The organism is Pseudovibrio sp. SCP20 (genome assembly GCF_057774105.1).
This window is the reverse complement of record NZ_JBYMDH010000006.1, coordinates 57,419-113,145: the sequence shown is the minus strand read 5'-3', so window position 1 is coordinate 113,145 and position 55,727 is coordinate 57,419. Positions and strand designations below refer to the sequence as shown.

Genomic DNA, 55,727 nt, shown 5'->3' with positions numbered 1-55,727 from the left:
CACCATCCCAGATCAGTTTCAGGGCGATGATGAACAAGCCTGCATAGGTGATCTTGTAGAACAGCTCTTTGTCGATGTGCTTGACGATCTTAATGCCTGCGATGGTTGCCAGAGGTGCTAATGGCAGCAAAAACAGAGAGGTGGAGATGTTCTTGGCATCGAACTGCCCGAGTGCGAAGTAGGGCAGTACCTTTGAGAAATTGACTGTGGCGAAGAAAATGACGGCGGTTCCTGCCATGACGGGTGGAGCCAGTCGCAAAGGCAGGACGTACATCTGAAACGGAGCACCGCCTGCATGCGCAATGAAGCTGGTTACGCCGGAGATCGTTCCCCAGATGCCGCCTAAGATGACATTGTGTGGTTTGGGTGCTTTGTTGGCCTTGTTGTTGAACCAGTAGTCCAACACGAAGATGAGTGCGATGACGCCAGTGACCAGCCGGATCAGTGTTTCGGAAATGTATGCTGCAGTGAAATATCCGATCAGGGTGCCCAGGAGGCCTGCCGGGATAAGAATAAGAAGTGTTTTGCGGCAATAGATTGCACGGTAGGAGAATAATCCGACAGCATCCATGACCAGCAGGATGGGAAGGAGAATTCCTGCAGCTTGCACAGGTGGAATAGCAAGCGACATCATCGGCACGCCTACGAGTGCGAGGCCTCCGCCGAATCCTCCTTTTGCCATGCCAACAATGAAAACAGCAGGTATTGCACAGAGGTAGAAGAAGGGATCGGTAATAGGCAGCATGAGTTACCACCCGCTATGATGCGGGCAAGTCCTTTTTTTATAAGAGGAAACTAAGAAATAGGCGGATTGAAACTATGGGGTCATCTTTAGTTATAAGCCGATTTTCTAATATAGCAAAACTTGCCTTTGGGTCATTCAAGGCTCAGTCTTAGCCGAACCTGTGGACAGGTACTATGCAGGGGTGCATGGGAGGAGAGCAGCTATGACGAGCCGATACCACGACGTTTACAATGGATGGAAAGAAAACAAAGAAGCCTTCTGGGACGAAGCGGCTAAGGGCATTGATTGGTTCTCGCCCTATACAAAGACTTTTGATGCTTCGCAGGGCACCTATGGACGATGGTTTGTAGGTGGTGAGTGCAACACTTGCTACAACTGCGTTGACCGTCACGTAGAACATGGCCGTCCGGGCCAGCCAGCAATCATTTACGATAGTGCCGTTACCGGTGAGAAGCGGACCTACACCTATCTTGAAGTGCAAGAGCAGGTGGGCGCTATGGCGGCTTTGCTGCGTGAGAAGGGCGTTGAGAAAGGCACAATGGTGCTGATCTATATGCCGATGATCCCGCAAGCGATGTTTGCGATGCTGGCGTGCGCGCGCCTTGGTGCGATCCACTCTGTAGTGTTTGGCGGCTTTGCAGCGCAGGAGCTGGCGGTTCGTATTGAGGATTGTAAGCCTAAGGCGATCATCAGTGCTTCCTGCGGTATCGAGCCGGGCCGTGTGGTGGAGTATAAACCGCTGCTCGACAAGGCGATTGAGCTGTCCTCTCACAAACCAGATTTCTGCTTCATTCAGCAACGTGAGCAGCTTATCGCTCCACTGAATGAAGGACGTGATTATGATCTTGGCGCGCTGATGGAAGGTGCGGTGGCAGAAAAGATGACCACCGAATGTATTCCGGTTGCTGCGACAGATCCTCTTTATGTGCTTTACACCTCCGGAACCACCGGCCAACCGAAGGGTGTGGTGCGTGATAACGGCGGTCACATGGTAGCGCTCAAGTGGTCCATGGAGAACCTTTACGGCATTGATCCGGGTGAGGTGTTCTGGGCAGCTTCTGATGTGGGCTGGGTTGTTGGCCACTCCTACATCGTTTATGCGCCATTGCTTCATGGTGCTGCGACGGTTCTTTATGAAGGTAAGCCTGTTGGAACACCGGACGCTGGTGCGTTCTGGCGTGTGATCTCTGAACACTCTGTGGTGTCTCTGTTCACTGCGCCGACTGCGTTCCGTGCGATTAAGAAGGAAGACCCGGAAGGGACCGAGCTTGCCAAGTACAGTATTGCCGGGCTTCGTTCGCTGTTTCTTGCGGGTGAACGCGCTGATCCAGATACGATTTTGTGGGCTGAGAACCTGTTGGGTGTGCCAGTAATTGACCATTGGTGGCAGACTGAAACCGGTTGGTGTATTGCGGGTAACCCGCTTGGCCTTGGTAAACTGCCAATCAAGCTGGGCAGCTCCACCGTGCCTATGCCGGGTTATGATATGCGTGTGCTGGATGATGAAGGCAACGAGCTGGGCGCTGGTGAATTGGGCAACATTGTTGTGAAGCTGCCAATGCCTCCTGGTGCTTTGCCAACGCTATGGAATGCAGATGACCGCTTTAAGGATGCGTATCTCTCTGAGTTCCCGGGCTACTACAAAACAGCAGATGCTGGTCTGATGGATGACGAGGGATACCTCTTCATCATGTCCCGCACGGATGACATCATCAACGTGGCTGGTCACCGTCTGTCTACTGGCGGGATGGAAGAGGTTCTTTCTGAACATCCAGACGTAGCTGAATGTGCTGTGATTGGTATCTCTGATAATCTTAAAGGCCAGCTGCCTTGCGGGTTTGTTGTGCTGAAGAGTGGCGTTGAGAAGCCAACCGACGTGATCGAGAAAGAGCTTATTGCTCTGGTGCGTGAGAAGGTTGGTCCTGTGGCGGCGTTTAAGCTGGCAATCACTGTTGAGCGTTTGCCGAAGACCCGTTCTGGCAAGATCCTTCGTGCAACCATGCGCAAGATTGCCGATGGTGAAGAGTTCAAAATGCCAGCAACTATTGATGATCCTGCAATTCTTGATGAGATTGCAGAAGCTATCTCTGATCGCGGCTTGGCGTCAGTCAGCTAAATTCAGAGGAGCTAAGGAGTTTTACTGGAGAAGTGCATCGACATGGCTGGCCTTAGAGATTAAGGTCGGCGAAATTTCGGCATTGCCAGAGGTATCTTCAAAGTGAAACTAGAGAAGAAAGTTGCGATTGTAACCGGTGGCGCTCAAGGCATCGGTTACGCTATTGCGCAGCGATTTTTGCAAGACGGCGCCAAAGTCATGCTCTCTGACTCGGATGAGCGTGCCGGGGAAGCGGCTCAGGAAGCTCTCTCCGAGTTTGGACACGTGGCGTTCTGCCATTGCGATGTCAGCGTTCGTCTTGATGTACGCAACATGGTTGCGAACACTCTGGATGAGTTCGGCGACGTTGATGTGCTGGTCAACAATGCTGGCATTACAGCTGGTGGCGATTTTCTTGAACTTTCCGAGGAAGATTTTGATCGGGTGCTGCGCGTCAACCTGAAGGGGGCATTCCTGTGCTCTCAGGCTGTTGCGCGTCATATGGTTGAAAAGGTTGAAGACGGTGGTTCCGCTGGTTCCATCATCAACATCAGCTCTGTCAACAGCGTGCTCGCAATCCCTGATCAGGTGCCTTACACGATCTCCAAAGGTGGCCTGAACCAGCTGACGCACGTTTCTGCTGTTGCGTTGGCAAAGTACGGCATTCGCGTGAATGGCATTGGTCCGGGTTCTATCGAGACTGAGATGCTGAAGAGCGTTGTTCAGGATGCGAGTAAGATGGAAACAGTGCTTTCCCGCACCCCGCTTGGTCGTCTGGGCCAGCCAGCAGAAGTGGCAAGCATTGCTGCTTTCCTTGCTTCTGATGATGCAAGCTATGTTTCCGGGCAGACCATCTACGCTGATGGTGCGCGCATGCCGTTGAACTATACGGTAGATGTGAGTGAGCCTGAGTAAGCCTTGCTGATTGCAATTAAAAAGCCGCGCTCTGAGTAGCGCGGCTTTTTTCGTTTAGCTGGCTTTTTCCTGCGCGTTCAGTGCTTCAGCACCGATCTCAAACTGCATTCTTGCAAGTTTGGCATACAGGCCTTTTTGAGCAACCAGTGTATCGTGCGTGCCTTCTTCGACGATCTTGCCGCCATCCATAACGACGATACGATCTGCTTTCAGCACTGTTGCAAGACGGTGTGCGATGATCAGTGTTGTCCGGCCTTCCATAAGCTTGTCGAGAGCTTTTTGAACGATAGTCTCGCTCTCGGCGTCCAACGCGCTGGTGGCTTCGTCGAGAAGCAGGACCGGGGCGTCTTTCAGGATTGCGCGGGCAATAGCAATGCGCTGACGCTGACCACCTGAAAGGGTGACACCGCGCTCGCCAATGAGAGTGTCGTACCCGTCTTTCATGGTGGTGATGAAATCATCTGCCAATGCAAACTTGGCGGCTTCGATGATCTGCTCGCGAGAGGCGCTTTCCTTACCGAATGCGATATTCTCAGCAATGGAGCTGCCGAAGATCGCCGTGTCCTGAGGGACCAGTGCGATATGCTCGCGCAGGTCACGCGGATCAGCTGCATCCAACTCGGTGCCATCTAGTGTGATTTTGCCTGAGACAGGATCGTAATAACGCATCAGGAGTTGGAACAAAGTGGACTTGCCTGCACCGCTTGGGCCAACGATAGCAACTGTCTCGCCCTTCTTGACGGAGAGGTTCAGGCCTTCCAACACGCCTGCTTCCTTAGCTGTCGGGTAATGGAAGGCGACGTTGTCGAACTCCAGTTCGCCAATTGCAGGAGATGGTAGAGCGACTGGATTTGCTGGTGCGTTGATGTCTGAAGGGACATGCAACAAGCCAGTGATGCGATCTGCTGCACCAGCTGCTTTTGCGAGTTCGCCCCAGACCTGAGAGAGCTCGCTCATAGCGCCGGCTGCGATGATGGAATAGATGAGGAACTGGGTGAGCTGACCGCCTGACATGCGACCGTCGATAACGTCCAATGCTCCGACCCATAGTACTGCGATGATACTGGAAGAGATGATGAGAATGATGGTTCCGATCAGGAATGCACGGGCACGAGTGGCGACGAGAGCAGCTTCGTAGGTTGTCTCGATATCGGCTTCAAACCGGTCTGATACGCTCTTCTCGTTGGTGAAGGCCTGAAGGGTGCGGATGGAGCCAAGTGCCTCTGTTGCGTACGCGATGGCGTTTGCCAGGGTGCTTTGCGCATGGCTGGTTCTGTTGCGTACAGCACGGCCAAAGCCGAGGAGTGGCAACACGATCAGCGGGATTGCCAGCAGCACGAATAAGGAGAGGCGCGGGCTGGTGATGACCATCAAAGTGGTGGAACCAGCAAACATCAGCAGGTGTCGCAGAGCAATGGAAGCGCTTGCACCAAAGGCAGACTGAATGAGTGTGGTATCCGCTGTCAGGCGTGAGATGATCTCACCGGACTTGGTTTTGTCGTAGAATGAGGGGGATAAATAGGTGAGGTGGCGGAACACATCTGAGCGTAAGTCTGCAACGACTCGCTCACCAATCATCATCACCATGTAGTAGCGCAGCGAGCTGGTGAGTGCGAGCAGGGCGATGACAAAGATGATGACGAGGAAGTAATCGTCGATCAGATTTGGATTATCACCGGTGAAACCATAATCAACCATATAGCGGACTGCAATGGGTAGGACCAAGGTAAGGCCAGCAGCAGCCAACAAAGCAAAGGTTGCCAGAACCAAGCGGGCCTTATGCCTTAAAAGATAAGGGAAAAGCGTTGCGAGTGGACGCAAGGTCTTTTCCCGATTGTTTGAGTCCCGCTGGCTCATGCCACCCCCGGATATCTGCGAAATCATCTAAGTTTATCTTATGATGCAGTAGATGTGTCCCGATAGTTTTAATTGCAAGCGCTTTCTCTGGTTTTCTGCGGGCTGTACCCTCTTGTTTCCTTGGTTTGGATGGGGTATAGACCCCTTCACGATTATGCCGTGCTTGTGTGAGCGCGGCTTCTTTCTACCGATGCTTCAGGCCAGCCCAAAGCCCATCTCAGGATTGAGGCGGCCCGGCCGTTGCTGACAGGACAGTTTAGTCATGAAACAGGACATTCATCCAGATTACCACACCATCACTGTAAAGCTCGTTGATGGTTCCGAATTCACCACCCGTTCTACTTACGGTAAAGAAGGTGACACCCTGCAGCTCGACATCGATCCGAGCTCCCACCCAGCATGGACTGGTGGTGACCGTCAGCTCATGGACCGTGGTGGTCGCGTGTCCCGCTTCACCAACAAGTTTGGTGGCTTCCTGGGCAAATAATTGCTCTGAAGTTTGCGAAATTAAAAACCCGAAGCGTTTGCTTCGGGTTTTTTTGTGCGCGTTTGAGGAGTGCGCAGGGTTGCTGGCGGAGTTGGCCAACAAAGATTACTTGAAAGCAGCTGAGATTTGAGAGAGCTGGTCGCCGACCGGATTGGAGCTGTTTGCCGCCTGCTCGCGGAGCATCTCTTCCTTAAGCATGTTGTCGACGTGTTTGATGCGTCTTTGCAGTTTGAATGATGTTTCGATCAGGCCGCGGAGTTGCTCTGGCAGATCATTCCAGGCGGGGTTCTGCATTTCTTTAGATGCGTTGTCGACGCGGATCTTGTTCTTTTCGCTCTGGGCTTCAGCCTGAACAATCTCACCATCATTTACCGCGCGCTGTAGGAGGAGCCAGGACGCAAGCTGCATCAGACGGGTGGTGAGGCGCATGGACTCTGTGGCATAGGCGAGGGAGGCAGCTGGACCGAGAGCTTTGCTCTGCTTTCTGCCTGGGCCATCCAGGTAAGAGGCTGTTTCTTCAATCAGTCCCATGCCTTCGCGAAAGAGCTTCGTGAAGTTTTGCGATGTCATGAGGCGCTGTGCAAAGTTGAAGGTATTCTCCGGTCCTGTTTCAGTTCTGAATTCACCCATCTTAAAACCCCTCAATTAATGCGTTGCGTCTCTCTTGCCATCGTCCTTTGCATTCCCAGTCTGAAACAATTAGGGCTCGAAAATTGAAGTGAGCCTTTTGAAAAGAATAAAACTGTCTCGATATGGAGCAAGAGATCTTACTTCAATCTGAACGGAGCAAAGCCCGTGCCAACTCATGGTTGTGAATTGAGTGGTTAAGCCGGGTTTGGGTGTTGAACTGGCAGAAAAAAAGAGCCGCATCGGTGCGGCTCTGAGGTGTTTTAACAGGGAGGCGTCAAGCAGAGTGAACGTTCACTCTGGATCCAGATCAACTGGAATAACTAAGTTCTAATTTAAAATGGTTAACGATACGTAAATTGTAAGTATCCAATTTATATATTTGCGAATTGTAGCTTGCATTTATATGATTTTATCCAAGTTATTTGTTTTAAATGTTGTTTGATTACTTGAAGAAGCTTTCTGCGGATGTGTTGATGTCTGACTTTGTTTTGATCTCGTTCTCGACGCGTTTGATCTCTTCCTTAAGTTGTTCAAGTCGCTCACTTAATTCGTGGATTGAAAGGTTGCTGAGCGGCTCTCCCACAACAATGCCAGAGGTTGTGGAGCGCGGTGTTTCGTCATCATCAAAAATTCCCATAGCGCTATGAACTCCTTGTGTTGACCCTGAGCGCTGCTCCATTCCCAAAAATGAAGAAAACACCTTTGGCGGGGTAGACGGGATTTTGTTGGGAACTATTCTTCACCTAATTGAGAAAGTGAGCAAGCGGCAGTTTTGGCGAGTGCGGAGAGTGGGGCAGCAGTTGACAGTAGGGGGACATCCTGAAATGATGAAAGCCGTGGTGATGAACGGTGTTGGGGGCTCGGAAGTCCTTGAAATTGCAGAGGTTGAGGTTCCAAAGCCTGGCGTTGGTGAGGTTCTGATCAAGGTTCATGCTGCTGGCGTCAATCGGCCGGATGTCATTCAGCGCAAAGGGGTATATCCGCCGCCTCCGGGTGCTTCGCCTCTACTTGGACTGGAAGTCTCCGGCGAAATTGTTGAGCTAGGAGAAGGGGTTGCCTCTCATAAAGTTGGCGAGCGTGTGTGTGCGCTGACGCCAGGAGGGGGATATGCGGAGTATTGTGTGGCGCCTGCTGCGCATGTTCTGCATGTGCCGACTGGGATGTCCATGGAGGAAGCGGCTGGCGTGCCTGAAACCTTCTTCACCGTGTGGTCGAATGTGTTTGATAGGCTGGGATTGCAGTCCGGGGAGAAGTTCCTCGTTCATGGCGGCTCTTCTGGTATCGGAACGACCGCTATTCAGCTGGCAAAGGCCTTTGGGGCTGAGGTGTTCACCACCGTCGGTTCTGAGGAGAAGGCACAGGCTGTTCGGGAGCTTGGGGCGGACTATGTCATCAACTATCGCACCACTGATTTTGTAAAAGAGATCGGCAACATCACCAGCAAACAAGGTGTTGAGGTGATCCTTGATATGGTTGGCGGTGATTACGTGGAGAAGAACTGGATCGTGGCTGCGATTGAGGGACGGATCTGCCAGATTGCGACGCTGCATGGGCCTTCGGAAAATGTCAACTTTAGCCGATTAATGATGAAGCGGCTGACACATACCGGTTCTACGCTTCGACCGCGGACCAACGAGTACAAAGGGCATATCGCTGAGGCTCTGCATGAGAAGGTCTGGCCGCTGCTGGAAAGTGCGAGGGTGAAGGTGGTTATGGATAAGGTCTTTGATATCAGCGATGTAAGGGCCGCCCATGACAGGATGGAAGGATCCAGCCACATCGGAAAGATCATCCTGAAAGTTGCTTAGAGCATTCTGCCTGCATTCGCAGTCACGCATTATGTTCTAGCATGTGTTCGGGGAGTGAGTTCTGATCGTTTGACCCTGTTCAATCAGAGGGAATGCGCTTCAGGGAAAGTGCATAGGTGCCGCTTCAATTCGCACAGGTTTCCTAAAGAAGCTGGCGGCAAGTGTTGATCTGGTTTGCTTTTGGGGAAATGTGGGCGTATAGTGCGCTCAAGTTTCCCCAAAAACTCTTATGGAATTCGGCTTCGCCACCTTTGATTAGGCTGTGGAGCATACAGGAGGGATTTATATAATGTCCAACGCACCGCTTATGCCAAAGGCAACAGCCGTATGGTTGGTAGACAACACCGCTCTTGGCTTCGATCAGATTGCTGCGTTTTGTAAGCTGCATCCGTTGGAAGTGAAGGCGATCGCTGATGGTGAAGCTGCACAGGGCATCAAGGGTATGGACCCTGTTCTGACTGGCCAGCTGACCCGCGAAGAGATTGAAAAAGCTCAGAATAACCCGAGCTACCGCATGCAGGTGCAGGAGTCCAAGGTGCGTGTTCCTGAGAACAAGCGCAAGGGCCCTCGTTACACCCCGGTTTCTCGTCGTCAGGATCGTCCAAACGCAATTCTGTGGCTGGTTCGCTACCATCCTGAGCTGCTGGATGCTCAGATCATGCGTCTTGTTGGCACCACCAAGCCAACCATCGAAGCGATCCGCACCAGAACTCACTGGAACTCAGCAAACCTGGAACCGATGGATCCGGTAACTCTGGGCCTGTGTTCCCAGATTGAGCTGGACATCGAAGTTGAGAAAGCTGCGAAGAACGCTCCTAAGCCTATGGAAGGTGAAGAGCCGCAGACCCTTATGCCTGTTGACGAAACAACAAGCGAAGAGGCGATTGCAGCTGCGTTTGCGACCCCAGCACCGAAGACCCGTGAAGAAGAAGAGGAAGTGGATGCAGACGCTGTGTTCGCGAACTTCAAATCCATGGGTGAAGGTGATGAGGACGAAGACGAGCGCTAAGAACGCCATTAGAGCGAATTCTTATTATTTGATTGAACCCAATCAAATGGAACGCGCTGTGAAGGGGCATAACTCTCAAAAAGCTGCCCCGTCTTTGTAGGATAACCTGAAAAGCCGCTGCCCACCCGGGCGCGGCTTTTTTGCTGTTTGCGTTGCTATGTTCAGCTTTGCGTTATTTTGCGTTTTTTCCGTTCTGACTGCGTTGCTATGTTTGTTGGATGAGTTAAATTTTTTGACAGGAATCTTTTCCTCGTTACAGCGTGTAGGTGTACTGTAACTCTTAAGGCTTCTTATCGATCAATAAATAGCATTGCTAGGTGGTGCTTTTTTCCTGCTGGTTTTCGGGATGTTTAGAGATGTTCATTCGTGTGTTCTTAGTGCGGGCTTTTGCTGCACTATTAGGTGTTTCTCGAGCTTCAGCCTTTGTGGGAGGAGGAGAGACACTCCTGATGGATTTGCCTGAAGGATATGAGGTTGTGAACATTGAGAACGTCGCGGGGCTCGAGATCACCTATATGTTTTCAGAGGATGAGGATCTCAGTGATTATCACGAGAGTTTAGAGCTGTTTAACTACCCGTTTGGCGGAGCGGAAATGTCAGAGTATGAAGCATTTTACGAGAAGTATGAGCATCCATTCTGTCAAGAAACCACGACCACCTTTGTTCGCAAAGGACGGGAAAACCAAGTCGAGTATGCACTCCTAAAAACCTCTTGTGTCGTTCCCCGGGCTGTGAGTGGGCTGACTGTTCTGACTAAACTTATTTTGGGTAATGCCAGAACATATGTTGTCTCCAAGACTTGGATGTATGAACCTGATAAAGCCGAGATGGAAACATGGGCCAAATATCTAGATGGGGTTCATGTATGTGACACCCGAGTTGATAAGAGAGGGTGTATGTAAAACCAGTATAAGGTTGGTGCTGTGTTAGGATGGTCTCTTAAGCGCAGTGTACGGTTTTCTTTGGCCTACATTTTTCTCAAGTAATATTTTCAAAGGTTTATGATGCGCGTCATCGGTTTGTTTTTATCGTTTTTCTTTCTGATCTTTGGAGAGGTAGTTCAAGCTCAAAGCATCATCGAGCTTTCGGAAAAAGGCGGATTGCACGCGGCCTATGTTGTTCCAACAGATGACTACGACCGGGTAGATGTGCAGTTGATCGTTCTTTCAGGAACGTTTGATGATCCTGAACCATCTGGCACTGCTCATCTGACAGAGCATCTGGCCGCTTTCTCGTCAGACGCCACAATTTTAAGAGAGCCCAGAGAACGTGATATTCATGCCTCGATCACGCCAGTGTCCACGGTTTACACAAATTCTGGTGTGCCTTCTGATGCAGAGCTGCTGTTGCGGTTGTCTCGAGCTGTGCTTGACACACCAAGTGTGCCAGCAGGTTTTGCTGAAAGTGAAATCGAAATTATTCGACGTGAAACATTGCTTCGTGAAAGGCAAATTCCTCGTCGCTGGTTGAGGCGAATTGCTCTTCAAAACCTGTATGGAACTTTGCGTGGACGTGCGAACAACACAGTTGATGATCTACCCAAGCTGAGTGTTGAAAAGGCCTATCAGTTCCATAAGGAGCATTATGCTCCTTCCAATGTAACCCTGATTGTGTCTGGCAAGATTGAGCCGGATACAGCTGCCGAGCTTGTTGCGCGTGTGTTTGGTGACACAGAGCCCTCTGCTGTTCCTGACAAACCTTGGCTAGATAAGAAACCCGATCCTGCGCACAGATCTGTCGAATACATTGAATCGAACAAGCTGATGCGCGATGCGGTGCAATTCATTAAGTTCATAGAATTTGAAGGTGAGCAATCCAGCATAGATATGCAGGGCGAATTTTTCATCGCGAGCGATATTCTGATCAGTAGATTGGAAAATGCTCTTTATTTTGAAGACACTAGATTTTTTATAGATGACATAGATATGCATTTTGTAAGAAACGCAGATCTTGAGCTTTCTATAAATGTGCAGCTGATGCCCGACTTCAGCTTGGATGAGGCGCACAGCATTGTGAAAGAGACCATGGCCAGTTTGCTGGATGAGCCGATCAGCAGCCATGAAATTGATCAGGCGCGTAAGAAAGAAGTGACGAATGCTCTGTACGCCAAACACCGACCTGACTTATTTCTATCATTCCTGAATAACGTCGCTGCAGATGGATTCCCGCCTGTTAGCCCGTCAGTGTTCGCGGAGATGTTGGGCAATGTAACTGACCGAAATGTCATTAATTTCGTGAAAACGATTGTGAAACCGTCGGCTACGTCAGTCATTTTAGCCAAAAAAGTAGATTGAAATGCAGATATTTAAGCGCTCACTGATCACCTCTATTCTGGTGGTTCTTTGTCTAATTTCAGCACAGCGAGTACATGCAGAGCTCATTGCATCAAATGACAGGGCGAATTTCTCTTATCTTTCCCCCCTTCGTAACGGACTTTCGGCAATCACCTTAGTTTGGCCAATAGATCCTCCAACACAAAGCCGGGCAACTGCATTGTTGGCCGGACTCTCAAGTGTGATGATAGGAGGGACAACGAGCCGTTCTGCTTATGAAGTTGATACATTTCGGCGGACAAAAGGATTTCAGCATAAGCTCAGTATAGATGGCCGAAATCTACTGCTCACAATATCTGCACCACCACAAGTTTTTCCGGAAGCACTTGAGTATCTGGAGGAGCTTTTACTTAAATCGGAGTACTCGAAAGGCTGGTATGAGAGGGAGTTTGAAAAGTTTAGCCTCAGAAACTCTAGCAAGACTGGAAGACCATCAGACGTCATAAATGAGATCTTTCATTTCCTTAGTTTCGGATCTGACGATGTGGCTAACGATGGAAGCGAGGGAGATATTCGTTTCGGTCAACCTAGTCAGGTCATCTTGAGGGGCGGGGATGAAGATGTTCAACGCCGTGTCGCGCAACTGTTAATGAAGCTTCCTACAAAGAAATGGGGGTTCCGTCTCACAGATTGGGCGTCTGCGCTGACTGGTGCAGAAGAGCAATCCTCTGCCTTGCCATCTGGAACCATTCATTTTGCGGATCCTGACTCCACTGAGATGTTAATCTTGCTTGTTAAAGCAGAAGAGTTTGAAGACGAAGGTGCCCAGATTGGTGCCAACCTGTTGGTGGACTATATTGGAGACAACTCGGGATCCGAGATGTTTCGTATTATTCGACAGGAAATGCGAGCGGCTTACGAACCACGCTCAAACTTCATTGTTCTGGGAAAAAACAAGGCAATTATTTCTTTGAGTGCGACTGTTGAAGCGAAGAAGTGGCCCGAGATTTATGGCACCATGAAAGCGATTTATGAAAATACGCGTGCTGGAAAAGTAGATTTATCTGGATTGAAAGTACAGCATGATCGATTGAACAACACTTATGTTAGCCAGTTCTTTACGAGCCCTGTCTGGGGAGTGAAGCATTATCTTCATGAGTACCCTGATGGAGTGGAGGGTACGATAAACTTGCCACTTTTTATGGCGCTTGAAAATGCACTTCTCAATAAGATTGTTGCGAGTTCTGAAGAGTACCTGCCGCCCTTGGATGATTTTCTTCTTATTCTGATCGGTGGAGGAGACGCTCCATCAGAGAAGCTAAAATCAAAAGGTTACTGTGCGTTGCCGAAGAACACCTCACTTAGTTTCTGCCTTGATGCACTGTCGCAGGTTTCAAACTAAGGGGGGCGGCTTAGATAGCTGATTTGAGTATGCCGTTGCTGGAACGGTGGAAGATGCGAAAGCCGGAATAAAAACAGGCGCTTGAGGTTCATGCTCAAGCGCCTGTTTTTATGTGTGGTTTTATCTGCCTTTACCGCTGTGTCAGCTTTAGCTCTATGCGGCGATTTTTGGCGTAGGCTTCGTCGGTGGTGCCTTCTTCGAGGGGTTGGAACTCGCCGAAGCCGGCGGCGACCAGGCGGTCAGGTTCTACGCCCTTGGAGATGAGGTATTTGACCACCGAGATGGCGCGGGCTGCTGAGAGTTCCCAGTTGTCGCGCAGGCGGCCTGTGCCGGAGAGGGGACGGGCATCTGTGTGACCATCCACGCGCAGGACCCAGTTGATCTCGTCGGGGATCTGGCCTTCAAGCTCCAGAATAGCGCTTGCGAGGATATCCAGCTGGTTTCTGCCTTGCGGGTTGACCTCTTCATCGCCGGAGGAGAACAGCACCTCGGACTGGAACACGAAACGGTCGCCGACAACTTCGATGTCGGAGCGTTGGGCGAGGATTTCGCGCAGGCGGCCAAAGAAGTCTGAGCGGTAGCGGGACAGTTCCTGTACGCGCTGGGCGAGGGCTACGTTGAGCCGTTTGCCAAGGTCGGCAATGCGGGTCTGGCTTTCTCTGTCACGCTTTTCTGAGGCGTCCAGTGCGTCTTCCAGCACGGCAATCTGGCGGCGCAGGGCGCTGATCTGCTGGTTCAGCAGTTCCACCTGTGCCAGAGCCTTGGAGCTGATGTTCTGCTCGCCTTCCAGTTTGGCCTGAAGGGCAGCCAGCGCACCTCCTGCTTCGTCAATCTGGCCGGAACGCTCGTTGAGCAGGCCCTGAAGACGATCCCGTTCTCCAGAGGCTTGATCCAGACCCAATTGCAGGGAGGAGATGGTGGATTCCAGATCTCCCACATTCGCCTTTTCCAGCGCCAGCAGCTCTGTGAGCTCTGCGATTTGCTGGTTGAGGCGATTGAGCACCTTATCTCGGCCAGACAGCTGCTGGCTCATGAAGAACTGCGCAATCATGAAGATGGAGAGCAGGAAGATGAACACCAGCAGGAGCGCGGACATGGCATCCACGAAACCCGGCCAGTAATCCTCTGAGCTGCTTTGAGACCTGCGTGTGCGTACTCCTGCCATGCTTTATTCCTTCTCCCGCTCTACCTCTGCGGTGAGCGTTTTCAGGAACCGTTCGATACGGCGCTGCTGCATGGACTGGCCTTCGGCCCATTCGCGCATCATCTTCTGCTCGGAGCGTACATGCTGGACGAGGCCCTGAATGCCTTCTGCCAGTTTGCTCATGGCGGCGTTGGAGCCTTCGTCCTGTGCGGTGCCTTTGGCTTCCATGGACTTGCGCAGCTTGTCCAGCGTGATGCGCAGGTCAGCGGCCATATCTGCCGTGGTGCCGTTGCCCAGCTCGTCCGGGTCGATGTCCGTCAGGGTGGAGAGCCAGTCTTCCAGCTCCTGATAGAAGCGGTTCTGTGCCTGTCCTGCCTGCAGATCGAGGAAGCCCAGAACGAGGGAACCGGTCAGACCAAGGAGGGAGGAGGAGAACGCGATGCCGAGGCCGGTCATCTGTGCGGTGATGCCGGAAACCAGATCTTCAAACAGCACGTTGGCATCGCCGCCTGCCGCATTCAGCGTGCTGACGGTGGTTGCCACAGCGCCCACGGTTTGCATCAGACCCCAGAAGGTGCCGACCAGACCAAGGAAGATGAGCAGGCGGGTGAGGTAGCGGGAAATCTCGCGGGATTCATCCAGGCGCATGCCGATGGAATCGAGCATGGAGCGCATGGTGGTTGGCGAGATGGTCATGTCGCCTGCTTTGTTGCCAAGCAGGGTTGCCATGGGTGCCAGAAGAATTGGAGGACGGCGGACCTCAAGGCGTGGATCGCCGAGGCGGAAGCCGTTGACCCAGGATACTTCCGGGAAAATGCGAAGAACCTGCCGGAATGACAGGAGAATACCCAGTGTCGCGACGCCTACGATCAGGCCGTTCAATGCCGGGTTTGCCATGAAGGCTTCCGTGATTTGTCCAATCAAGACAAAGGCGATGAAGCCTGCCAGGACAAGAAAAATGATCATGCGCCACAGGTAAACCTGCGGGCTCGACAGACTGTAGGGATCGTAGTCGCGTGCCATTATCCTGCGTACATCTAAAGCAAAGCGGCTTCGTTTTGTCTGGTCAGACCAATCAAGCAGAACCCGCCTTAAAGTTAATGATGTCTTTAGATAACGCGATTTCCGGTTAATAGGAAACCGCAAATCGCCGCGATTGGGCAAGAAATGCGTAAGTTTTTAAATAAGTCGCATTTTCGCGCCCCTGATGCCGTGATTTGGACGGGATGTGGTCATGGTGGGGTGGGGATTTCAATAAGAAAGGTTCATGATGAAGTTGGCACGTGATTTAAAGTGGGCTTGCACAATCTCATGATCAAACCACTGTGCAGAAGTCAGTAGATCGAAATCTTTCAGGAGGCCATACTCATCGATGTCATCCTTCTTGATTTTGGAAATGAAACTAAGCCTTTCCAATAGGTGAGTTTGTGCAGTTTCTGCGATCTTGCTGGTGGGGACGTAACTTTCGAGATAAGGTAACATGTCTTCGACCTTTATCCCTCTTGGGAGCCAGCTCAAATCGTAGTTAGGAATTGGCTCATCCAGAATGTCGAGGGTGATGCCGTTTATTAGAGCAAGACAGCCATATTCAATAAATGATTTGTGGCGTTCAGTCTCCCCAAGCTGATCTTCAAAACCTATTGATAGATATTTCCAATAATCCAGTTTGTAGGCATCATGTGCTAAGTATACATTTAGCGGTTCACCGACATTGTCGTCGTAATACATGAGAATATCTTTTCTTAGATTATGGATCTCAAAATCAGGAAGCCACGTCTTTTCCCCGCTGAGTGTCATTCTAAAGAATTGCATATTGTCCATGATTAAAACTTAGCTAAAGAATGTTATCGATCACTTAGTGATAGTAGCAAGTACTACAGCATATTGGTTCCCTTACATTTGCAAGTTTCGATAGCATGCGATGAGTTACACTTTGGCATTGCTTTGGATCGTGCCGGAAGGAAGCTTGCCTTCGGTAACAAAAAAAGCGGATTGCCTGAAGCAACCCGCTCTTGACCTGATGATCCGTTTGATCAACGCTTAGAATGAATAGCGCAGACCTACGTTGAACTGGTTCTGGTAAGTGGAGTAATCGACATCATCAGTTATCTCTGCTTTGAAGTTGTACTGGAATGAATACTCAGCCAGCAGCTCAAGGTTTTCAGAGATTTCGTAGCCAACACCAGCACCTAATTTCGTAGAGAAATGGTTGGTTGTTTCTTTGACGGTGTCACCGCTATCATCAAAGTCAATTCTCAAGTGTGATAAGCCTGCACCCAGACCGACATATGGAGTAAAGGCGGTGTCGTTTTTGAAGTCGTAGTATGTGACTGCCAAAATGTCCCAAACATCGATGTCAGTGGCATTTTCCGAGAATGTAGCGTATCCGCCTTCGAGACCGATGCGGACATTGTTAGAAAGGTATGCACCGACGCCGATACGACCGTTAAAGCCTTCGTCCCGAAGAGTTACATCGCTGCCACCATCAATGTGTGCTGTGATGCTGCCCAAAGACAGGCCACCGGTGCCCTGAACGTACCAGTCGGTTGCATTTGCAGATGTGACGGCGCCTGTAGAAATTGCAGCAGCTGCAAGAGCGATCAAGAGATTGTTTTTCATTTTAAAACTCATAGGAATGAAGAGAAAACATGATTGATGCATACAATATGCAACTAAAAATAGAAATATATATAAAAGTAAAATCTAAAGTAGTTGCATGATTGCTACATCTTCTTTGGGGGGATGGCTAATCGCTGTTCCTCGCGTGAGACTGACTCAGAGGGGCTCAGCCCTCAATGGGTGTCCTGCTGGTCTGCGGTTTTGTCATACCTGCCGCAGGCCAGTGCTTTGGTGTGTGTGGTGCGCATGTCGGGAAAATTACGTAAATTTTGCGAAGCTTGACGTATACAAGAGGTGATTGGGGTTATATGTTAGGTAGTTCTAATTTTAACTAGTTTGAATCGCCATGAGTTCTTTAAAGCGCAAGTTTCAGACCGTTGATTTGATGAATGCGGGTGTTTTGACGCTGGAGAATGGCAGGGTTTCGGGTGTGAATGTGGTGGCGGGCCGTCTGCTGGAGCAGGGGGTGTTGCTGGCGCAAGTGGATCAGAGGCTGGCTCTGCTGGATAACAATCACGAGTTTGAGCAGGCGCTTGCACAAGCTCAGGCGGAGAATAAGTCCTGCGAGTTTTATCGGGCGCATGAGGGCAAGCATGGCGGCTTTCTGGTGCAGGTGCATTATGAAGCGCCGCAGCATCCGATGGCACCGCATCTTCATTTGATCTGCATTTTTCAGCTAGGGCACAGCAATGGCCTGCCCGAGAATGTGTTTTCTTCGTTTTGCAGGTTGTTTGGTTTGAGCCCGGCGGAGGGGCGCGTGGTTCGGGCTATTCTGGAAGGGGTGGATGTGACCGAGTATGCGCTGGAGGCTGACATTCAACCGGATACGGCGCGTAAGCAGTTGAAGAGTGCGCAGGGTAAGTTGAAGATGAAGGATCAGAAGCAGTTGTTGCGCTCTTACATGCAGTATGCGGCGGCACATCAGTTTATCGTGCAGATGTAAGGTCTTGTGCTATTTGTGCGTGGGGATGAAGTCGAAGAGTTCCCAGCCGTCTGTAGTGGCGGTGATGTACTGCAATTCGCTGCCTTCCAGCACTGCGCAGGTGAGCTGGCCGGAGGCGTAAGCCTCGGTGTCTACATCCAGCCGGTTGGTGCGGCGGTCGATGTGTTCTACGGGAGTGTGGCCGTGGACGACGAAGAGGCCGAAGCTTTTCTCATAATTGAGGAAGGGGCCGCGGATCCACATGAGCTCATCTTCGCTTTGCTCTTCCAGTGCCACTTCGGGCCGGATGCCAGCGTGGACGAACAGGTAGTCGCCGCGTTTGTAGTAGAGTTCCAGTGATCTGAAGAAGGTTTCGTGCAGCTTGGAGAAGTTCTCTTTGAAGATGGTCTGCACGCTTTCTGCGCCTGCGGAGCCCATCAGGTCGTGGTGGGAGAGGCCGTAGGACAGTAAGGTTTCCATGCCGCCCAGATCTTCCCAATGGTAGAGCGTACCCGCGTCTTCCAGAAATTCCAGCAAGGATGCTTCGTGGTTGCCTTTCAGGCAGATCTGGCGGGGCGTGCGGTGGTGATTGTCGACGAGGAAATCGATGACGCCCTGACTGTCCGGGCCACGGTCGATGTAATCGCCGAGGAAGACGGTTACGGGGTCGGCGATCGGGCGCTTTTTCAGGTCGCTCTCGATGGCTTTGCCCATGGTTTCCAGCAGGTCTAGCCTGCCGTGGATGTCACCAACTGCGTAAATGCGTGTCCCTTCCGGAAGTGTTGGATAGGGTTTTGGCATGGTCGTCCCGTTCCAAATACTGGTCTGTGTCGTGTTCAATGGTGGTGCCAATCTACTTTAAGAAAACAAATGAGGAGCAAACCCACAGCCTCAATTTGTTGGCTTTGCGGCTGTGGGCTGCTGGACGTGCCTTATAGGGGGAGGGAGATCAGGCACAGTCCGGTGAGGTAAAGGCCGAGGCCGAAGGACATGTGGGCGATGAAGCTTCTTATTCTGGCAATCTTCGGGGCAGGCGTTTTGGCGGCAGCGATGCCAAAGCCAAAGGCGGGTTGCATGAGGAAGAAGGGAAAGCCTAAGGAGAGGAAGCCGATGACAAGTGGCATCAGGATCGTTGGGTTTTGCAGCCAGTCTGGTCCGGTGACCGCCAGCATCAATAGGGCCAGTATAACGCCGATCGCGTAGTGTGCAACCCAGCCGGTGGAATGCTCAAATGGCTGTGGCGGGCTCTGCATGATAGTTTGGTGATTATATTGGCCACGCGGCATGCTGAGCATCCAGCGGCCTACGAGGCGGTAATCCAAGGCTGCGATGGAGAAGAACCGCAGCCGGACCCAGGCGACCAGATCCATGAAAATTGTTGCGCCAATGCCCAGGAGGAGAGCGTTGACCAGAAGATTTGTTGTGTGCACGTTTTTGCCTTTCCTTCTAGGAATTTAGCTAAAAGTGCCACTTCAAGTCGACTTGAGGTCAAGTGGTATCTGCTGGGTTTTAATGGATAACTTTGCTCAGGCTAACAGGGCCAGAATGCCTTTTGTTTGAATGTCGAGGAGCTGGCGCAGCTGATCCTCTGACTGGGAATGATCCCGGATGCCGAGGGAGGACAGCACGAGGTATTCGGCGAGTTGCTGCGGGCTTTGCTGGGTGAATGTGTAGTCAGAGAGCATATCAGTGCAGGCTGTGATTTTGGTTTGCTGCGCTCGCAGGGTGGCTGCTTTGCCTTCTTCATTGAAACCGCCGACCATGTCTCTGGCTTCCTCGGAGGCGGTGATGACCTTGAATGAGGCGATGATGGCGTGCTCATGATAGGCGTGGAGCTTTTCTTCCAGCGTTTCCAGCTGTGCCCATTCGCCTTGAATAGCGGTGAGCGACTGCTCCGAGAAATACGAGATGCAGGCACACAGGATCTCGGTTTTGTTTTTGTAGTTTGAATAGACTGTCTGGCGCGCCACGCCTGCTTCTGAGGCAATGTCGTGCATGCGGGTGCGGCCTACGCCGTAGCGCATGAATGCCTGTATGGCGGCTTCCAGAATCTTCTCTCGCAAATTTTCCATTTTCACATCTTGACAAAAAATGTCATTTTGTCAAGAATTACAAAAATACAAAAAATGTCATGTTGTAATTTGAGGTGAAGTTGATCGCGCTGATGAACAGCATGATGACGTGTTGGAAATGAAAGGACCGCGGACATGGAACGACGTGTGGTTTTGCAGGCACTGGCTGCGAGCATGGTGACCGGCATGGTGCCGGGGCCGTTTTTTGCAGCAGCTCAGAAATTGGAGAAGAAGGGAACTGGAATGATTATCGTGACTGTTGAGGTTGAGTTTGAAGACAATCAGATTCAGCAGAAGATTGGTGCTGTACAGGAAATGGATGCGGCAACTGCTGAAGAAACTGGCTGTATCTCCTACAAATCGTCTTTGGATGCGACGAACCCGAATATCCTGAGGATCTATGAGATGTGGGAGAGTATGGATGCGCTTATTCCACACTTTAAAACCCCGCATATGGCGAAGTTTCAAAAGGAGCTAAGCTCTTTGAAATCAAAGGGAATGACGGCAAAGGTTTATGAGGTCAGCAAGGAGTTGCCGTTTCCAAATTAATCGGCCTGACCTGCCAGCTCAGCTTGTGATGACTATTGATCTACGCAAGCTGGTCTGGGGCTAATGTTCTTCCGTTGGGTTATTATATTTCAACGATTCCATTTTTAGGGAAATAAAATATCAATTTCGTCGTTTGGTTGTGCTCTTCGATACACTTGGGGCTTTGTTGCTTCTCTACGCTCATGGTGTTCGCTTTTTGCTTCATGCAGTTTTGGGGAGAGCATAATGGGGCGATGTCAGGAGACGGAATTACTGGACCTATTTGAACGGCTTGCCGCACTGTTGCACTTGCCGGATCTGGCACCCAACAGGGCGGGGCAGGTCGCGCTTCACTCAGATGAGCATCATCTGACGACGATGATTTCGGCGCGCTATCAGGAACGGCGCTACGAAGTGCAGCTTGAGGCTGATGTCTTTCCGGAAAATGGTCTTGAACTGCCACAACTGAAAGCCCTTTTGGGGCGTGTTGGGCAACTTACGTCTTTTGGTCTCATACTTGATGCACAGCACCATTATGCGGTGCGCCAGCAACTCCTCTTACACATGAGTGATCCCGTTGAGCATCTGATGGAAGCTTTGAAGAGCTTTATTGGTGAAGCTTTGCAGCTGCGCCATTCGCTGAGTGATGCTGGAGGAGCAGAAAGCCAGTGGACCTCGGAGCATATATTGGTCTGAGTGGTTTGGGAGGAACGCCACCATGAGGAATACCGGAGTAACATCGCAAGTCAGCACACCCAGTTCTAACGTGACACTGCCTGTCGATCAGGCAGGAGGGCATACGGCCTCGAGGAGCGGGAGCACCCAATCGGCACGTATGCCCTATCGGTTGTCAGTGGTGCCGGTCGCGGACGGGCAGGAAAGACGGGTTCCTCAGCCACTGCGGGCTGTTTCCATGGCGAGTTTTCATCGGCGACCTGTTCCGTCCTCTGACCTGTCCGGGCAAGCAGCACAGTCAGAACGGAACGGGCCGCCTCTCTCCTCCATGGAGCGAGCGCTGCTGGATGCGCGCCTCAAGCTACAGCCTGTGCAGCGGGATGTTTTGGGCGGGGAGGCCCGGTTTGGTAACAAAACTGCCGGTGTTGGCAGTGAGCATCGGGTGTTTCAGGCGCTGCAGGCATTTGCAAAAGATCCGAGTTTGCTGACGAAAGAGCGCGCGGCAGACCTTCAGAAGCAGTTGGTGTCCGTCTCTTTTGCTGAGCCAAGACAGGAAACAGCCAAGACGGCTTTGGTTGAGCATCTGAATGGAGTGGCTGGGGGGTCAGCAGCAGGCCCCGACACAGTTGAGGTGCTTCGGCCTGTGCTGAAGGATCTGGAAGGGCACCTGAAAGAGCGTCAGCCAGCGTTGGATCGGGCGCTGGGGGGAGGCCGCGCGCAGTCTTTGTTGCGAGCGGGGCAGGAAGAGTGGCGTCAGGTCAGCACGGCTCAGCTTACTGAAACGGCTGGTGGACAAAAGGATGGCTATCATCCCTCTCGCGTGACAGCATGCGGTGCGATTGCGGAAGGCGTGCAGACGGAAGGGCTAGTGCGCAATGGATTGGGTAAGTTTCCGCATAATGTGATGCCGTTGATCAATGCTGCGGTGAATGGGCGGGAGGAGATCTTCCGAACTGAAGTGCCGATCACTGATGGTGTTGCTTATGGTCGCTTTGGGTTCACCAGTTTTTATTATGCGCTGGGAGCGATCCAGAGCCTGATTTCAGCGCGATCCGCTTACACAAGCATGAAGGCAGCGGACAATGCGCTTGACACGTATCGGACTGAAGCCAAGCAGTTTCTTGAGGCGCAGAAAGACATTGCCGAGCTGGCGGCCCTATCCCGCATGGTCAAGGATGTGCAGAAGGGTGATGGTTCTCCGCTGACATTGGTGGACACCTTGGCGCAAGCCGTTCAGGCCGGCAAAATCACGAAGCAGGGCCTTGGTGTTGCGCTGAATGGTTTGTTCCCTAATTTGTCCGCGTCTGCGAAGTCTGCCTTAGACGCGTATGTCAGAGTGGAGAAGGGGGCTGCTGATGAGGTGGAGCGGCTGACTGCACTGCGTAATCAGGTGGCGCTGACTTATGGAGAGAGTTCTGCCAGTGAGGCTGCGCATCTTGAAGGGGCCTTAGATCATCTGGATGATGCGCTGAAACTGCGAATGAAGGCTGCGGACAAGGCCCATAAGGCGCTGACAGGTCTTGTCGCGAATTACGGCAAGAACGCCACTTTGGCGAAGGCCATGCGTAGCGACTACAAGACCCAGATGCACGTCAATATTCTGTCGGCTGAGGTTTGGGGGCTTGCGATGGTTTCTGACGGCTTGGCCATTGCTGAAAGAGCTCTCTCTGCCAACGTTGAGGGCATCTCTCTGGTCACACAGGGGCTTGGCTATGCCGCTGGTACTGTTGGTGCGGGGGTGGGCGTTCTTGCTGTCGGGCTTTCCGCCTATGATGCCAGTGTCACTGCTATCCGTGCCTTCAAACATCATCAGACCGGTAAAAAAGCTCAGGCCTTACATAGGTTGTTCTCAGAGCGGCAGGAGGTTCCTGTTTCTGGTTTGGAAGGATCGCGGAAGGTATCTCAAGCGCGGGATGCTGAGCTGGCGATGATTACCAAAACGATTGCCGATAATCAGTCCCGTGCGCGGAACACCAAGATTGGGAAGGCTGTGCTTTCTGCCGTTGATGGACTGGGCTTTGCTGCGCTCACGGTTTCCGGTGTAGCTGGTGTTGTGGCAGCTGCGACGGGCGGTGTGGTTGCTGCTGGTGTGGCTGCAGCAGCGTGGCCGGTTGGGGCGGCCATTGGCGGGGCGTTTGTGCTGGGAACCGTCACTATGGCTGGAGCCCGGCTGATCAAGTGGGGCATTCATCACTACAAGAGCAAGCAGTTGCAAAAGGTGATTGCTGGTGATCCGCAGGCGATGCGCAAATACGCGCGTAAGAATGGCATTGAAGTCGGTCAGGGGAATTCAGTGCGGCGGAGTACTGTGGAAGCTGAGATCAAGAAACACGCCATTGATGCTTTAACCAAGCACAGCACAAAGTTTGCGCTCAACCGGTTCCATCAGCGGTTGGTGACTGAAATCGCGCAGGTGGATATGGCGCATTGGGATCAATCCCCTGCCATCGCCGTGATGAAATGCTTCTTTGATGATGCCGCACAGATCGAGGCCATCGCAGGGCTGAGTACGGATGCTGCTGTGAAGGTGTTGGCGAAGAAGTTTCAGGTGCGGGCATAGAGCCATCGCGCAACAAAAAAGGCAGCTTGCCGGAGTGGTCCGGGGCAAGCTGCCTTTTGGAATTCTTGGGCTTAAGCGCCGTCTGTCTTATGACTTGGCTTTTGCCAGCAGTTCACGCAGCTGAAGGTGGGTGAACTCGTTGCCTGCGATGATGGTGCGGGATTCGAACATGTTGTCCTTGCCGTTGGCATCGGACACGAAACCACCAGCTTCACGAACAAGCAGAACGCCTGCTGCCATGTCCCAAGGATGCAGACCGTTTTCCCAGAATGCATCGAGACGACCGGAAGCGACCCATGCCAGGTCCAGTGCAGCTGCACCAGCGCGGCGGATGCCTGCGACTTCGCCCATCACGTGGCGGATTTCTTTCAGTGCGCGGCCATGGTCGCCAACACCGATGAATGGAATGCCGGTGCCGATCAGGCAGTCGGTCATGTCTTTACGGGCAGCAACGCGGAGGCGGCGGTCGTTACAGAATGCGCCAGAGCCTTTTTCAGCGGTGTACAGCTCGTCCATGATCGGGTTGTAGATCACTGCAGCAACGATCTGACCAGCGCGTTCCAGAGCGATGGAAACACCAAAGATCGGAATGCCGTGCAGGAAGTTTGTTGTGCCGTCGAGTGGGTCAATGATCCAGCGGTGCTGGCCATCAGTGCCTTCCACTTCGCCGGATTCTTCCATCAGCAGGCCGTAGGTTGGGCGTGCTTTCTGAAGTTCCTCACGAACGATTTTTTCTGCTCTGTGATCTGCCTGGGAGACAAAGTCACCTGGGCCCTTGCGGGATACTTGCAGGTTTTCAATTTCGCCGAAGTCCCGTGCCAGAGAGCGACCAGCTTTTGTCGCAGCCTGGACCATTACGTTGAGAAGGGCCGTACGTGCCATTTTATATTCACCGTTCCTGAATGGGTAATGAGGCAGCCGTATGCTGCCTCATCTTTATTGCTTTTAGATTATTTCTCTGCGCGACGAACGTATTCAACTGTGTCGGTGTCTACAACGATCTTCTCACCGGAGGTGATGAACGGAGGCACCATACAACGAACGCCGTTTTCCAGAACTGCTGGCTTGTAAGAGGAAGACTGGGTCTGGCCTTTTACAACTGCGTCAGCTTCAACGATTTCCAGAGTGACGTGGGTTGGGAGAGAAATGCCGATTGGCTTTTCTTCGTGCAGTTCAACAGTTACGGTCATGCCGTCCTGCAGGAATGCTGCGCGCTCGCCAACGAACTCTTTCTGAAGTTCGAGCTGCTCGTAAGTTTCGTTATCCATGAATACCAGCATGTCGCCTTCTTCATAGAGGAACTGGTAGTCTTTCTGCTCAAGGCGAACACGCTCAACGGACTCAGTTGCGCGGAAGCGTTCGTTCAGCTTGCGACCGTCAAGCAGGTTTTTCATTTCTACCTGAGCAAATGCGCCGCCTTTACCTGGCTTCACGTGCTGAACTTTTACAACAGCCCAAAGTGTGTCCTGGTGCATAAGCACGTTGCCTGGCTTAATTTCGTTGCCATTGAGTTTCATAGAACTACCAATCAGTTTGATAATGTTACAGCCGGACGCGGATTGGCGCTGAGCCTAGGGTCGCAGCCTGTCTGGGGGTCTGTGCAACATAATTTCACGTGATTTTCAAGGAAAAAGAGCGGATGCTCGCCGTGAACCTGCATTCCGGTGCATATCCACAAGGTGAGTGCGGAAAAGCTCAGGGCTTTCTGTCGCTTCTGCGTCTGGTGGTCTGTGCAACGAAAATGACAGCAAGAACGAAAGTTGCCACCTTGCCGAGTGCCGCAACCTGGGCGGGGACGCCTATATCAAGCAGGCCAGTTGCGATCATTTCACCGAATGTCAGAAATGAAATGACACCAATGCCCAAGGCTAAAGCTAAGCGACTGATAAATACACTTATTTGCTTCATGGTATTGCTTTTTCGATTAAAGGACCAGAGTAATTTAATCGACTGACGTTGCGCGAAGCTGAGTGTGTTTAAGTTGATGTAGTGTGGGTCAGAGTCTACCTGATTTTTATACTTTATCTGATGATAATTTTACGCAAAAACTCATCGGTTTATCATCAAAAGAACTATAGTCAGATGCTATTGAGCTGACTGGAGTACTGGTGAGGCCCCGATTTTAATCCCGATTTCGGCGGCGCGCTTGCTGGCTTGCTCCTGTTGCTCCAGAGAAAGGGAGTTGGAGAGAGCTTCCAGATCGCTGTCGAGTATACCCTGACGACCAGCGTGGAACTGCCATGCGGATGCTTCGATCAGGTCAACTGGACGTCCGCGGCCATTGGCGTAGATGCGGGCGAGACGGTTCATAGCGATCGGATTGCCTTTGCTGGCAGCACGCTCGAACCAATCTGCAGCTTCCGCCTCGTTTGGCACGACGCCATCGCCTTTAAACAGCAGGGTTGCGTAGTAGATCTGTGCCGGGACCAAGCCACGGCGGGCGGCGCGGCCCATCCAGAAGGCGGCGCGTAGTGGATCGCGGATCTCTTCCGGACCGTCCTTCAGGTAGATGCCTAGCTCCAGCATTGCGTCTGCGTCACCGGTTTCAGAGGCGCGCTCCAGCAATGACTTGATTTGCTTGGGATCGTTTGGACGGACTTTGCCTTCCTGATGGAGGAGGGCGAGATTGTAGAGGGCTTCGGGGATGTTGGCAGCAGCAGCTTTTTCCAGCTGTTGGGCGGCCTTGTCCTTGTCAGCTTTTGTGCCTGCACCAGCCAGATAGAGCAGGCCGAGGCGCAGGGCAGCTTGTGGGTCACCATCGTTGGAGGCGAGCTCATACCAGCTGGCGGCCAATGGCAGGTCCTGCGGGATGCCTCTGCCGGACTCATAAAGAACGCCGAGCAGAGTTTTAGAGCTGGTGATTCCAGCTTCGGCCTGACGGGTCGCCAGAGCCAATGCTGTCAGATACCAACCGCGCTGGAAGGCACCGTAGGCCGGATCGCCCTGAATGGTTTCCGGCGTTGGGGTGACCTGCGGGATGTAAGGGGCTCTTGAAACTGGAGAAGGCAGCAGTGGTGATCCGTTTGGATTGTACGGATCAACCGTTCTTGCGCCTTGAGGTGTGGTTCCACCGCTCGGGGTTGTTTGCGCAACAGCCATGCCCTGCCAGCCAAGCAGGCCGGTCATAGCTGCGACAGTTACGAGTTTGATAGAACCAGGCAACTTCAAAAGATCAGTCCTCAACTTCCGCCAGTGTGTGTGTTGAGAGGATAGCGTTTGCCTGCTCAACAGCTGCTTTTGGCCCTTCAGGGTGATTCCAGACAGCTTCACGTACTGCTACGAATTCAGCGCCAGTTTGGGCCACGGTGTCAACTGAGGAAACTGAGGTGCCAGCCAAGACAACGCATGGCGTTTCGAACACTTCAGACCACCAGCTGCCGTAGTCCAGAGATTTGCGATGTGGCTCTTCTTCCTGTTTCAAAGAAAGGAGACCGAAGAACATGTAATCAACGCCCATGGATGCGATGACCATGGCGTCGTGACGGGTCTTAACACCCGCATGGCCGATGATGCGGTCTTCCGGGAAGGACTGCATTACGTCTTCCAGGTCCTTGTCGGTTCCTGAAACGTGCAGGCCATCTGCGCCGGAGCGGCCCATGATTTGGGTGTTGTTTTCAATCAGAACAGCAACTTCGTTTGCCTGCGCCAGAGGAACAAGGCGCTTTGCAGCCGCCTGTAGTTCGCCTTCGTTTGCGTCCGGCATGGAGATCAGCAGGCTCGCAATGTCGCCACCTTCCAAAGCTTGCTTGAGTTGTCCTTCGAACTCATCGAGGTCAAAGGTAGGTGGTGTGACAAGATACAGACGCGGATGCACTGAGTTTGCTCCTGATAAAATTCCGATAAATAGAGTTCTTGGCGGTAGTGTAGACTACGTCAAGCCTCTGGCCCATTCATTGGGATAAGTTCTAAACAGCGTCTTGCTCTCTTTTTCAAGAGGCTGTGTCAAATTCTAGGCAAAAGCGAGAATAAAACGAAAAGAGGGACCGAAAAGGCCCCTCAATCCAGAAAATTTCATCAATTTTCTTTGTTTTATGCTTCCAGCGCAACAACGCCTGGCAGTTCCTTGCCTTCCAGCCACTCGAGGAACGCGCCGCCAGCAGTGGAGATGTAAGAGAAATCTTCACTTGCTTTTGCGTGGTTCAGCGCTGCAACAGTGTCACCGCCACCAGCAACTGTTTTCAGCTTGCCTTCTTTGGTGCGTGCTGCTGCATGCTGGGCCGCTGCAACGGTTGCCTTGTCGAATGGCTCGATTTCGAACGCGCCGAGAGGGCCGTTCCAGACGAGGGTCTTCGCTTCGTCGATTTTTGCTTTCACAACATCGATGGAAGCTGCGCCAACGTCGAGCATCATCGCGTCTGCTGGGATCGCGTCGAGAGCAACGGTTTCGTTCTTGGTGTTTGCTGCAAATTCCCATGCAACAACAGCGTCTGCTGGCAGAACGATTTCGCAGTTTGCTTTTTCAGCTGCTGCCATGATGCGGTTTGCTGTGTCAGCCAGATCGTGCTCGCACAGGGACTTGCCAACGTTCACGCCTTTAGCCGCGAGGAAGGTGTTTGCCATGCCGCCGCCGATGACCAGGATGTCTACTTTAGACACGAGGTTTTCGAGCAGGTCGATCTTGGAGGACACTTTTGCACCGCCGACAACTGCCAGAACCGGACGCTCTGGAGTGGACAATGCGGAGCCGAGTGCTTCCAGCTCAGCCTGCATGGTGCGGCCTGCAAATGCAGGAAGCAGCTTTGCAATGCCTTCAGTGGAGCCGTGTGCGCGGTGTGCAGCAGAGAATGCGTCGTTTACATACAGGTCGCCGTTTGCAGCCAGTGCTTTTGCGAACTCTGGATCGTTCTTTTCTTCACCAGCGTAGAAGCGGGTGTTTTCCAGAAGCAGAACGTCGCCGTCAGCCATTGCATCGACAGCAGCTTTTGCGACATCACCGGTGCAGTCAGCTGCGAAAGCAACTGGTTTGCCAAGCAGATCTGCAACAGGGCCAGCAACAGGAGCAAGGCTCATCTCTGCAACCACTTTGCCTTTTGGACGGCCGAAGTGTGCGAGAAGGATGACTTTGCCGCCAGCCTCGGAGATTTCGCGGATGGTTGGCAGTACACGCTCGATACGGGTGGTATCGGTTACTTTGCCATCCTTCATCGGGACGTTGAGGTCTACGCGGACCAGAACACGTTTGCCGGAAAGATCGGCATCATTGAGGGTTTTGAAAGACATGAAAATCTCCGGAATTTCTGTCTGTGACCTTATGCTGGTCGAAATTCTTACAGAAAGACTTTGCGGAGTTCGTGATCAAATCTATGGGAGACTTCGCACTGAATGGTGCGGCTCAGGGATTGGATCACTCCGCACTGGTATATGAGAAAAAGGGCCGCTTAAAAGCGGCCCCTTCCAAATTAGATGAGCTTTGCCATCGCAACAGCGGTATCCGCCATGCGGTTGGAGAAGCCCCACTCGTTGTCGTACCAGGTGAGGATACGAACCATTGTGCCTTCCATGACCTTGGTCTGGTCCATGTGGAAGATGGAGGAGTGTGGGTCGTGGTTGAAGTCGATGGAAACGTTTGGCACGTCGGTGTAACCAAGAACGCCTTTCAGCTCGCCTTCAGCCGCTGCTTTGATTGCTGCGTTGATTTCTTCAACGGAAGTTTCTTTCTTCGCGATGAAGGTCAGGTCAACAACAGAAACGTTTGGAGTAGGTACGCGGATTGCAACGCCGTCCAGTTTACCAGCCAGCTCAGGCAGAACCAGGCCAACAGCCTTAGCAGCACCTGTGGAGGTTGGGATCATGGAAAGAGCTGCTGCGCGGCCGCGGTACAGATCCTTGTGCATTGTGTCGAGAGTTGGCTGATCACCGGTGTAAGAGTGAACGGTGGTCATGAAGCCTTTTTCGATGCCAACCAGTTTGTCCAGAACGTAAGCCACTGGAGACAGACAGTTGGTGGTGCAAGATGCGTTGGAAACAACCAGATCTTCAGAAGTCAGGGTGTCGTGGTTTACGCCGTAAACGATTGTTTTGTCAGCGCCTGCTGCAGGAGCAGAAACCAGAACGCGCTTTGCGCCAGCTTCCAGGTGCAGAGCTGCTTTTTCTTTTGCGGTGAAGATGCCGGTGCATTCCATCGCAATGTCCACACCCATTTCACCCCAAGGCAATTCTTTAGGATCACGGATAGCGGTTACTTTGATTGGACCACGGCCACAATCGATGGTGTCGCCATCAACTGTTACTTTAGCTGGGAACTTGCCGTGTACGGAGTCAAACTGCAGCAGGTGTGCGTTAGTTTCAACTGGGCCGAGGTCGTTGATTGCTACAACTTCAATGTCGGTACGACCGGATTCGATGATTGCACGGAGAACATTACGACCAATGCGACCAAAGCCATTGATGGCTACCTTGACTGCCATTTAAGAACCTCTTTCGGTAGGGCGCTCAATAACGCCCGCGTTTTATATATTCTGCCAGCTCTTGCCGGCCGTCTTCTGAGAGGCTTCTGGCTGAGAGGAGCCAGAAGCTTCACTTGTAGTTAGCTTTAGGCGTTATCGCTATCGCCAAGGCGCTTTTCTGCCTCTTGGACCACTGCTCCCGCGGTGATCCCGAAATGCTCATAGAGCTCCTGGTAAGGGGCGGAGGCACCGAAACCAGACATGCCTACAAATCCACCATCAGAACCGACAAAGCGATCCCAACCCATACGAACGCCCGCTTCCACAGCGATCTTCACCGGACTACCACCAATGATGGCATTCTTGTATGCGTCAGATTGTTGCTCAAAGAGTTCGAAGCTAGGAACGGAGACCACGCGGGTCGCAATACCCTTGCCGTCGAGCTCTTTTTTCGCTTCCACTGCGATCTCAACTTCGGAGCCGGTTGCGAACAGAGTAACGGTCGCTTCTTCTTCACAGTCGGCGATGATGTATGCGCCTTTGGCACACAGGTTTTCGCTTTCGTAGTGAGGACGAAGGGAAGGCAGGTTCTGACGGGTCAGAGCCAAAACGCTTGGGTTATCAGTGGCTTTCATTGCCAGCTGCCAGCATTCCAGAGTCTCTGTGATGTCCGCAGGGCGGAAGAACAGCAGATCTGGAATACAACGTAGAGCCGCAAAGTGTTCCACAGGCTGGTGGGTTGGACCATCTTCACCCAGGCCGATGGAGTCATGGGTCATTACGTGAATGACGCGCTGCTTCATCAGAGCTGCCAGACGCAGAGACGGACGGCAGTAATCGGAGAAGATCAGGAAGCCACCAGAGTAGGGGATAACTCCGCCGTGCAGTGCCATACCGTTCATTGCTGCGGCCATTCCGTGCTCACGGATACCCCAGTGGATGAAGCGACCGGAGAAATCGTCTGGCGTGATGGAAGGCGTATGCTCGGTGTTGGTGTTGTTGGAACCGGTTAGGTCAGCAGAGCCGCCGATGGTTTCCGGAACAGCACCGGTGATCACTTTCAGAACAGCCTGGGACGCCTTACGGGTCGCCATCTTTGGCTGAGTGTCTGCAAGTTCTTTCTTGTACGCGTCGATTGCTGCATCGAAGCCGGATGGCAGATCGCCACGGCAACGGCGCTCGAACTCGCCACGCTGCTCAGGGTTTGCTTCGTTGAAGCGCTGTTCCCACTCTTTACGAGCGTTTGCGGAACGCAGACCTGCGATGCGCCATGCATCGAGAACGTCGCTTGGTACTTCAAACGGCTCAGCGGACCAGCCGAGAGCTTCGCGGGTTGCTGCAATTTCTTCAGCACCCAGAGGAGCACCGTGCACTTTGTTGGTGCCAGCGCGGTTTGGAGAACCGAAGCCGATTGTGGTCTTCGCAGCGATCATTGTTGGTTTGTCGCTGTTCTGAGCTTCTGTCAGAGCTGCTTCAATTGCCTCTGGATCGTGACCATCAATTGCGATGGTGTTCCAGCCGGATGCCTTGAAGCGTGCGATCTGGTCAGTGCTGTCAGCCAGATCAACGGAACCGTCGATGGTGATGCCGTTGTCGTCCCAGATGAGGATCAGCTTGTTCAGCTTGAGGTGACCTGCCAGAGAGATTGCTTCCTGGGAGATACCTTCCATCAGACAGCCATCACCTGCGAGAACATAGGTGAAGTGGTTGACGAGGTCTTTGCCGAAGCGCTCTTCCTGCAGACGCTCAGCGATTGCCATGCCTACTGCGTTTGCAAGACCCTGGCCGAGAGGACCAGTGGTGGTCTCGATGCCTGCGCCATGACCGTATTCAGGGTGGCCGCATGTGCGTGCGCCAAGCTGGCGGAACTGCTGAAGCTGTTCAATAGAGAAGTCTTCGTATCCCAGCAGATAGAGAGTGGAATACAGGAGCATAGATCCGTGCCCTGCGGAGAGCACGAAACGATCTCGGTCTGCCCATTTTGGGGAGTTAGGGTCAAATTTCAGAAATTTGGAAAACAGGACCGTTGCGATGTCGGCTGCACCCATTGGAAGTCCTGGGTGGCCTGATTTTGCTTTTTCAACGGCGTCCATTGAAAGAAAGCGTATCGCATTCGCCATGCGAGAGTGCTTTTCGAGATCGGTCATCTTATTCCCGCTGTCGACCCGGCCGGGCAGCCGGTTCTTTACCATTAGCTAGTGTAAATTCGACGACAGTTGCCATAGTCTTTGCCCCAGACTAATGCGAATTGGCAGTTGTCTACGAACGAATAACGGAAGGAGACATAGCAGGTCAGAGAGTTGAGTCAATGAAACTGAGCTATTCGGGCGATGTTTATTGCGTAAGTTGAGCGCTTTTGAATTTTGAATAACATTTGTCAACATAAGTTATGTTGCCAAGGGCTCTTAAATGAGTGAATTTGCTTAGCGTAAAATACGCGTGCATTAGATTTTTATAGAGGCGAAGCTTGTATTTTGTTCACTAATGTTGCGCGGAGTAAATTTCCGAGTCGAAGGCGATTGCAAGTTCTGTAATCACTGATAAATGAGATGGTTCTCGCTTATTCCTCAGATATGATGTGAATAAAGCTCGACGATTCCCTCGAGCTAATGGATAATTGTCTTCCGCTTCCCTAGACGGGAAAGGGTCGAGTTGCCATTTCTCGGGTGATCGATGTTTGGTGAGTACGGATACAGGTAGATGTCAGAGGTGAAGATGGATAGTGGGCAAGATCTGGATCAGGCGCTGGATCGTATTTCTGCCTCCATCACGAAGCTAGAAGGCGCGCTTCATCGCAGGACGTCCCGTGACAAGACCCTTGATGCGTTAGAGAACGACCTGCAAAGAATTGGCGAAGATCGCACACAGTTGGCTGCAAAGCTGGATCAGGCTGAAGCGCGTGGTTCGCGGCTTGAAGATGTCAACAAAGATGTTTCCCGTCGCCTTGTTGCTGCCATGGAATCCATACGTACTGTTCTCGAAGGACAGGAGAGCTAAGATCAATGGCGCAAATTACAGTAACAATCAATGATCGCAGCTTTCGCATGGCGTGTGATGACGGTGAGGAAGAGCGTCTGCTCGGTCTTGCTCAGCGTTTTGACGACAGCATCAGTGGCCTGAGAGAAAACTTTGGCGAGATTGGCGACCAGCGTCTGACCGTGATGGCAGGCATTATGGTGACGGATCATCTGGCTGAAGTGGAGCGCAAGCTGAAAGCTGCGGAAGCGCGGATTGAAGAGCTCGGCAAGGCAGAGGCGTCTGTCGAAGAGCGTCTGGCTGCGCAGGAGCAGCGCTATCTGAGCCGTATCGAGGCACTTGAAGCGGAATACCGCGAGAAAGAAGCCAAGGTTGTCGCACGCCTGCTGGAAAGCGCAGACAAGATTGAACAGCTTGGGGCTGATCTGGACAATGAGCTGCGCGAAGAAGAAAGCGCTGCGTAATCCGGGCCGCTGATCGGTTTAGAAGCATTCTTTTGAAATTTAACAAAGGCTGTTCAAGAGGACTGGTAATTCCAGTCGCTCTGGCCTATATGAGCCATTGCGTTGCTGCGCGGTTCGTCAGGAGACACATATCCCCGGGGCCTTACGCATTCCTTAGGGAGCTGTTCCTTCCCTCGCTCGTGGGCTTGGGGACACGGCGCCCACCTACATTGTAGGTTCTCCGGGATTGCACATTCTCCAACGGCTGTTGTGGCACGCCCTTCTCTTTTTCCTCTCTACAGCGTGATAGGCTCTTGCTTTGCGATTTTGCGCGGGCTGCACCATAATGCACTCAAGTGGTTGTAAATGAGGTGCGTATTGACTTCCCAAGACATTGAGAATGATGAGCTCAAACTGGCCAAGCGCGCGGTGCGGAAAGCTGGACTTGCGGCGCGGGCCACGCTTTCTCCTGTTGAGCGGATTGAGCGGTCGCTGGCGCTTGTTGATTTTGTGGAAGCGCTTGGTGTTGAGCCAGGCTCGGTGATTGCAGGGTTCTGGCCTATTCGGGACGAGGTTGATCCGCGTCCTTTGATGGATGCGCTGGCCAAGGCTGGCAGTTCTCTTTGTCTTCCCGTTGTTACGGGTGATGATCTTGTCTTCCGCCGTCTTGAAAAGGGCGGGCCGCTGGAGCCTGCCGGATTTGGCAGCATGGCGCCGGGGTCTGAGGCGGAGGTTGTGCACCCGAATGTGGTGCTGGTTCCGCTGTCTGCTTTTGATCGGAGCTGCAACCGGATCGGATATGGCAAAGGTTTTTACGACCGTGCATTGAGTGATTTGGAAAAACTTTCCGATCTGACTGCGATTGGGGTTGCATTTGCGGTTCAAGAGGTAGAAGAGGTTCCGATGGAACCGCATGATCGTCAGCTGGATGGTATCCTGACAGATCGTGGGCTTCTTAAAGCAGGAGATTGAAGCAAGTTGCCTGTGGCTTCCGGCGTGTTCTTCTTAGGGCGCGCGTGGTGGCCATCAGATCTGCTTTGGTCCAAAAGATGTGCGCGTATTCTTTCATTACATTACCTTAGGTCGGGAATACGCTTGAAAGGGTGTATAGATGCAGCTGCTGTTTCTTGGGGATCTGGTTGGGCGTGCTGGCCGCAATGCCGTGATTGATGAACTGCCCCAACTCGTGGAAGACAACCAACTGGACTTCGTCGTCGTGAATGGCGAGAACTCCGCAGCAGGCTTTGGTATCACCGAAGAAATTCTCCAGAACGTGCTGGATGCAGGTGCAGATGTTGTGACCACCGGCAACCACATCTGGGATCAGCGCGACACGCTTGTTTACATTGAGCGTCAGAACCAGTTGTTGCGCCCTGCGAACTATCCGGCAGGTACTCCAGGTAAAGGGGCGAACCTTTACCGCGCGAAGAATGGTGCTGATGTGCTGGTGGTGAACGTGATGGGCCGCGTTTACATGGATGCGCTGGATTGTCCGTTTGCTGCGATCGACAAAATTCTGGCTGACTGTCCGCTGGGCGCTGTGGCTGATGCGATCATCATTGATATGCACGCAGAAGCGACCTCTGAGAAGCAGGCGATGGGTCACTTCTGTGATGGTCGTGCTTCTCTGGTTGTTGGCACGCATACGCACGTTCCAACCGCTGACCATCAGGTTCTCGTTGGCGGTACAGCGTACATGTCTGACGCTGGTATGTGCGGTGATTATGATTCCGTGCTGGGCATGGATAAGGAAGAGCCGGTCAATCGCTTCCTGCGCAAGATGAACGGTGCTCGCTTTACACCTGCGCTGGGTGAGGCAACTATTTGTGGTGTGGCGGTTGAAACGGATGACCGGACTGGCCTTGCTGTGAATGTTTCGCCGGTTCGTCTGGGTGGGCGTTTGTCGCAGATTATTCCACCATTCTGGCCGAGCGCTGCAGACAGCTACGCTTAATCAGGGGATGAGCTTACACGGTGAATGATGAGGAAGAGTAAGTACGCGGCAAATCTCGCTGTTTCTTGCTCTGGATTTTGTCGTGTAAGCGGCTTATAAGCTTTCAACAAATTTGCTCGACGTGACACGAATGCCGTGTCGGGGAGAGCGCTGTCCAAGCTATCAGCGGCTTGGTGAGCGCTCCTTTGAGCTACCAGTTTTATTCTAAACACAAGCCGGGAAGACCTATGGCCGGACATTCAAAATTCAAAAATATCATGCACCGCAAGGGACGTCAGGATGCTGTACGTTCCAAGCTTTTCTCTCGCCTTTCTAAAGAGATTACCGTTGCTGCGAAGATGGGTGATCCTGATCCGGACAAGAACCCGCGCCTGCGCCTTGCTGTGCAGAACGCGAAGGGTCAGTCCATGCCGAAGGACAACATTGCCCGCGCGATTGCGAAGTCTCAGGGCGGTGAAGGTGCTGATTACACCGAGATCCGTTATGAGGGTTATGGTCCAGGTGGCACCGCGATTATTGTTGAAGTGCTGACTGACAACAAAAACCGCTCTGCTGCAAACGTACGCTCTTACTTCACCAAATACGGTGGTTCCATGGGCGAGACAGGTTCTGTTTCCTTCATGTTCGACCGCGTTGGTGAGCTGGTTTACAAGCCAGAAGCTGGCGATGCGGACACTGTGATGGAAGCTGGTATCGAAGCTGGCGCTGATGACGTTGAGAGCGATGATGAAGCTCACACCATCATTTGCGCATTCGAAGACCTTTCCGAAGTTTCCAAAGCACTGGAAGCGGCGCTGGGCGAAGCTGAGTCTGTGAAGACCATCTGGAAGCCACAGAACCTGGTGGAAGTGAACGAAGAAAAAGCTGGCACCATCATGAAGCTGATGGACGCGCTGGAAGATGACGACGACGTACAGAACGTCTTCTCCAACTTCGACATTCCAGAGGACGTTCTGGCAAAGCTGGGCTAATCCCACTTTCCAATTGAGTTTTCTAAAGGCGGTACGTTTTGCGTGCCGCCTTTTGTGTATCTGCCTTTCAGTCTGCCCCCGATTTCAGTGGAGTTGGCTTCACTGTGCCACTGTGAAACCCTTTCAGGATCTGGGGTGGACTTGAGGCAGGGTGGTGAGTGAGGAAAGTGATAAGGTTCGTGTGATTGAACACGCCATTGGCTCAGCGTGGCGGTTGCATTTGCTGGCGATTGGGTATGCGGCTCTGCTGGTGATTGGTGCGGTTCTGGAAACGCCATCGGGTGTTTGGGAGGAGCGGGCGCCGTTGGTGGCACGGGTCTATGAGTTCTGCGTTGTCAGCGCGCCTTATGTGCTGGCAGTGGCAGGTGTGCTTACAGCTCTTTATCTGCGGCAGGCGGTAAATATCGCGCGGGGAATGAAAGAGCGGTGCCTGATTGCGACGGCGGCTATTCTGACGATGCCGATCAATGGGTTTCACAAGGGGGAGTGGTGGGTGTCGCTGTGTTCGGTCACGGTGACCGTGTTCCCACCGTTGCTTTACATTTCCCTTGGTTTGCTTGGACAGCCCCTTTCCATCCTTGGGCTGGGGCTTTGCATAGGTGCTTATGTGTTTTGTCTTGTCCAAAGGCAGATGCTGCTCATCGCTCAAAACAGCAACTTCCTTCAGGACAGAATTTCCGAGCTTGTCAGCATGGCGCAGATCGTGACCGGATCTGGTAAAAACGAGGATGCGCCATGACAGATCAATCGTTGTCGACGATGGATTCCAGATGCTGTAGTGGCAGTGCGCCGTTGGCCTTCAGCGTACGGATCGCGAAGTTGGAGCGTACGTCCTCGACACCATCCAGTGACATCAGGAAGTCTGAGAGGAAGACATCGTAGGCTTCCAGTGTTGGGACAACGATTTCAGCAAGAATATCGGACTGACCGGAGACCAGATGGCAGGAGACGACTTCTGGCTGCGAGGTGACGCGCTCAATGATGGACATGATCTGCGCTTTGCTCTGCTTGCCGACGCGCATCTCTACAAACACGGTCATGCCGAGGCCAACTGTCTTGCGGTTGACGGAGGCCTGATAGCCGTTGATTACACCGCTGTCCTCAAGGTTTTTGACGCGGCGCAGGCACGGGGAGGGTGACAGAGCAACTTTGCCTGCCAGTTCTACGTTGGTCAGGCGTCCGTCTTCCTGAAGGTTTTTCAGGATTTCGAGGTCAATCTTGTCGAGCGATGATTTTGGCATAAATCTGTATTTTTCGTCTGTTTCTAGGGATATTATTGCGGAAACTACGGCCTTTTGCCAAGTTTCGCAAGCTGTGCTGTTTGTTTGACGCTTCTTGCGGCTCTTTTTCAGTGCATGTGAACTAGTGGGTCATCTGAGAATTCCATCCAAAATAGGCATGCTTGTGATGGCAGCTCCCAAGATGAGTGTGTAAGCGAGCAGGCGATAAGACTTACCGCTGGATTTGGAGAAACCTTTGGCTCCCAGATAGATGCTCAGGCCATAGGCCGGGCAGATCAGTAGTGAGAGAAGCAGGAGTTCCTGTGTGATCAGGCCGTTCCACCAGAAGGCTGCAAAGGAGCCAAAGCTGGTGAAGAAGAAATAGGTGATCAGGTTGGCACGTATGACGCTGACGGGCAGGGGGCCTGACATCCAGTAGGTGATGACCGGAGGGCCAGCCAGTTGTGTCATGCCGCCGAGAAGGCCGGAGACAGCACCCACGCCGAAGGAAGTGCGTTTGTTTGGTGCCTTGGTGTAACGCCAGCCAGAGACCAGAACGGCGAGCAGAACAAGGACAACGCAGGACAGCACCCAGCGCAAAACGTAAGGGTCTGCATTGGTGAGTACCCAGGCGCCGATGGAAACGGTGACGACAGCTCCGCCTGCTGCAGGCAGAACGGTTCTCCAATCGCAGATCTTTGTGGCGGAAACGACCATGGGCAGAGAGATGGTTGCATCGACCAGAAGGAGTGAAGCTGCGGCCAGTTTCGGGTCCATAATGGCGGAGGCGATGGGCATATAGATCATCGCTGCGCCGAAGCCTGCGAAGCCACGCGTCAACCCGGCGAGCGCTATGGTTGCGCACACCATCAAGAAGGCCGGGGATTCGAGTCCTGCGACGTCTGGGAGCATCTATGCCTCTGCTGAGAAGGTCGGTTTAAGGCTTCCTAGTTGTGCGGACTATAAATTACGAAGGCACCTTCCTCCAATCAGGACGAATGGCCGAATTGTCGAGAATTTCTCAATTACCTTTGTCTGGAACCTCTTATTCTCGCTTAAGCCTTGGGAAACTGCGGAAAAATAGTTGAGGCGGTTACAGCTACAGATCGTGGAAGAATGGCAGTGAAACGACTGCTGCAAGGAAGATGATGCCCTTGGCTGCCCATTTGAAATAGGTTGGAGGAGCTTTGTTGAAGGCTTTCGCACCAAACATCAGGCAGCCCAAGTAGATGGGGCCGGTGATGAGTAGGACGGGAATGAGCTCTTTCGTGAACAAGCCGTTGTACGCGTAGGAGGCATAGGCGGAGGCATCGGCAATCGCGATGAACACGATCATGTTGGCGCGGATGATGTTCTGCGGATGAGGGCCGGTTGCCCAGAGAGTGTAGATGGGAATGGAGGGCATCTGGCTGAAGCCACCAAGCAGGCCTGACAGAGCGCCGACGCCGAGGTTTTGATTTCGGGTGGGTTCTTCAGAGTAGGTCCAGTTGGACATGAGCACTGCCAAAAGCGCGAAGACGACAATAGAGATACCCCAGTGCAAGACGATGGGCGGTGCGTTGGCGAGGATCCATGCTCCGACGGAGACGGCGAGGATTGCTCCGACTGCCGCTGGCAGGACGCTTTTCCATCGGCACAGCTTGGTTGCCGGGAAGATAAGAGGCAGGGCAATGAGGGTATCGAGGATAAGAAGTGTGGCTGCGGCGAGCTTTGGCCCGATGACCAGAGCGGCCAAAGGTATCCAGACCATGCCTGACCCAAAGCCTGCGAACCCGCGCATCAAACCTGCCAAAAGGATGGCCCCTGCGACCAGAGACAACTGTAAGGCTGAGTGTGCGTAGAGGGCTTCAATCATTGCGGGTCCTAAATAAGAACTCACGCAGGAACGCGTGGATTACTCCTGAAATTTTGCGGATTAAGCCTCTGGTTTTCGTTAGCGGCTAGCGTCTTCGGAGATTTTTCGTTACCGGTTTGTTCTATGGATCATTCAATTCGAATCATGGGTGTTGACCCTGGTCTCAGGAACACCGGTTGGGGCATTATTGATGCCAAAGGTAATCGCGTCAGCTTTATTGCCAGCGGCACGATACAATCCAACAATAAGTACTCTCTCGCAGAACGACTCAAGCAGTTGTACACCGGCTTGCAAGAAGTGATTGAACGTTATGATCCGGCAGAAGCTGCTGTTGAGAATACGTTCGTGAACAAGGATGCAGGGGCGACCCTTAAACTGGGACAGGCGAGGGGGATCGCTCTGCTCGTGCCATCTCTGCACAATCTCGTGGTTTCAGAGTACGCTCCCAACCTGGTGAAAAAGACCGTGGTTGGAACAGGGCATGCAGAAAAAGAACAAATCCGTATGATGGTGAAGGTGTTGATGCCGAAGGCGACGTTTAACTCGGACGACGCGGCAGATGCACTGGCGATTGCGATCTGCCATAGTCATCACAGGGGTAGTGTAACGGGCCGTCTGGCCGCAGCGGAGGCGCTTTTGAAATGATCGGGAAACTCAAGGGTGTCGTCGACAGTTACGGCGATGATTTTGTACTGCTGGATGTGCAGGGCGTTTGCTATCAGGTGCATTGTCCGTCTCGCGTGTTGCAGCAATTGCCACGTGTTGGCGAAGCTGCTGTGCTGGCCATTGAGACCATGGTGCGTGAAGACATGATCAAGCTGTTTGGCTTTGCCGAGGACAGCGAACGTGAATGGTTCCGTATTCTCATGACCGTTCAGGGTGTTGGTGCCAAGGTTGCGCTGGGCATTTTGGGCATCATGAAAGCCTCTGAAGTGGCGAACGCGATTGCGCTGGGCGATAAGACAGCGATTACGCGCGCACCGGGCGTTGGCAAGCGTGTTGCTGAGCGTATTGTCACCGAGCTGAAAGACAAGGCACCGGCCTTTGCTTCTGTTGAGGATGACACGATTGCGGTATCCCAGAGTGTTGCGGAGAATGTGGCTTCTCGCCCGGTGGCGGATGCGGTGTCTGCACTCTCCAACCTTGGTTACCAGCCTGCTCAGGCGTCTGCTGCTGTGGCAGCTGCTGTGAAAACAGCAGGTGAGGATGCGAGTGCTGAAAAACTTATTCGCCTTGGCCTTAAGGAACTTGCGTAATGATTGAGGGTGAGGATCGCCTTGTTACTCCGGAAATCCGGGGCGATGAAATTGATAGCGGAATGCGTCCGCAGACGCTGGATGACTTTACGGGTCAGGCGCAGGCGCGTGAGAACCTGAAAGTATTCATCGGTGCAGCCAAGGCTCGCAATGAAGCGCTGGATCACGTGCTGTTCGTTGGACCTCCAGGTCTTGGTAAGACCACACTGGCGCAGATTATGGCGCGTGAGCTTGGGGTGAACTTCCGTGCGACTTCCGGTCCTGTGATTGCGAAAGCGGGCGATCTTGCTGCTCTGCTGACCAATCTGGAAGACCGTGATGTTCTGTTCATTGATGAGATCCACCGTCTCAACCCAGCGGTTGAAGAGGTGCTGTATCCGGCGATGGAAGACTATCAGCTCGATCTGATCATCGGTGAGGGACCTGCAGCTCGCTCAGTGAAGATTGATCTGGCGAAGTTCACGCTTGTTGCTGCAACAACTCGTATTGGCTTGCTGACGACTCCACTTCGTGACCGATTTGGTATTCCGGTTCGATTGGAGTTTTATACGCCGCAAGAACTTGAGTTGATTGTGAAGCGTGGTGCGCGTTTGCTGGGCATTGGCATGAGCGATGATGGTGCGACCGAGATCGCCAAGCGGTCTCGTGGAACACCACGTATTGCTGGCCGCTTGCTGCGCCGCGTGCGCGACTTTGCGATTGTGGCTGGTGATGCGGATATTGATGCGGGCCTTGCAGATCGCGCATTGCGTCAGCTGGAAGTGGACAGTGCTGGCTTTGACAGTCTGGATCGCCGCTATCTGAAGCAGATTGCCATGAACTTTGGCGGTGGACCGGTCGGTATCGAGACGATTGCTGCTGCGCTTTCTGAGCCGCGGGATGCGATTGAGGAGATTGTGGAACCCTATCTGATCCAGAATGGTTATCTTCAGCGCACGCCGCGAGGTCGAATTTTGACGCCAATCGCGTTCAAACACCTTGGTTTGGCGGTGCCGGACAACCCGAATGCACCTCAGATGGCCCTTTTTCAACATGATGAAGACTGATCTGCCGACATGAATGATAAAAAAACTGAGGCAAATTGGCCCGATCTGACAGGCCGCATTGAAGGCAATGAGCATATTTTGCCCGTGCGTGTGTATTACGAGGACACCGACTTTTCAGGGGTCGTCTATCATGCGGCTTATCTGAAATTCATGGAGCGTGGACGTACTGAGCTGTTGCGCATGCGTGGTGTGCACCATCATGAGCTGGATTCAGGTATGCATGGAGAGCGTCTGGCCTTTGCTGTGCGCCACATGGATATTGATTTTCTCAAGCCTGCACGAATCGATGATGTGCTTGAAGTTCATACGGATATCAGTGAGGTGAAGGGTGTCCGTATGTTTATCAGCCAACGGGTTATGCGTGGTGACGAAGTTTTGATCAAAGCCAGCGTGACTGCTGTGGCTATCTCTGCGGATGGCAAACCACGTAGATTGCCCAAGGATCTGGTTGCCCAGATGAACGGCGAATAAGCGCGACAATCATCGTAAAAAATCACCAATATTCATTCAAAGTAAACGGGACTGGAAACCTTTTAATCCTTCAGTAACCTTAAACAGGTCTTTTCAATAATGCCTTCAATGCTGGCTGTAGTCGAAGTTTCGCCAAATTCGACAGGCAGGAAGGCTGCTAAATGTTTAATAGACTGGTTGTGTTCATGGCAGGGGTTCTACCGTGGGCCGGTCGTTGGGTTATCAGGGCAAGAGGTCCTTACTACATGAACTCTAAGGTGATGAAACTCGTTGTGGCCATGAGCGCAGCGCTGGCAAGCACTATGCCATTGGCGGCAATGGCCCAGGATGTGCAATCTGTTGAGCTGGGTGCAGCTCCGGGTTCCGGCTTGTCCTACATTTCGCTCTTCATGGAAGCGGACATCGTCGTCAAGATTGTAATGATCGGTCTGATCGCTGCTTCTGTCTGGAGCTGGGCGATTATCTTTGACAAGGTTGTTCTGTATGGCCGTTCCCGCCGCCAGATGAACCGTTTTGAGAACGTGTTCTGGTCCGGCCAGTCTCTCGAAGAACTTTATAAGTCTCTGTCCTCCCGCGCGAACAACGGAATGTCTGCGTTGTTTGTGGCTGCTATGCGTGAATGGAAGCGCTCCCACGAAGGGGATAAGCCTGCCATTGCCAGCCTGCAGCAGCGTATTGACCGCGTGATGGACCTGACGATTTCCCGCGAAGTTGAGCGTCTTGAAAAACGCCTGTTGTTCCTTGCGACCATCGGCAGTGCAGCCCCGTTTGTGGGCCTGTTTGGTACGGTCTGGGGCATCATGAATGCGTTTACCTCCATCGCAGCTTCCAAGAACACCAACCTTGCTGTTGTGGCTCCGGGTATTGCGGAAGCGCTGTTTGCGACTGGTCTTGGCCTGATTGCAGCTATTCCGGCGGTTATTGCCTACAACAAGCTGCAGAGTGATAGCGGCAAGCTGGCAGCGCGCATGGAAGGTTTTGCAGACGAGTTTTCAGCCATTCTGTCCCGCCGTATTGATGAGCGAGCATAATCCATGGGTATGAGCACTGGAGCAGCTGGTGGTGGTGGACGCGCTGGCGGCAGACGTGGTCGCCGCAGGCATTCCCATGCACCAATGAGCGAGATCAACGTGACGCCGATGGTGGACGTGATGCTGGTGTTGCTGATCATCTTTATGGTGGCAGCTCCGCTGTTGACCGTTGGCGTGCCGATCGACCTGCCTGAAACGCGGGCGAAGGCGATGGAAGGTGATACTGAGCCGATAGCGATCTCCGTTAAGTCTGACGGATCCGTGTTCATTCAGGACACCGAGATCCCGGTTGATGAGCTGATCGCGAAACTCGGCGCGATTGCCGAGAATGGTTACAACGAGCGCATCTATGTGCGTGGAGATCAGGATGCCGATTACGGTGTCATCATGAAGGTTATGGGCCGTATCAACGCTGCTGGTTACAAGCGCATCGGGCTCGTCACTCTAGAGGAGCAGGGTTAACCGGGAATGCGTGCAGGGCTTATCGCATCGCTAGTTGTTCACGTGGTCGTGCTTGTTGCCGGAGCGGTTTCGCTTAACTTCGGCAAAGAGCTTTCGACTGCCCCGGTGGATTCACTGCCCGTGGATCTTGTGCCTGTGAGCGAGCTGACCAAGCTGCAGCTGGGTACAAAGGAAGCGAAGGAAATCAAAGAGGCTGCGCTGCAGCCAACCAAGAAGCCTGCTGAAAAGCCGGAGCCGGAAAAAAAGACCGGTGAGGCCAAGAAAGAGGTGAAGAAGGTTCAGGAAGCGAAGAGGGAAGTGCAGCAGGCTGAAACACCGCCGCCGCCGCCGGAACCTGCTGAACCAGAGCCTGCTCCAAAGGAAGTGCCAAAAGAGAAGGCGCCTGCGGAGACTGCAGAACTTGGTCCTGAAGTAGAAAAAACAGAAAAGCCGAAGCAGCTTGTAAAAGTCCGTCCACGTTCCAAGCCGAAGCCTCCTGCGCGTCCGAAAGCGCCTAAGAAGGAAAAGCCGAAGAAGAAGGAAGACTTCAACTCCAAGATGGCGGCTTTGCTGAACAAGACGAATGCGAAGTCGAGCGGGACTGCAAAGTCCGCCAAACCGGCTTCTCTTGGATCCGAACTGGGCCAGACCAATGTGAAGATGAGCCAGTCTGAGCTGGATGCACTTCGCGGACAGGTTGCCCGGTGTTGGAACCCTCCTGTGGGTGCAGCTGGTGCTGAAGATCTGAACGTTCGCCTGCAATTCAACTTGAGCCGTACCGGTGAAGTTGAAGGGCAGATGCAGGTTCTGAATTCCAGCAATAACCCAACATTCAGAGCTGCTGCAAGCAGTGCAGAACGCGCGGTCTATCGCTGCGGTCCGTATTCTCTGCCAGCAGCTAAATATGATGCATGGAAAACCGTCATCTTGAATTTTGATCCTCGCGATATGCTTGGATACTAGGTATTGAGATTGAAAGGAGCTTAGGTCTATGTCCTTTGTGATGGGGCTTAACCCAATGCGTACAACAGGGATTAAGCAGCTGTGGCGTCGTGCATGCCGCTTTGTGGCTGCTGCTGTTGCTGTTGCTACGATCTCTCAACCTGCCTACGCCTTGATTGAACTGGATATTACTCAGGGCAACGTTGAACCTATGCCGATTGCAATCTCTCCCTTTGCAGGTTCCGGCTTGCAGGAAGACGTGGCAGGGCAGATTTCTCAAGTTGTTGCCGCTGACTTGCAGCGTTCGGGCTTGTTCCGCCCAATTGATCCGGCTGCTCATATTCAGCAGGAAATGAATGTTGCCACCATGCCGCGCTTTGGTGACTGGCGGACCATCGGGTCTCAGGCCTTGGTGACTGGTTCTATCGCGCAGCAGGCAAATGGTCAGATCCGTGCCGAGTTTCGTTTGTGGGATGTGTTTGCAGGTCAGCAGTTGATTGGCCAGCAGTTCTTCACCACACCTGAAAACTGGCGCCGTCTGGCTCACATCATCTCCGATGCGATCTACCAGCGTTTGACCGGTGAGAAAGGCTACTTCGATACACGCGTTGTCTTCATTGACGAGAGCGGTCCAAAGGATGCGCGCCGGAAGCGTCTGGCGATTATGGATCAGGATGGCGCGAATGTGCGCTATCTGACACGCGGTGATGATCTGGTTCTAACCCCACGGTTCTCTCCTGTTTCTCAGGAAGTCACCTACATGTCTTATGTGGGCGGAAACCCTCAGGTCTATCTGTTCAACATCGAGACTGGTCAACGTGAGGTTCTGGGGAACTTCCCGGGCATGACCTTTGCGCCGCGCTTCTCACCTGATGGCCAGAAGGTCATCATGAGCTTGCAGCAGGGCAGCAATGCGAACCTTTATCTGATGGACTTGCGCACTCGTCGGACAACTCGTTTGACCAACACAGCAGCGATTGATACCAGCCCATCCTTCTCTCCAGACGGACGCCAGGTGGTGTTTGAAAGTGACCGTGGCGGTTCGCAGCAGCTCTATGTGATGAACTCCAACGGTAGCGGCGCAGAGCGTATTTCCTTTGGTCCGGGTCAGTACTCTACGCCAGTGTGGTCTCCACGCGGAGATCTGATTGCCTTTACCAAGGTGCATCAAGGCCGCTTTATGATCGGTGTTATTCGTCCAGATGGTAAGGGTGAGCGTATTCTGACCGAGGGCTATCACAACGAAGGTCCGGCATGGTCTCCAAACGGGCGCGTGCTGACATTCTTCCGAGATACTGTGGGCGAGCAGGGCGGTCCTCAGGTCTGGACTGTTGATCTGACAGGTTACAATGAACAGCTGGTTCAGACACCAAACTTTGCATCAGACCCGGCGTGGTCTCCGCTGCTCGACTAATCGTGAAGCTGAGACCCCAATTTCTTGCGGGAATTTGGGGTCATTAGCACTTCATTAACCAATAAATTCAAGTTACCCTTAACCAAGTTGGTCTAGGGCTTTTTTAACCCTCGGGGTTTGAGGGACAGGAGATTCTATAAATGTCAAAGACGCTGTTCGCGCGCGGAGCGCGTTTCGCCGCTGTGGTGGCTGTGTGTCTCGTCGCAGCAGCTTGTTCGCAGACACGCCCTGAATTGACCAGTGGCAATAGTTCTGTTGCAGCTGGCTCTGGTCAGGACTTTGTTGTGAATGTTGGGGATCGTGTATTCTTCCTCAACAACCAGAGCTCCCTTGATGGTGCAGCTCGCGGAGTTCTGGACAAGCAGGCTCAGTGGCTTCAGCACTACAAGAACTACTCTATTACCATTGAAGGTCACGCTGATGAGCGCGGCACCCGTCAGTACAACATTGCACTGGGTGCGCGTCGTGCGGCTGCGGTTAGAGAATACCTTGTTGCTAAAGGCATTAGCCCATCCCGCATCAAGACAATCTCTTACGGTAAAGAGCGTCCGGTTGCGGTTTGTAACGCGGCTTCTTGCTGGAGCCAGAACCGTCGTGCTGTGACTGTTCTGAATGGTCAGTAATTGAGTTTGACCTGCTGAAATCTAAAAAGGGCTTCCCTGATTTGGGGGAGCCTTTTTTGTTGAAACTCCTGCAAACTTGTAGGAGAACGGAAATTGGCCGGGGAGAAGCCGCAAATAGGGGTGAAACACTGAATGTGTGCCCTATTTTCGTCTTTTCCTCTTGCCAAGAGATGAGAAATTCCGACCCGACCCCTGAAGGGTGTCTCAGGAGATAATTGATGGCTCTTTACCGACGTATTGCAACAAGCTTTGTTGTTCTTGCGCTTGCAACCTCTGTTAGTTTACCTGCGAACGCGCAGCTTTTCGGTTCGTCCAAAAATGACGAGACCGCTCAGAACACTGCCCGCCTTGGTCAACTTGAGGAGCAGGTTCGTCTGCTGACGGGTAAAGTTGAAGAGCTCAATCACAAGCTTCGTCTGACTGAAGATGCGCTCCGTCGTTCTCAAGAGGATGTTGAGTATCGTCTCCAGCAGCTGGAAAATCCGGGTCAGACACCGCGGGTTGTTCAGCCTCCTGTTGTACAGGCGCCAAGCACGACTGCGCCGGCAAACCGTACCCAGCAGCTTTCTACGCTGAACACTCCTGCTCAGGGCACAAACAGTGGTCCGTTGGATCTGTCCCAGATTGCGCGTGGTAACAACGCAGCACCGACAGGTTCTACGACTGCGCCAAGCTCTGGTTCTCTGCAGTTTTCCGGTAGTGTGAATGAGCTGCTGACTGGTGAGCCTCAGTCTGATTACAATGCAATTTACGGCCTGATGGTTGGTGGCAACTATCCAGCTGCGACTGAAGGCTTTGATACGTTTCTTGGTATGTACCCAGACCATGAGCTGACCGCGAATGCACAGCACTGGTTGGGTGAAAGCCTGCTGGCACAGCGCCAGTATGAGAATGCGGCACAAGCCTTCCTAAAAAGCTATACTGATTTTCCAGAGAGTGAACTTGCTCCCGAGAGCTTGCTGAAGTTGGGCACTGCGCTTACAGGTATGGGTAACGCGCCCGCTGCTTGTGAGACCTATGAGCAGCTTCTCGCCAACTTCCAGTTTGCAGCGCCAGCTGTTTTGGAGCAGGCCAAGGTTCAACAAAAACGTGACAACTGCCTCTAATCAAGTTGCTCTCTTTTCTACCGAAGAGCTGGATGAGCTTTTCGGAGAGTATAAGTCTTTCCGCCGGATCGCCATTGGTGTGTCCGGCGGTGCTGATTCTATGGCCCTGCTTTATCTTTTGAAGCAGTGGACACAGGAGCTGGGTTTTGCAGCCCCTGAGCTTTATGCCTTCACAGTCAACCATGGTTTGCGAGCAGAAGCGGCAAGTGAAGCCGTTGGTGTTGCGCAGTACTGCACTCGTATTGAGGTGCCGCATGAAACGCTGCTGTGGGAGGGAGATAAGCCATCCTCCAACATTCAGTCAGCAGCACGGGATGCACGGCACAGGTTATTGCGGCAGGCTTCTGAGGATCACGGATGTGATGCCTTGTTCCTTGCGCACCATCTGGAAGATCAGGCAGAAACGTTCCTGACGCGTCTTGCCCGGGGTAGTGGTGTTTATGGTCTTGCGTGTATTCGCAGAGATCGTGAGATGGATGGCTTTCACATTTGTCGTCCTTTGCTCAACATCAGTAAAGCCCGCCTGAAGGCTGTTTTGCACTCAGCGCATGTGCCGTGGTTTGAAGATCCATCCAATGAAGATGAGCAGTTCACCCGGATAAAGTTCCGGCAGGCTCAAAGCGAACTGGATGAGCTGGGGCTGACAGCGACAAAGCTGTTTGATACGGCACGACGCATGGCGCGCGCTGCCGATGCGATTGATGTCTGGGTTGATGAAGTGGCCGAGAAGTCCTGCACGTTCCACAGTGCTGGTCCGGTGCGGTTTGACAGTTCCTGCCTTGAATACATTCCCGACGAGATTGGTTTGAGATTGGTGGGCCGGCTTGTCCGTTATATCTCAGGAGCGCCATATATGCCCCGGCTGGCTAAGCTTGAAGGGCTTTATGAGACGCTGAAATCAGAGGAAGGTGCCAGAGCAGCTACGCTGGGTGGCGTCAGGTTTGCACTGGCTAAGCCTCATGAAGATGGTATTTGGTTTTGCTTCAGAGAAGCGGGTAGGGCGGGCTTGCCCGAGGTTGAAGTGAAACCGGGAGATGAAGGAATTTGGGATGAGCGATGGCGCTATAAGGCAGCGCATTCCTCAGAAGGCTTCAGAATCACTTATGTTCAAGAAGAGCTTTGTGGAGACTTTGAGCTGGAAATTCCCGCAAACTGGCTGAAAACAGCATTTCTGACAGCTCCGCTTATTGTTTTTGCTGACGGGGTATCCTACATGCCTTGGAAGAAGATTGGTCAAACTGCTGCTGATGCAGAGGTGAGATCAAGGACCTACGGGATTTCGATGGTCCCAGTGAGCAGAACATTTTGAATAAATCTTGGTTTTGCTGGCGTTCTGTTAAATCTATGCATTTATGCTTTAGAGGAATGCAACTAGGACGCCGAGGCTGGTAAAGTCGGAATTAACGGATCTTCAATCCTGAATTATCAGGGGTATCCGGTAAAATTCCGTTGGCCTTAAGAAAACTGAGAAAGAATCTGTGTCATTCTCAGGAAAACATAGAAAGCCTGTTAGGGCTCGCTATGATCTTGACAGAGACACGTGCGAGGATCGCCGCCACCTTGCGGTAAAGGGATCGAAATGAACACCAATTTCCGGAATTTTGCCCTCTGGGTGATTATCGGTCTGTTGCTGATAGCGCTGTTCCAGCTCTTTCAGAATCCGACCTCACGAAGCAACACTAATGAAATTGCCTACTCTCAGTTCATTAATCAGGCTGAGCAGGGTGATATCCGTGAGGTTACGATCCAAGAGCAACAGATCACCGGCAAATACAGCAATGGCGGTACATTCCAGACCTATGCGCCTAGCGATGCCAAATATGTTGAAGTGTTGCAGAACAAAGGCGTTCTGATCAACGCGAAGCCTCCTTCCGAGAATTTCTCTTTGCTGGGCGCCCTCATTTCCTGGCTGCCAATGCTGCTGATCCTCGGTATCTGGATCTTCGTGATGCGTCAGATGCAGGGTTCTGGCGGTAAAGCGATGGGCTTTGGTAAGTCCAAAGCCAAGCTGTTGAACGAAGCTTCTGGCCGTGTGACCTTTGAAGATGTTGCAGGCATCGACGAAGCGAAGGAAGACCTTCAGGAGATTGTTGAGTTCCTGCGTGATCCGCAGAAATTCCAGCGTCTTGGTGGTCGTATTCCTCGTGGTGTGCTCCTCGTTGGCCCTCCAGGTACTGGTAAAACCCTGACCGCGCGTGCGGTGGCAGGTGAAGCGAACGTGCCGTTCTTCACCATTTCCGGTTCTGACTTCGTTGAAATGTTTGTTGGTGTTGGTGCTTCCCGTGTTCGCGACATGTTCGAGCAAGCTAAGAAGAATTCACCATGCATCATCTTCATCGATGAGATCGACGCTGTTGGCCGTCACCGTGGTGCAGGCCTTGGCGGCGGTAACGATGAACGCGAACAGACCCTCAACCAGCTCCTCGTTGAGATGGATGGCTTTGAAGCCAACGAAGGTGTGATCATCATCGCAGCAACCAACCGTCCTGACGTTCTTGACCCAGCGCTGCTGCGCCCGGGCCGCTTCGACCGTCAGATCGTTGTGCCAAACCCAGATGTGATTGGCCGCGAAAAGATCCTCAAAGTGCATATGCGTAAAGTGCCTCTGGCTCCGGACGTTGATGTGCATACGCTCGCTCGTGGTACTCCGGGCTTCTCCGGTGCTGACCTGATGAACCTTGTGAACGAAGCTGCGCTTCTTGCTGCGCGCCGCTCCAAGCGTCTGGTCACCATGGCTGAATTTGAAGATGCAAAAGACAAGGTGATGATGGGTGCGGAACGCCGTACGCTGGTCATGACCGAAGAAGAGAAGAAGCTGACTGCATACCACGAAGCCGGTCACGCGCTGGTCGCAATGCACATGCCTGCTTCTGATCCAGTCCACAAAGCGACGATCATTCCTCGCGGTCGTGCACTTGGTATGGTGATGCGTTTGCCTGAGAAGGATCAGGTTTCTCTGACCCGTGCAAAATGTAAAGCTGACCTTGCTGTTGCTATGGGTGGCCGTGTGGCTGAAGAGATGATCTTCGGTTATGAGAAGGTGACTTCTGGTGCTTCTGGCGATATCCAGATGGCAACCAAACTGGCGAAGGCTATGGCTACTCAGTTTGGTATGTCCGATAAGCTTGGCCCGCTGCTTTACGGTGAGAACCAGGAAGAGGTGTTCCTTGGTCACTCCGTAGCGAAAAACCAGAGTGTTTCTGATGAAACTCAGAAGCTGGTTGATGCAGAAGTGAAGAGCTTTGTTAATCAGGGCTACGAGACCGCAAACAAGCTGCTGCGTGAGCACGAAGATCAGCTTCACCTGATCGCTCAGGGCTTGCTGGAGTATGAAACTCTGTCCGGTGATGAAATCCGCAAGATGCTCGATGGTGAGCAGCCTGTGCGCGATACTGGTGATGATACTCCATCAACTCCTCGCTCAACCGGCGTTCCAACCGCAGGTGCGAAGAAGCATGGTGGTGGTGAGTCTCCGGACGGACTTAACCCACAGCCTCAGAGCTGATACTCCGCCTTAATAAGGCGTTTAATAAAGTTGAAATGCCCGGCTATTAAGTCGGGCATTTGTTATTCAAGCTCAGGTGCTTGGTCTTTGGTTTGGTGATTAGCTCGCTATGCAGCTGCGTCATTTTGCAGGTGTGGCGTAACAATTGGACATATCATTTGACAGGACCGCACAAGGGCAAGCGTGTATCACCGTTTCAACTAATTTTATCGAAAGCGGTGTGCTCCGCGTTGTGAGTTCAGGGAAACATTAAATGTCGCGAAAATACTTTGGCACTGATGGAATGCGCGGTACAGCGAACAAGTGGCCAATGACCGCCGAAGTTGCGCTGAAGGTTGGTATGGCTGCGGGTGAAGTGTTCCGCCGTGGCAAGTATCGCCATCGCGTGGTTATCGGCAAGGATACGCGTCTTTCCGGCTATATGTTTGAGAATGCTCTTGTTGCAGGCTTCACTGCGATGGGTATGGATGTGTTCGTGCTTGGCCCGATGCCGACACCAGCGGTGGCAATGCTAACGCGTTCTTTGCGTGCAGATATCGGCGTAATGATCTCTGCCAGCCACAATCCGTTTGAAGACAACGGCATCAAGTTCTTCGGCCCCGATGGTTTCAAGCTTTCTGACGAGGTGGAACTGCAGATCGAGCGTCTGATTGACAGTGATATGAGCCGGAACCTGCCAGCGCCAGAAACACTCGGTCGCGCAACTCGTATCGACAGCATGAAAGACCGTTACATCGAGTTCGCAAAGCGTACGTTACCGCGTGACCTCAATCTGAACGGTATGCGTATCGTGATCGATTGCGCGAACGGTGCGGCTTACAAGGTTGCTCCAGAGATTCTTTGGGAGTTGGGTGCGGAAGTGTTCCCTCTGGGTGTTGATCCGGACGGCTTCAACATCAACAAAGACTGCGGTTCAACTGCTCCGGAAGCGCTTGCCAAGAAAGTGCATGAGGTTCGTGCGGATATCGGTATCGCGCTGGATGGTGATGCAGACCGTGTGATCATCGTGGATGAGAACAGTAAGGTTGTCGATGGTGATCAGCTGATGGCTGTGATCGCAGAATCCTGGAAAGCTGCTGGCCGTCTTTCTGCACCAGGTATTGTGGCGACCGTGATGTCCAACCTTGGTCTGGAGCGTTACCTGAAAGGTATTGGCCTTTCTCTTGAACGTACCAAGGTCGGCGATCGCTATGTTGTTGAGCGGATGCGTGAAGGCGGCTTCAACGTCGGTGGTGAGCAGTCCGGTCATATCGTCATGTCTGACTTCGGTACCACAGGTGATGGTCTTGTTGCTGCGCTTCAGATTCTTGCTTGCGTGAAGAAGATGAACAAGCCGGTTTCTGAGGTCTGTAATCGATTCGTTCCTGTGCCTCAGATCCTTAAGAATGTGCGCTATGGAAGTGGCAAACCGCTTGAAGACAAGGCTGTGAAAGCGGTTATCAAAGCTGGTGAAGAGAAGCTTGGTAAACAGGGACGCCTCGTTATCCGCGCTTCCGGTACTGAGCCACTCATCCGTGTGATGGGCGAGGCGGATGATGCCAAGTTGCTGAATGAGGTGGTCGATAGCATTGTTGATGCCGTTAAGAAGGCCGCTGCTAGCTAACTGAAATAATTTAGTTTATCGGATTTAGAAGGCGAGTGCTGCGAGGTGCTCGCCTTGTTTGTTTTCATATCTGCGCTTCGCATAAGTAAATGGAAGTTAACGAATTGAAGTTTTCTTGGTGATGTGATGTTAGTTGTTTGTTAACGATAAATATTAGGGTTAAGAATACTGGTTAATTTATAGGTAATTCTTTCTCTGTAGAAAGTGCTTAGGTTTTATTCAAGGGCTATCGTCTTGCGTGACGGGTGCCGTTTGAGAGGACATAAGCATGAAGTATTTTAGTAATTTGCTGTCTTTGACCGCAGCTGCGCTGGTTACATCTAGTGTTGCTTATGCAGCCGATCTTCCAGCCCCTGTATTCGTGGAAGAGCCGGAGCTCCCACAAGTTGAGATCGGTGGTGGTTGGTATCTGCGCGGTGATATCGGTTACAAGGTCTATAGAGATCCAAAAGCTTATACTCAAGAGCTCTCTTTGAAGGGGGAGCGTATTGATAATACGGGTATAATCGGTGTTGGTGTCGGCTATCGTTTCAACGATTTTATCCGCACAGATCTCACTGTAGATTATGAGTGGGAAGCTGACTTTGAAGGAAAATCGCTCTGCCATACCACCTGCCCTGGCAACTACAATACTGAGGTTGCTGGTCTGGATGTCTGGACGTTTCTTTGGAACGTTTATGCAGACCTAGGCTATTACAATGGCTTCACACCGTACGTTGGAGCTGGAATTGGTGCTTCTTATGTTCGATTGCATAATGTTGAATCCTTTAACAAGAACGGCACTAATCCGCAGATTCCAGCTGATGACAATTGGAACTTTTCTTGGGCGTTAATGGCAGGCACTTCCTACGAGATTGATGAAAACTGGAAGATTGATGCTGGATATCGCTACCTGCATATCGGCGAAGTTGAAACTAAGAAATTTGATCGTGGTGGCGGGAATATCATCTCAGTCAAATATGAAGATCTAGCCGCACACGAAGTGCGTGTTGGTCTGCGCTATGAGTTTGGTGGCGGAACTGAAGGTGGTTACGACGAGCCGATTGTTACGAAATACTAGGTCGCAGGCTGGAGCGCCTCCAGCTTAATTGTTGACCGTAGTACTCAGGAGTCTGTCGTATGACAGGCTCTTTTTTTGTCCAAAATTTGGGAAATGAGCGTTCTTGAAATATTGGTTATCCACTGGGGTGTTGGGGAAAATATATCTAATCGTACGCTGCGTTTAGTCGATAGAATGTTGCTCTGCAAAAAAACATTTGTTGACGAGATAAATCGTTTCGCATAGACCCGTCGGTGGGACACCCCTCCCCAACGAGGGGCGCCTATCTGAAAGGGTAGTCAAAATGACGAATACGACAATGCCGGTCACAAAGCCGGCAAACCCGAACTTTTCTTCGGGTCCATGTGCCAAGCGTCCGGGCTGGACGCCTGCTGTATTGACAGGTGCGCCTCTTGGCAGATCTCACCGTGCAAAAATTGGTAAGGCGAAGCTGAAAGAAGCTATCGAGCTGACTCGTGAAGTCCTCGAAGTGCCTGCTGATTACAAAATCGGAATTGTTCCTGCTTCTGATACTGGTGCTGTTGAAATGGCACTTTGGTCGCTGCTTGGCGCGCGCCCAGTAGACATGGTTGCTTGGGAAAGCTTTGGTTCCGGTTGGGTTTCCGATGTTATGAAGCAGCTCAAGCTTGCAGATGCGCGCAAGATTGAAGCTGGCTATGGCGAACTGCCAGATCTCTCAGAGATTAACTTTGACCACGACGTGGTCTTCACCTGGAACGGCACCACCTCTGGCGTGCGTGTCCCGAATGGTGATTTCATTCCTGCAGACCGCAAGGGTCTGACCATCTGCGATGCGACCTCCGCTGCATTTGCACAGGAGCTTGAGTTCGACAAGCTGGATGTTGTGACCTACTCTTGGCAGAAGGTGCTGGGCGGCGAAGCTGCTCACGGCATTCTGATCCTGTCACCGCGTGCTGTTGAGCGCCTTGAGAGCTATACGCCTGCATGGCCGATGCCAAAGATCTTCCGCCTGACCAAAGGTGGGAAACTGATCGACGGTATCTTTGAAGGTGCCACCATCAACACGCCGAGCATGCTTTGCGTTGAAGATTATCTGGATGCTTTGGGTTGGGCCAAAGAACTGGGTGGTCTGAAGGCTCTGGTTGCTCGTGCTGATGCGAACACCGCTGCGATCACCAACTGGGCTGAGAAAACCGATTGGGTTGATTTCCTCGCAGTTGATCCGGCAACCCGCTCCAACACTTCTGTTTGCCTGAAGATTGTTGATCCGGAAATCACAAAGCTTGATGACAAAGCACAAGCTGCATTTGCGAAAGCGATTGTGAACCTGCTCGACAAGGAAGAAGTGGCATTTGACATTGGTGCTTACCGTGATGCGCCTTCCGGTCTTCGGATCTGGTGTGGTGCAACGATTGAAACTGCCAATGTGGAAGCACTGCTGCCATGGTTGGACTACGCCTTCGCTGCCGAAAAAGCGAAGCTGGTTTCCGCTTAAAATCCTTATTTCTGAACGAGATAGTTCCGGTCGCTGACGGTGACCGGTTAACCTGACGCAAGAAGTGTATCTGTTTCCCGAAGAGAAGAGTTGGGAAGGTACCTTCGTTGACTTGAAAGGTTAGCCCGATGGCTCCTAAGGTTCTGATTTCCGACAAGCTCTCTGAAAAAGCAGTCCAGATTTTTAAAGATCGTGGTTGTGACGTCGACTTCCTGCCAGACGTTGGC

56 protein-coding genes and 1 other RNA gene (2 of these 57 running past the window's edge) are annotated in these 55,727 nt (G+C 52.4%); 36 read left to right on the top strand and 21 right to left on the bottom strand.

The features are described from left to right. Positions 1-745 carry the 5' portion of a sulfite exporter TauE/SafE family protein gene (locus AC3CB2_RS20925; RefSeq protein ID WP_352936163.1) on the bottom strand. Its footprint begins 14 nt before the window's first position, so only the first 745 of its 759 coding nucleotides appear in the window; the start codon lies at positions 743-745; the stop codon falls past the left edge of the window. 202 nt (positions 746-947) lie between these two features. Between AC3CB2_RS20925 and AC3CB2_RS20920 the strand changes: the two genes are divergently transcribed. Both AC3CB2_RS20920 and AC3CB2_RS20915 read left to right on the top strand, forming a co-directional pair. Continuing rightward, a complete protein-coding gene (locus AC3CB2_RS20920; RefSeq protein ID WP_352936161.1) occupies positions 948-2,861 on the top strand; it encodes a propionyl-CoA synthetase in 1,914 nt (637 codons plus the stop codon). Positions 2,862-2,963: 102 nt separating this feature from the next. Next, positions 2,964-3,755, top strand: coding sequence for an SDR family NAD(P)-dependent oxidoreductase (locus tag AC3CB2_RS20915; RefSeq protein WP_008551498.1), 792 nt, complete (start codon positions 2,964-2,966; stop codon positions 3,753-3,755). Positions 3,756-3,809: 54 nt separating this feature from the next. Here the strand turns inward: AC3CB2_RS20915 and AC3CB2_RS20910 are convergent, their stop codons facing one another. Beyond that, positions 3,810-5,612 carry an ABC transporter transmembrane domain-containing protein gene (locus tag AC3CB2_RS20910; protein WP_208609231.1) on the bottom strand — a complete coding sequence of 601 codons (1,803 nt, stop codon included), beginning with the start codon at positions 5,610-5,612 and terminating at the stop codon, positions 3,810-3,812. A 262-nt stretch (positions 5,613-5,874) separates the two neighbouring features. Between AC3CB2_RS20910 and rpmE the strand changes: the two genes are divergently transcribed. Continuing rightward, positions 5,875-6,099 (top strand): 50S ribosomal protein L31, encoded by a 225-nt coding sequence (rpmE, locus tag AC3CB2_RS20905; RefSeq protein WP_008551475.1) that lies wholly within the window; start codon positions 5,875-5,877, stop codon positions 6,097-6,099. Positions 6,100-6,204: 105 nt separating this feature from the next. Here the strand turns inward: rpmE and rcdA are convergent, their stop codons facing one another. Continuing rightward, positions 6,205-6,729 carry a protease adaptor protein RcdA gene (rcdA, locus tag AC3CB2_RS20900; protein WP_352936159.1) on the bottom strand — a complete coding sequence of 175 codons (525 nt, stop codon included), beginning with the start codon at positions 6,727-6,729 and terminating at the stop codon, positions 6,205-6,207. A gap of 442 nt (positions 6,730-7,171) precedes the next feature. Continuing rightward, complete coding sequence (locus AC3CB2_RS20895) at positions 7,172-7,366, bottom strand: DUF1192 domain-containing protein (protein WP_352936157.1); 195 nt, start codon at positions 7,364-7,366, stop codon at positions 7,172-7,174. Positions 7,367-7,553: 187 nt separating this feature from the next. Between AC3CB2_RS20895 and AC3CB2_RS20890 the strand changes: the two genes are divergently transcribed. The 5 genes from AC3CB2_RS20890 to AC3CB2_RS20870 all read left to right on the top strand — a co-directional run bounded on the left by AC3CB2_RS20890 (position 7,554) and on the right by AC3CB2_RS20870 (position 13,221). Then, entirely contained in the window at positions 7,554-8,537 is a 984-nt protein-coding gene (locus AC3CB2_RS20890) for an NAD(P)H-quinone oxidoreductase (protein WP_352936155.1), read from the top strand. Positions 8,538-8,826: 289 nt separating this feature from the next. After that, positions 8,827-9,546, top strand: coding sequence for a DUF1013 domain-containing protein (locus tag AC3CB2_RS20885; protein ID WP_352936153.1), 720 nt, complete (start codon positions 8,827-8,829; stop codon positions 9,544-9,546). A 356-nt stretch (positions 9,547-9,902) separates the two neighbouring features. Then, positions 9,903-10,448, top strand: coding sequence for a hypothetical protein (locus AC3CB2_RS20880; RefSeq protein ID WP_352936151.1), 546 nt, complete (start codon positions 9,903-9,905; stop codon positions 10,446-10,448). Between the two features lie 99 nt (positions 10,449-10,547). Next, complete coding sequence (locus AC3CB2_RS20875) at positions 10,548-11,840, top strand: M16 family metallopeptidase (RefSeq protein ID WP_352936150.1); 1,293 nt, start codon at positions 10,548-10,550, stop codon at positions 11,838-11,840. Position 11,841: 1 nt separating this feature from the next. Further along, on the top strand, positions 11,842-13,221 hold the full coding sequence (locus AC3CB2_RS20870) for a hypothetical protein (RefSeq protein WP_352936148.1): 1,380 nt from the start codon (positions 11,842-11,844) through the stop codon (positions 13,219-13,221). A gap of 130 nt (positions 13,222-13,351) precedes the next feature. Here AC3CB2_RS20870 and AC3CB2_RS20865 read toward each other — a convergent pair whose 3' ends face one another. The 4 genes from AC3CB2_RS20865 to AC3CB2_RS20850 all read right to left on the bottom strand — a co-directional run bounded on the left by AC3CB2_RS20865 (position 13,352) and on the right by AC3CB2_RS20850 (position 16,984). Next, entirely contained in the window at positions 13,352-14,386 is a 1,035-nt protein-coding gene (locus AC3CB2_RS20865; RefSeq protein ID WP_352936146.1) for a peptidoglycan -binding protein, read from the bottom strand. Between the two features lie 3 nt (positions 14,387-14,389). Then, complete coding sequence (locus AC3CB2_RS20860) at positions 14,390-15,388, bottom strand: flagellar motor protein MotA (protein ID WP_352936144.1); 999 nt, start codon at positions 15,386-15,388, stop codon at positions 14,390-14,392. 228 nt (positions 15,389-15,616) lie between these two features. Next, positions 15,617-16,186: a hypothetical protein gene (locus tag AC3CB2_RS20855; protein ID WP_352936142.1), complete on the bottom strand. Its 570-nt coding sequence runs from the start codon at positions 16,184-16,186 to the stop codon at positions 15,617-15,619. Between the two features lie 219 nt (positions 16,187-16,405). Next, entirely contained in the window at positions 16,406-16,984 is a 579-nt protein-coding gene (locus tag AC3CB2_RS20850; RefSeq protein WP_352936140.1) for an outer membrane protein, read from the bottom strand. A gap of 346 nt (positions 16,985-17,330) precedes the next feature. Here AC3CB2_RS20850 and AC3CB2_RS20845 point away from each other — a divergent pair, with 346 nt between their 5' ends. After that, positions 17,331-17,927 carry a helix-turn-helix transcriptional regulator gene (locus AC3CB2_RS20845; protein ID WP_352936138.1) on the top strand — a complete coding sequence of 199 codons (597 nt, stop codon included), beginning with the start codon at positions 17,331-17,333 and terminating at the stop codon, positions 17,925-17,927. A gap of 9 nt (positions 17,928-17,936) precedes the next feature. Here AC3CB2_RS20845 and AC3CB2_RS20840 read toward each other — a convergent pair whose 3' ends face one another. From AC3CB2_RS20840 to AC3CB2_RS20830, 3 genes are all read right to left on the bottom strand, one after another. Further along, positions 17,937-18,707, bottom strand: coding sequence for a metallophosphoesterase (locus tag AC3CB2_RS20840; protein WP_352936136.1), 771 nt, complete (start codon positions 18,705-18,707; stop codon positions 17,937-17,939). A 131-nt stretch (positions 18,708-18,838) separates the two neighbouring features. After that, the gene (locus tag AC3CB2_RS20835) at positions 18,839-19,336 is read right to left on the bottom strand and encodes a DUF2938 domain-containing protein (RefSeq protein WP_352936134.1); all 498 of its coding nucleotides are present in this window, start codon (positions 19,334-19,336) and stop codon (positions 18,839-18,841) included. 96 nt (positions 19,337-19,432) lie between these two features. After that, positions 19,433-19,978: a TetR/AcrR family transcriptional regulator gene (locus tag AC3CB2_RS20830; protein ID WP_352936132.1), complete on the bottom strand. Its 546-nt coding sequence runs from the start codon at positions 19,976-19,978 to the stop codon at positions 19,433-19,435. 135 nt (positions 19,979-20,113) lie between these two features. Here AC3CB2_RS20830 and AC3CB2_RS20825 point away from each other — a divergent pair, with 135 nt between their 5' ends. The 3 genes from AC3CB2_RS20825 (at position 20,114) to AC3CB2_RS20815 (ending at position 23,741) form a co-directional block, all read left to right on the top strand. Further along, on the top strand, positions 20,114-20,527 hold the full coding sequence (locus AC3CB2_RS20825; RefSeq protein ID WP_352936130.1) for a putative quinol monooxygenase: 414 nt from the start codon (positions 20,114-20,116) through the stop codon (positions 20,525-20,527). A gap of 225 nt (positions 20,528-20,752) precedes the next feature. After that, the gene (locus AC3CB2_RS20820) at positions 20,753-21,202 is read left to right on the top strand and encodes a hypothetical protein (protein WP_352936128.1); all 450 of its coding nucleotides are present in this window, start codon (positions 20,753-20,755) and stop codon (positions 21,200-21,202) included. A 22-nt stretch (positions 21,203-21,224) separates the two neighbouring features. Then, positions 21,225-23,741 carry a hypothetical protein gene (locus tag AC3CB2_RS20815; protein ID WP_352936126.1) on the top strand — a complete coding sequence of 839 codons (2,517 nt, stop codon included), beginning with the start codon at positions 21,225-21,227 and terminating at the stop codon, positions 23,739-23,741. Between the two features lie 87 nt (positions 23,742-23,828). On the opposite strand, the gene AC3CB2_RS20810 is transcribed toward AC3CB2_RS20815, so the two are convergent. Together AC3CB2_RS20810 and efp are read right to left on the bottom strand one after the other, a co-directional pair. Continuing rightward, on the bottom strand, positions 23,829-24,623 hold the full coding sequence (locus tag AC3CB2_RS20810) for an inositol monophosphatase family protein (protein WP_008551559.1): 795 nt from the start codon (positions 24,621-24,623) through the stop codon (positions 23,829-23,831). Between the two features lie 68 nt (positions 24,624-24,691). Next, the gene (efp, locus tag AC3CB2_RS20805) at positions 24,692-25,258 is read right to left on the bottom strand and encodes an elongation factor P (protein ID WP_008551541.1); all 567 of its coding nucleotides are present in this window, start codon (positions 25,256-25,258) and stop codon (positions 24,692-24,694) included. A 98-nt stretch (positions 25,259-25,356) separates the two neighbouring features. On the opposite strand from efp, the gene AC3CB2_RS20800 reads away from it, so the two are divergent. Then, a complete protein-coding gene (locus tag AC3CB2_RS20800) occupies positions 25,357-25,695 on the top strand; it encodes a hypothetical protein (RefSeq protein ID WP_352936124.1) in 339 nt (112 codons plus the stop codon). A 131-nt stretch (positions 25,696-25,826) separates the two neighbouring features. Here the strand turns inward: AC3CB2_RS20800 and AC3CB2_RS20795 are convergent, their stop codons facing one another. The 5 genes from AC3CB2_RS20795 to tkt form a co-directional block, all read right to left on the bottom strand. Continuing rightward, on the bottom strand, positions 25,827-26,909 hold the full coding sequence (locus AC3CB2_RS20795) for a tetratricopeptide repeat protein (RefSeq protein WP_352936122.1): 1,083 nt from the start codon (positions 26,907-26,909) through the stop codon (positions 25,827-25,829). Positions 26,910-26,913: 4 nt separating this feature from the next. Then, positions 26,914-27,555 carry a thiamine phosphate synthase gene (locus tag AC3CB2_RS20790; RefSeq protein ID WP_014286953.1) on the bottom strand — a complete coding sequence of 214 codons (642 nt, stop codon included), beginning with the start codon at positions 27,553-27,555 and terminating at the stop codon, positions 26,914-26,916. A gap of 215 nt (positions 27,556-27,770) precedes the next feature. Continuing rightward, positions 27,771-28,961, bottom strand: coding sequence for a phosphoglycerate kinase (locus AC3CB2_RS20785; RefSeq protein WP_014286952.1), 1,191 nt, complete (start codon positions 28,959-28,961; stop codon positions 27,771-27,773). 179 nt (positions 28,962-29,140) lie between these two features. Further along, positions 29,141-30,148 (bottom strand): type I glyceraldehyde-3-phosphate dehydrogenase, encoded by a 1,008-nt coding sequence (gene gap, locus AC3CB2_RS20780; RefSeq protein ID WP_008551525.1) that lies wholly within the window; start codon positions 30,146-30,148, stop codon positions 29,141-29,143. Positions 30,149-30,273: 125 nt separating this feature from the next. Further along, positions 30,274-32,274, bottom strand: coding sequence for a transketolase (gene tkt / locus AC3CB2_RS20775; protein ID WP_054783580.1), 2,001 nt, complete (start codon positions 32,272-32,274; stop codon positions 30,274-30,276). 553 nt (positions 32,275-32,827) lie between these two features. On the opposite strand from tkt, the gene AC3CB2_RS20770 reads away from it, so the two are divergent. The 7 genes from AC3CB2_RS20770 (at position 32,828) to AC3CB2_RS20740 (ending at position 37,210) form a co-directional block, all read left to right on the top strand. After that, a complete protein-coding gene (locus tag AC3CB2_RS20770; protein WP_014286950.1) occupies positions 32,828-33,124 on the top strand; it encodes a DUF4164 domain-containing protein in 297 nt (98 codons plus the stop codon). A 5-nt stretch (positions 33,125-33,129) separates the two neighbouring features. After that, positions 33,130-33,567, top strand: a complete 438-nt coding sequence (locus AC3CB2_RS20765; RefSeq protein WP_352936119.1) for a cell division protein ZapA — start codon at positions 33,130-33,132, stop codon at positions 33,565-33,567. 99 nt (positions 33,568-33,666) lie between these two features. After that, a non-coding RNA gene (gene ssrS, locus AC3CB2_RS20760) (6S RNA) lies at positions 33,667-33,826 on the top strand. Between the two features lie 98 nt (positions 33,827-33,924). After that, a complete protein-coding gene (locus AC3CB2_RS20755) occupies positions 33,925-34,518 on the top strand; it encodes a 5-formyltetrahydrofolate cyclo-ligase (RefSeq protein ID WP_352936117.1) in 594 nt (197 codons plus the stop codon). 139 nt (positions 34,519-34,657) lie between these two features. Continuing rightward, positions 34,658-35,500 carry a TIGR00282 family metallophosphoesterase gene (locus tag AC3CB2_RS20750; RefSeq protein WP_014286947.1) on the top strand — a complete coding sequence of 281 codons (843 nt, stop codon included), beginning with the start codon at positions 34,658-34,660 and terminating at the stop codon, positions 35,498-35,500. Between the two features lie 227 nt (positions 35,501-35,727). Then, a complete protein-coding gene (locus AC3CB2_RS20745) occupies positions 35,728-36,471 on the top strand; it encodes a YebC/PmpR family DNA-binding transcriptional regulator (protein WP_008551665.1) in 744 nt (247 codons plus the stop codon). 154 nt (positions 36,472-36,625) lie between these two features. Continuing rightward, positions 36,626-37,210, top strand: a complete 585-nt coding sequence (locus AC3CB2_RS20740; RefSeq protein ID WP_008551580.1) for a hypothetical protein — start codon at positions 36,626-36,628, stop codon at positions 37,208-37,210. A gap of 4 nt (positions 37,211-37,214) precedes the next feature. Here the strand turns inward: AC3CB2_RS20740 and AC3CB2_RS20735 are convergent, their stop codons facing one another. The 3 genes from AC3CB2_RS20735 to AC3CB2_RS20725 form a co-directional block, all read right to left on the bottom strand. Beyond that, positions 37,215-37,712, bottom strand: coding sequence for an Lrp/AsnC family transcriptional regulator (locus AC3CB2_RS20735; RefSeq protein WP_008551677.1), 498 nt, complete (start codon positions 37,710-37,712; stop codon positions 37,215-37,217). Positions 37,713-37,841: 129 nt separating this feature from the next. After that, a complete protein-coding gene (locus AC3CB2_RS20730) occupies positions 37,842-38,603 on the bottom strand; it encodes a sulfite exporter TauE/SafE family protein (protein ID WP_208982413.1) in 762 nt (253 codons plus the stop codon). A gap of 187 nt (positions 38,604-38,790) precedes the next feature. Beyond that, complete coding sequence (locus AC3CB2_RS20725) at positions 38,791-39,546, bottom strand: sulfite exporter TauE/SafE family protein (RefSeq protein WP_352936114.1); 756 nt, start codon at positions 39,544-39,546, stop codon at positions 38,791-38,793. Between the two features lie 144 nt (positions 39,547-39,690). On the opposite strand from AC3CB2_RS20725, the gene ruvC reads away from it, so the two are divergent. The 16 genes from ruvC to serA all read left to right on the top strand — a co-directional run. Beyond that, positions 39,691-40,191, top strand: coding sequence for a crossover junction endodeoxyribonuclease RuvC (ruvC, locus tag AC3CB2_RS20720; protein WP_014286944.1), 501 nt, complete (start codon positions 39,691-39,693; stop codon positions 40,189-40,191). After that, positions 40,188-40,802, top strand: coding sequence for a Holliday junction branch migration protein RuvA (gene ruvA / locus AC3CB2_RS20715; RefSeq protein ID WP_008551589.1), 615 nt, complete (start codon positions 40,188-40,190; stop codon positions 40,800-40,802). Before ruvC ends, ruvA begins: the two co-directional genes overlap by 4 nt. After that, complete coding sequence (gene ruvB / locus AC3CB2_RS20710; RefSeq protein WP_008551483.1) at positions 40,802-41,848, top strand: Holliday junction branch migration DNA helicase RuvB; 1,047 nt, start codon at positions 40,802-40,804, stop codon at positions 41,846-41,848. Before ruvA ends, ruvB begins: the two co-directional genes overlap by 1 nt. A gap of 9 nt (positions 41,849-41,857) precedes the next feature. After that, positions 41,858-42,319, top strand: coding sequence for a tol-pal system-associated acyl-CoA thioesterase (gene ybgC, locus AC3CB2_RS20705; protein ID WP_014286943.1), 462 nt, complete (start codon positions 41,858-41,860; stop codon positions 42,317-42,319). Positions 42,320-42,621: 302 nt separating this feature from the next. Then, complete coding sequence (gene tolQ / locus AC3CB2_RS20700; RefSeq protein ID WP_164845287.1) at positions 42,622-43,350, top strand: protein TolQ; 729 nt, start codon at positions 42,622-42,624, stop codon at positions 43,348-43,350. A 3-nt stretch (positions 43,351-43,353) separates the two neighbouring features. Beyond that, a complete protein-coding gene (tolR, locus tag AC3CB2_RS20695; protein WP_014286942.1) occupies positions 43,354-43,812 on the top strand; it encodes a protein TolR in 459 nt (152 codons plus the stop codon). A gap of 6 nt (positions 43,813-43,818) precedes the next feature. Continuing rightward, positions 43,819-44,754, top strand: a complete 936-nt coding sequence (locus AC3CB2_RS20690) for a cell envelope biogenesis protein TolA (RefSeq protein ID WP_075697877.1) — start codon at positions 43,819-43,821, stop codon at positions 44,752-44,754. A gap of 28 nt (positions 44,755-44,782) precedes the next feature. After that, positions 44,783-46,147: a Tol-Pal system beta propeller repeat protein TolB gene (gene tolB / locus AC3CB2_RS20685; protein WP_488390212.1), complete on the top strand. Its 1,365-nt coding sequence runs from the start codon at positions 44,783-44,785 to the stop codon at positions 46,145-46,147. A 140-nt stretch (positions 46,148-46,287) separates the two neighbouring features. Beyond that, the gene (pal, locus tag AC3CB2_RS20680) at positions 46,288-46,770 is read left to right on the top strand and encodes a peptidoglycan-associated lipoprotein Pal (RefSeq protein WP_008551510.1); all 483 of its coding nucleotides are present in this window, start codon (positions 46,288-46,290) and stop codon (positions 46,768-46,770) included. Positions 46,771-46,988: 218 nt separating this feature from the next. Beyond that, positions 46,989-47,876, top strand: a complete 888-nt coding sequence (gene ybgF / locus AC3CB2_RS20675) for a tol-pal system protein YbgF (protein WP_014286939.1) — start codon at positions 46,989-46,991, stop codon at positions 47,874-47,876. After that, complete coding sequence (gene tilS / locus AC3CB2_RS20670) at positions 47,860-49,185, top strand: tRNA lysidine(34) synthetase TilS (RefSeq protein ID WP_352936108.1); 1,326 nt, start codon at positions 47,860-47,862, stop codon at positions 49,183-49,185. The genes ybgF and tilS overlap by 17 nt, the downstream gene beginning before the upstream one ends. Before the next feature lie 270 nt (positions 49,186-49,455). Further along, positions 49,456-51,381, top strand: coding sequence for an ATP-dependent zinc metalloprotease FtsH (gene ftsH / locus AC3CB2_RS20665; protein WP_014286937.1), 1,926 nt, complete (start codon positions 49,456-49,458; stop codon positions 51,379-51,381). 253 nt (positions 51,382-51,634) lie between these two features. Continuing rightward, complete coding sequence (gene glmM, locus AC3CB2_RS20660) at positions 51,635-52,984, top strand: phosphoglucosamine mutase (RefSeq protein WP_008551501.1); 1,350 nt, start codon at positions 51,635-51,637, stop codon at positions 52,982-52,984. A 268-nt stretch (positions 52,985-53,252) separates the two neighbouring features. Then, a complete protein-coding gene (locus AC3CB2_RS20655) occupies positions 53,253-54,044 on the top strand; it encodes an outer membrane protein (RefSeq protein WP_352936105.1) in 792 nt (263 codons plus the stop codon). Positions 54,045-54,327: 283 nt separating this feature from the next. After that, positions 54,328-55,500: a phosphoserine transaminase gene (locus AC3CB2_RS20650; RefSeq protein WP_352936103.1), complete on the top strand. Its 1,173-nt coding sequence runs from the start codon at positions 54,328-54,330 to the stop codon at positions 55,498-55,500. 128 nt (positions 55,501-55,628) lie between these two features. After that, positions 55,629-55,727: the start of a phosphoglycerate dehydrogenase gene (gene serA / locus AC3CB2_RS20645; protein ID WP_014286934.1), read on the top strand. The gene runs 1,500 nt beyond the window's last position; only the first 99 of its 1,599 coding nucleotides appear in the window; its start codon is at positions 55,629-55,631; the stop codon falls past the right edge of the window.

Excerpts from the sequence above, each read along its gene's own strand:
- AC3CB2_RS20920 (WP_352936161.1), top strand. The coding sequence starts at position 948 with ATGACGAGCCGATACCACGACGTTTACAATGGATGGAAAGAAAACAAA.
- AC3CB2_RS20910 (WP_208609231.1), bottom strand. The coding sequence starts at position 5,612 with ATGAGCCAGCGGGACTCAAACAATCGGGAAAAGACCTTGCGTCCACTC.
- rpmE (WP_008551475.1), top strand. The coding sequence starts at position 5,875 with ATGAAACAGGACATTCATCCAGATTACCACACCATCACTGTAAAGCTC.
- rcdA (WP_352936159.1), bottom strand. The coding sequence starts at position 6,729 with ATGGGTGAATTCAGAACTGAAACAGGACCGGAGAATACCTTCAACTTT.
- AC3CB2_RS20895 (WP_352936157.1), bottom strand. The coding sequence starts at position 7,366 with ATGGGAATTTTTGATGATGACGAAACACCGCGCTCCACAACCTCTGGC.
- AC3CB2_RS20890 (WP_352936155.1), top strand. The coding sequence starts at position 7,554 with ATGATGAAAGCCGTGGTGATGAACGGTGTTGGGGGCTCGGAAGTCCTT.
- AC3CB2_RS20885 (WP_352936153.1), top strand. The coding sequence starts at position 8,827 with ATGTCCAACGCACCGCTTATGCCAAAGGCAACAGCCGTATGGTTGGTA.
- AC3CB2_RS20880 (WP_352936151.1), top strand. The coding sequence starts at position 9,903 with ATGTTCATTCGTGTGTTCTTAGTGCGGGCTTTTGCTGCACTATTAGGT.
- AC3CB2_RS20875 (WP_352936150.1), top strand. The coding sequence starts at position 10,548 with ATGATGCGCGTCATCGGTTTGTTTTTATCGTTTTTCTTTCTGATCTTT.
- AC3CB2_RS20870 (WP_352936148.1), top strand. The coding sequence starts at position 11,842 with ATGCAGATATTTAAGCGCTCACTGATCACCTCTATTCTGGTGGTTCTT.
- AC3CB2_RS20865 (WP_352936146.1), bottom strand. The coding sequence starts at position 14,386 with ATGGCAGGAGTACGCACACGCAGGTCTCAAAGCAGCTCAGAGGATTAC.
- AC3CB2_RS20860 (WP_352936144.1), bottom strand. The coding sequence starts at position 15,388 with ATGGCACGCGACTACGATCCCTACAGTCTGTCGAGCCCGCAGGTTTAC.
- AC3CB2_RS20855 (WP_352936142.1), bottom strand. The coding sequence starts at position 16,186 with ATGGACAATATGCAATTCTTTAGAATGACACTCAGCGGGGAAAAGACG.
- AC3CB2_RS20850 (WP_352936140.1), bottom strand. The coding sequence starts at position 16,984 with ATGAAAAACAATCTCTTGATCGCTCTTGCAGCTGCTGCAATTTCTACA.
- AC3CB2_RS20845 (WP_352936138.1), top strand. The coding sequence starts at position 17,331 with ATGAGTTCTTTAAAGCGCAAGTTTCAGACCGTTGATTTGATGAATGCG.
- AC3CB2_RS20840 (WP_352936136.1), bottom strand. The coding sequence starts at position 18,707 with ATGCCAAAACCCTATCCAACACTTCCGGAAGGGACACGCATTTACGCA.
- AC3CB2_RS20830 (WP_352936132.1), bottom strand. The coding sequence starts at position 19,978 with ATGGAAAATTTGCGAGAGAAGATTCTGGAAGCCGCCATACAGGCATTC.
- AC3CB2_RS20825 (WP_352936130.1), top strand. The coding sequence starts at position 20,114 with ATGGAACGACGTGTGGTTTTGCAGGCACTGGCTGCGAGCATGGTGACC.
- AC3CB2_RS20820 (WP_352936128.1), top strand. The coding sequence starts at position 20,753 with ATGGGGCGATGTCAGGAGACGGAATTACTGGACCTATTTGAACGGCTT.
- AC3CB2_RS20815 (WP_352936126.1), top strand. The coding sequence starts at position 21,225 with ATGAGGAATACCGGAGTAACATCGCAAGTCAGCACACCCAGTTCTAAC.
- AC3CB2_RS20810 (WP_008551559.1), bottom strand. The coding sequence starts at position 24,623 with ATGGCACGTACGGCCCTTCTCAACGTAATGGTCCAGGCTGCGACAAAA.
- efp (WP_008551541.1), bottom strand. The coding sequence starts at position 25,258 with ATGAAACTCAATGGCAACGAAATTAAGCCAGGCAACGTGCTTATGCAC.
- AC3CB2_RS20785 (WP_014286952.1), bottom strand. The coding sequence starts at position 28,961 with ATGTCTTTCAAAACCCTCAATGATGCCGATCTTTCCGGCAAACGTGTT.
- gap (WP_008551525.1), bottom strand. The coding sequence starts at position 30,148 with ATGGCAGTCAAGGTAGCCATCAATGGCTTTGGTCGCATTGGTCGTAAT.
- tkt (WP_054783580.1), bottom strand. The coding sequence starts at position 32,274 with ATGACCGATCTCGAAAAGCACTCTCGCATGGCGAATGCGATACGCTTT.
- AC3CB2_RS20770 (WP_014286950.1), top strand. The coding sequence starts at position 32,828 with ATGTCAGAGGTGAAGATGGATAGTGGGCAAGATCTGGATCAGGCGCTG.
- AC3CB2_RS20765 (WP_352936119.1), top strand. The coding sequence starts at position 33,130 with ATGGCGCAAATTACAGTAACAATCAATGATCGCAGCTTTCGCATGGCG.
- AC3CB2_RS20750 (WP_014286947.1), top strand. The coding sequence starts at position 34,658 with ATGCAGCTGCTGTTTCTTGGGGATCTGGTTGGGCGTGCTGGCCGCAAT.
- AC3CB2_RS20745 (WP_008551665.1), top strand. The coding sequence starts at position 35,728 with ATGGCCGGACATTCAAAATTCAAAAATATCATGCACCGCAAGGGACGT.
- AC3CB2_RS20735 (WP_008551677.1), bottom strand. The coding sequence starts at position 37,712 with ATGCCAAAATCATCGCTCGACAAGATTGACCTCGAAATCCTGAAAAAC.
- AC3CB2_RS20730 (WP_208982413.1), bottom strand. The coding sequence starts at position 38,603 with ATGCTCCCAGACGTCGCAGGACTCGAATCCCCGGCCTTCTTGATGGTG.
- AC3CB2_RS20725 (WP_352936114.1), bottom strand. The coding sequence starts at position 39,546 with ATGATTGAAGCCCTCTACGCACACTCAGCCTTACAGTTGTCTCTGGTC.
- ruvC (WP_014286944.1), top strand. The coding sequence starts at position 39,691 with ATGGGTGTTGACCCTGGTCTCAGGAACACCGGTTGGGGCATTATTGAT.
- ruvA (WP_008551589.1), top strand. The coding sequence starts at position 40,188 with ATGATCGGGAAACTCAAGGGTGTCGTCGACAGTTACGGCGATGATTTT.
- ruvB (WP_008551483.1), top strand. The coding sequence starts at position 40,802 with ATGATTGAGGGTGAGGATCGCCTTGTTACTCCGGAAATCCGGGGCGAT.
- ybgC (WP_014286943.1), top strand. The coding sequence starts at position 41,858 with ATGAATGATAAAAAAACTGAGGCAAATTGGCCCGATCTGACAGGCCGC.
- tolQ (WP_164845287.1), top strand. The coding sequence starts at position 42,622 with ATGCCATTGGCGGCAATGGCCCAGGATGTGCAATCTGTTGAGCTGGGT.
- tolR (WP_014286942.1), top strand. The coding sequence starts at position 43,354 with ATGGGTATGAGCACTGGAGCAGCTGGTGGTGGTGGACGCGCTGGCGGC.
- AC3CB2_RS20690 (WP_075697877.1), top strand. The coding sequence starts at position 43,819 with ATGCGTGCAGGGCTTATCGCATCGCTAGTTGTTCACGTGGTCGTGCTT.
- tolB (WP_488390212.1), top strand. The coding sequence starts at position 44,783 with ATGTCCTTTGTGATGGGGCTTAACCCAATGCGTACAACAGGGATTAAG.
- pal (WP_008551510.1), top strand. The coding sequence starts at position 46,288 with ATGTCAAAGACGCTGTTCGCGCGCGGAGCGCGTTTCGCCGCTGTGGTG.
- ybgF (WP_014286939.1), top strand. The coding sequence starts at position 46,989 with ATGGCTCTTTACCGACGTATTGCAACAAGCTTTGTTGTTCTTGCGCTT.
- ftsH (WP_014286937.1), top strand. The coding sequence starts at position 49,456 with ATGAACACCAATTTCCGGAATTTTGCCCTCTGGGTGATTATCGGTCTG.
- glmM (WP_008551501.1), top strand. The coding sequence starts at position 51,635 with ATGTCGCGAAAATACTTTGGCACTGATGGAATGCGCGGTACAGCGAAC.
- AC3CB2_RS20655 (WP_352936105.1), top strand. The coding sequence starts at position 53,253 with ATGAAGTATTTTAGTAATTTGCTGTCTTTGACCGCAGCTGCGCTGGTT.
- AC3CB2_RS20650 (WP_352936103.1), top strand. The coding sequence starts at position 54,328 with ATGACGAATACGACAATGCCGGTCACAAAGCCGGCAAACCCGAACTTT.